Origin of the sequence: Pseudoalteromonas sp. SG45-2 (assembly GCF_014164115.1) — a bacterium.
Taxonomy (GTDB): domain Bacteria; phylum Pseudomonadota; class Gammaproteobacteria; order Enterobacterales; family Alteromonadaceae; genus Pseudoalteromonas; species Pseudoalteromonas distincta.
The window spans coordinates 1-57,671 of record NZ_JACJEO010000023.1 but is presented as its reverse complement, the minus strand read 5'-3'; the positions used below and the strand labels follow the sequence as shown (position 1 = coordinate 57,671).

At 39.2% G+C, this 57,671-nt stretch carries 49 protein-coding genes (1 of these 49 running past the window's edge); 22 read left to right on the top strand and 27 right to left on the bottom strand.

Annotation, left to right across the window (positions count from 1 at the left end; genetic code table 11):
- The 4 genes in view from H5116_RS16240 to H5116_RS16225 are tightly spaced (at most 14 nt apart) and all read right to left on the bottom strand, a layout consistent with a single transcriptional unit that may run on beyond the window.
- Positions 1-291 carry the 5' portion of a DUF3299 domain-containing protein gene (locus H5116_RS16240; RefSeq protein ID WP_004335523.1) on the bottom strand. 210 nt of this gene lie to the left of the window's left edge, so the window shows 291 of its 501 coding nt (coding positions 1-291); its start codon is at positions 289-291; the stop codon falls past the left edge of the window.
- Between the two features lie 14 nt (positions 292-305).
- Positions 306-1,559 (bottom strand): ABC transporter permease, encoded by a 1,254-nt coding sequence (locus tag H5116_RS16235; protein WP_182716629.1) that lies wholly within the window; start codon positions 1,557-1,559, stop codon positions 306-308.
- Positions 1,556-2,254, bottom strand: coding sequence for an ABC transporter ATP-binding protein (locus H5116_RS16230; RefSeq protein WP_024597019.1), 699 nt, complete (start codon positions 2,252-2,254; stop codon positions 1,556-1,558). Before H5116_RS16230 ends, H5116_RS16235 begins: the two co-directional genes overlap by 4 nt.
- Positions 2,255-2,261: 7 nt before the next feature.
- The gene (locus H5116_RS16225) at positions 2,262-3,332 is read right to left on the bottom strand and encodes a CDP-glycerol glycerophosphotransferase family protein (protein ID WP_182695555.1); all 1,071 of its coding nucleotides are present in this window, start codon (positions 3,330-3,332) and stop codon (positions 2,262-2,264) included.
- A 178-nt stretch (positions 3,333-3,510) separates the two neighbouring features.
- Here H5116_RS16225 and H5116_RS16220 point away from each other — a divergent pair, with 178 nt between their 5' ends.
- The 7 genes from H5116_RS16220 to H5116_RS16190 all read left to right on the top strand — a co-directional run bounded on the left by H5116_RS16220 (position 3,511) and on the right by H5116_RS16190 (position 11,051).
- Entirely contained in the window at positions 3,511-4,614 is a 1,104-nt protein-coding gene (locus H5116_RS16220; RefSeq protein WP_182716628.1) for a phosphoribosylaminoimidazolesuccinocarboxamide synthase, read from the top strand.
- Positions 4,615-4,736: 122 nt separating this feature from the next.
- Positions 4,737-5,399, top strand: a complete 663-nt coding sequence (locus H5116_RS16215) for a methylamine utilization protein (RefSeq protein WP_182194018.1) — start codon at positions 4,737-4,739, stop codon at positions 5,397-5,399.
- On the top strand, positions 5,392-7,707 hold the full coding sequence (locus H5116_RS16210; RefSeq protein WP_182716627.1) for an EAL domain-containing protein: 2,316 nt from the start codon (positions 5,392-5,394) through the stop codon (positions 7,705-7,707). The genes H5116_RS16215 and H5116_RS16210 overlap by 8 nt, the downstream gene beginning before the upstream one ends.
- On the top strand, positions 7,694-8,527 hold the full coding sequence (locus H5116_RS16205) for a DUF3034 family protein (protein ID WP_182716626.1): 834 nt from the start codon (positions 7,694-7,696) through the stop codon (positions 8,525-8,527). Before H5116_RS16210 ends, H5116_RS16205 begins: the two co-directional genes overlap by 14 nt.
- Positions 8,527-8,946 carry a group 1 truncated hemoglobin gene (locus H5116_RS16200; RefSeq protein WP_182716625.1) on the top strand — a complete coding sequence of 140 codons (420 nt, stop codon included), beginning with the start codon at positions 8,527-8,529 and terminating at the stop codon, positions 8,944-8,946. Before H5116_RS16205 ends, H5116_RS16200 begins: the two co-directional genes overlap by 1 nt.
- Before the next feature lie 105 nt (positions 8,947-9,051).
- Positions 9,052-10,218 (top strand): capsular biosynthesis protein, encoded by a 1,167-nt coding sequence (locus H5116_RS16195; protein ID WP_182716624.1) that lies wholly within the window; start codon positions 9,052-9,054, stop codon positions 10,216-10,218.
- The gene (locus H5116_RS16190; protein WP_182712862.1) at positions 10,218-11,051 is read left to right on the top strand and encodes a sulfurtransferase; all 834 of its coding nucleotides are present in this window, start codon (positions 10,218-10,220) and stop codon (positions 11,049-11,051) included. Before H5116_RS16195 ends, H5116_RS16190 begins: the two co-directional genes overlap by 1 nt.
- A 449-nt stretch (positions 11,052-11,500) precedes the next feature.
- Here the strand turns inward: H5116_RS16190 and H5116_RS16185 are convergent, their stop codons facing one another.
- Positions 11,501-11,860 (bottom strand): DUF5522 domain-containing protein, encoded by a 360-nt coding sequence (locus H5116_RS16185; RefSeq protein ID WP_182716623.1) that lies wholly within the window; start codon positions 11,858-11,860, stop codon positions 11,501-11,503.
- A 43-nt stretch (positions 11,861-11,903) separates the two neighbouring features.
- Here H5116_RS16185 and H5116_RS16180 point away from each other — a divergent pair, with 43 nt between their 5' ends.
- The gene (locus H5116_RS16180) at positions 11,904-12,230 is read left to right on the top strand and encodes a hypothetical protein (RefSeq protein ID WP_182716622.1); all 327 of its coding nucleotides are present in this window, start codon (positions 11,904-11,906) and stop codon (positions 12,228-12,230) included.
- Between the two features lie 94 nt (positions 12,231-12,324).
- Here the strand turns inward: H5116_RS16180 and H5116_RS16175 are convergent, their stop codons facing one another.
- Positions 12,325-13,293 carry a class 1 fructose-bisphosphatase gene (locus H5116_RS16175; protein WP_033038639.1) on the bottom strand — a complete coding sequence of 323 codons (969 nt, stop codon included), beginning with the start codon at positions 13,291-13,293 and terminating at the stop codon, positions 12,325-12,327.
- A 154-nt stretch (positions 13,294-13,447) separates the two neighbouring features.
- Here H5116_RS16175 and H5116_RS16170 point away from each other — a divergent pair, with 154 nt between their 5' ends.
- Complete coding sequence (locus H5116_RS16170; RefSeq protein WP_182716621.1) at positions 13,448-15,877, top strand: zinc-dependent metalloprotease; 2,430 nt, start codon at positions 13,448-13,450, stop codon at positions 15,875-15,877.
- Between the two features lie 110 nt (positions 15,878-15,987).
- Here H5116_RS16170 and H5116_RS16165 read toward each other — a convergent pair whose 3' ends face one another.
- Together H5116_RS16165 and rapA are read right to left on the bottom strand one after the other, a co-directional pair.
- The gene (locus H5116_RS16165) at positions 15,988-16,761 is read right to left on the bottom strand and encodes a YggN family protein (protein WP_024595182.1); all 774 of its coding nucleotides are present in this window, start codon (positions 16,759-16,761) and stop codon (positions 15,988-15,990) included.
- Positions 16,762-17,087: 326 nt separating this feature from the next.
- Positions 17,088-19,982, bottom strand: coding sequence for an RNA polymerase-associated protein RapA (gene rapA, locus H5116_RS16160; protein WP_024595181.1), 2,895 nt, complete (start codon positions 19,980-19,982; stop codon positions 17,088-17,090).
- Between the two features lie 305 nt (positions 19,983-20,287).
- On the opposite strand from rapA, the gene H5116_RS16155 reads away from it, so the two are divergent.
- Genes H5116_RS16155 through H5116_RS16145 form a run of 3 tightly spaced genes read left to right on the top strand, consistent with a single transcriptional unit; the run spans position 20,288 to position 26,429 of the window.
- A complete protein-coding gene (locus H5116_RS16155; protein ID WP_182716620.1) occupies positions 20,288-21,685 on the top strand; it encodes a PhoH family protein in 1,398 nt (465 codons plus the stop codon).
- Positions 21,686-21,736: 51 nt separating this feature from the next.
- Positions 21,737-25,546, top strand: coding sequence for a PAS domain-containing hybrid sensor histidine kinase/response regulator (locus H5116_RS16150; RefSeq protein ID WP_182716619.1), 3,810 nt, complete (start codon positions 21,737-21,739; stop codon positions 25,544-25,546).
- Positions 25,530-26,429, top strand: coding sequence for a diguanylate cyclase (locus tag H5116_RS16145; protein WP_024605076.1), 900 nt, complete (start codon positions 25,530-25,532; stop codon positions 26,427-26,429). Before H5116_RS16150 ends, H5116_RS16145 begins: the two co-directional genes overlap by 17 nt.
- 66 nt (positions 26,430-26,495) lie before the next feature.
- On the opposite strand, the gene H5116_RS16140 is transcribed toward H5116_RS16145, so the two are convergent.
- Together H5116_RS16140 and H5116_RS16135 are read right to left on the bottom strand one after the other, a co-directional pair.
- A complete protein-coding gene (locus H5116_RS16140) occupies positions 26,496-26,876 on the bottom strand; it encodes a DUF3192 domain-containing protein (RefSeq protein WP_182716618.1) in 381 nt (126 codons plus the stop codon).
- A gap of 185 nt (positions 26,877-27,061) precedes the next feature.
- Positions 27,062-28,006: a D-2-hydroxyacid dehydrogenase gene (locus tag H5116_RS16135; RefSeq protein ID WP_182716617.1), complete on the bottom strand. Its 945-nt coding sequence runs from the start codon at positions 28,004-28,006 to the stop codon at positions 27,062-27,064.
- Between the two features lie 389 nt (positions 28,007-28,395).
- Here H5116_RS16135 and H5116_RS16130 point away from each other — a divergent pair, with 389 nt between their 5' ends.
- Both H5116_RS16130 and H5116_RS16125 read left to right on the top strand, forming a co-directional pair.
- Positions 28,396-29,529: a 1-acyl-sn-glycerol-3-phosphate acyltransferase gene (locus tag H5116_RS16130; protein WP_154903727.1), complete on the top strand. Its 1,134-nt coding sequence runs from the start codon at positions 28,396-28,398 to the stop codon at positions 29,527-29,529.
- A gap of 105 nt (positions 29,530-29,634) precedes the next feature.
- On the top strand, positions 29,635-29,880 hold the full coding sequence (locus H5116_RS16125; RefSeq protein ID WP_008170756.1) for a DUF1289 domain-containing protein: 246 nt from the start codon (positions 29,635-29,637) through the stop codon (positions 29,878-29,880).
- Here the strand turns inward: H5116_RS16125 and H5116_RS16120 are convergent.
- Positions 29,877-30,575, bottom strand: coding sequence for an ABC transporter substrate-binding protein (locus H5116_RS16120; protein WP_182196852.1), 699 nt, complete (start codon positions 30,573-30,575; stop codon positions 29,877-29,879). The genes H5116_RS16125 and H5116_RS16120 overlap by 4 nt on opposite strands.
- A gap of 119 nt (positions 30,576-30,694) precedes the next feature.
- Between H5116_RS16120 and H5116_RS16115 the strand changes: the two genes are divergently transcribed.
- From H5116_RS16115 to H5116_RS16105, 3 genes are read left to right on the top strand one after another with little or no spacing between them, the layout of a single operon-like run.
- On the top strand, positions 30,695-30,898 hold the full coding sequence (locus H5116_RS16115) for a DUF3283 family protein (RefSeq protein WP_024596204.1): 204 nt from the start codon (positions 30,695-30,697) through the stop codon (positions 30,896-30,898).
- Positions 30,899-30,912: 14 nt separating this feature from the next.
- Complete coding sequence (locus tag H5116_RS16110) at positions 30,913-31,314, top strand: GNAT family N-acetyltransferase (protein ID WP_024596205.1); 402 nt, start codon at positions 30,913-30,915, stop codon at positions 31,312-31,314.
- A 25-nt stretch (positions 31,315-31,339) separates the two neighbouring features.
- Entirely contained in the window at positions 31,340-35,842 is a 4,503-nt protein-coding gene (locus H5116_RS16105; RefSeq protein ID WP_182716616.1) for an EAL domain-containing protein, read from the top strand.
- Positions 35,843-35,858: 16 nt separating this feature from the next.
- Here the strand turns inward: H5116_RS16105 and H5116_RS16100 are convergent, their stop codons facing one another.
- Both H5116_RS16100 and H5116_RS16095 read right to left on the bottom strand, forming a co-directional pair.
- Complete coding sequence (locus H5116_RS16100; RefSeq protein ID WP_182692458.1) at positions 35,859-36,812, bottom strand: ion transporter; 954 nt, start codon at positions 36,810-36,812, stop codon at positions 35,859-35,861.
- The gene (locus tag H5116_RS16095) at positions 36,812-39,481 is read right to left on the bottom strand and encodes a bifunctional acetate--CoA ligase family protein/GNAT family N-acetyltransferase (protein ID WP_039488310.1); all 2,670 of its coding nucleotides are present in this window, start codon (positions 39,479-39,481) and stop codon (positions 36,812-36,814) included. The genes H5116_RS16100 and H5116_RS16095 overlap by 1 nt, the downstream gene beginning before the upstream one ends.
- 114 nt (positions 39,482-39,595) lie before the next feature.
- Here H5116_RS16095 and H5116_RS16090 point away from each other — a divergent pair, with 114 nt between their 5' ends.
- A complete protein-coding gene (locus H5116_RS16090) occupies positions 39,596-40,312 on the top strand; it encodes an SIMPL domain-containing protein (protein ID WP_002962579.1) in 717 nt (238 codons plus the stop codon).
- Between the two features lie 320 nt (positions 40,313-40,632).
- Positions 40,633-41,076, top strand: a complete 444-nt coding sequence (locus H5116_RS16085; protein ID WP_039488311.1) for a hypothetical protein — start codon at positions 40,633-40,635, stop codon at positions 41,074-41,076.
- Here H5116_RS16085 and H5116_RS16080 read toward each other — a convergent pair.
- The 8 genes from H5116_RS16080 to H5116_RS16045 form a co-directional block, all read right to left on the bottom strand.
- Complete coding sequence (locus tag H5116_RS16080; protein WP_002962577.1) at positions 41,059-41,727, bottom strand: hypothetical protein; 669 nt, start codon at positions 41,725-41,727, stop codon at positions 41,059-41,061. The genes H5116_RS16085 and H5116_RS16080 overlap by 18 nt on opposite strands.
- A gap of 90 nt (positions 41,728-41,817) precedes the next feature.
- Positions 41,818-43,653, bottom strand: coding sequence for a DUF885 family protein (locus H5116_RS16075; RefSeq protein WP_182716615.1), 1,836 nt, complete (start codon positions 43,651-43,653; stop codon positions 41,818-41,820).
- 79 nt (positions 43,654-43,732) lie between these two features.
- Positions 43,733-44,869 (bottom strand): radical SAM family heme chaperone HemW, encoded by a 1,137-nt coding sequence (gene hemW, locus H5116_RS16070; protein ID WP_002962575.1) that lies wholly within the window; start codon positions 44,867-44,869, stop codon positions 43,733-43,735.
- Positions 44,866-45,465 (bottom strand): XTP/dITP diphosphatase, encoded by a 600-nt coding sequence (locus tag H5116_RS16065; protein WP_182716614.1) that lies wholly within the window; start codon positions 45,463-45,465, stop codon positions 44,866-44,868. The genes hemW and H5116_RS16065 overlap by 4 nt, the downstream gene beginning before the upstream one ends.
- A 4-nt stretch (positions 45,466-45,469) precedes the next feature.
- Entirely contained in the window at positions 45,470-45,913 is a 444-nt protein-coding gene (locus H5116_RS16060) for a DUF4426 domain-containing protein (protein WP_165723835.1), read from the bottom strand.
- A gap of 60 nt (positions 45,914-45,973) precedes the next feature.
- Positions 45,974-46,507, bottom strand: coding sequence for a YggT family protein (locus tag H5116_RS16055; protein WP_002962568.1), 534 nt, complete (start codon positions 46,505-46,507; stop codon positions 45,974-45,976).
- 26 nt (positions 46,508-46,533) lie between these two features.
- Entirely contained in the window at positions 46,534-47,355 is an 822-nt protein-coding gene (gene proC, locus H5116_RS16050; protein ID WP_039488316.1) for a pyrroline-5-carboxylate reductase, read from the bottom strand.
- 17 nt (positions 47,356-47,372) lie between these two features.
- Positions 47,373-48,086 (bottom strand): YggS family pyridoxal phosphate-dependent enzyme, encoded by a 714-nt coding sequence (locus H5116_RS16045; protein ID WP_154903713.1) that lies wholly within the window; start codon positions 48,084-48,086, stop codon positions 47,373-47,375.
- 2 nt (positions 48,087-48,088) lie between these two features.
- On the opposite strand from H5116_RS16045, the gene H5116_RS16040 reads away from it, so the two are divergent.
- Both H5116_RS16040 and H5116_RS16035 read left to right on the top strand, forming a co-directional pair.
- A complete protein-coding gene (locus H5116_RS16040) occupies positions 48,089-49,129 on the top strand; it encodes a type IV pilus twitching motility protein PilT (protein WP_039488318.1) in 1,041 nt (346 codons plus the stop codon).
- Positions 49,130-49,138: 9 nt separating this feature from the next.
- Positions 49,139-50,275 carry a PilT/PilU family type 4a pilus ATPase gene (locus H5116_RS16035; protein WP_024596219.1) on the top strand — a complete coding sequence of 379 codons (1,137 nt, stop codon included), beginning with the start codon at positions 49,139-49,141 and terminating at the stop codon, positions 50,273-50,275.
- A gap of 74 nt (positions 50,276-50,349) precedes the next feature.
- On the opposite strand, the gene ruvX is transcribed toward H5116_RS16035, so the two are convergent.
- The 6 genes from ruvX to H5116_RS16005 form a co-directional block, all read right to left on the bottom strand.
- Positions 50,350-50,799: a Holliday junction resolvase RuvX gene (gene ruvX / locus H5116_RS16030; RefSeq protein WP_002961947.1), complete on the bottom strand. Its 450-nt coding sequence runs from the start codon at positions 50,797-50,799 to the stop codon at positions 50,350-50,352.
- A gap of 37 nt (positions 50,800-50,836) precedes the next feature.
- Positions 50,837-51,394, bottom strand: a complete 558-nt coding sequence (locus H5116_RS16025) for a YqgE/AlgH family protein (protein WP_002961948.1) — start codon at positions 51,392-51,394, stop codon at positions 50,837-50,839.
- 115 nt (positions 51,395-51,509) lie between these two features.
- A complete protein-coding gene (gene gshB, locus H5116_RS16020) occupies positions 51,510-52,460 on the bottom strand; it encodes a glutathione synthase (RefSeq protein WP_154903711.1) in 951 nt (316 codons plus the stop codon).
- Positions 52,461-52,514: 54 nt separating this feature from the next.
- A complete protein-coding gene (gene rsmE / locus H5116_RS16015; protein ID WP_002961950.1) occupies positions 52,515-53,249 on the bottom strand; it encodes a 16S rRNA (uracil(1498)-N(3))-methyltransferase in 735 nt (244 codons plus the stop codon).
- Between the two features lie 68 nt (positions 53,250-53,317).
- Positions 53,318-53,818: a hypothetical protein gene (locus H5116_RS16010; RefSeq protein ID WP_082007357.1), complete on the bottom strand. Its 501-nt coding sequence runs from the start codon at positions 53,816-53,818 to the stop codon at positions 53,318-53,320.
- Between the two features lie 65 nt (positions 53,819-53,883).
- A complete protein-coding gene (locus tag H5116_RS16005; RefSeq protein WP_002961952.1) occupies positions 53,884-54,777 on the bottom strand; it encodes a hypothetical protein in 894 nt (297 codons plus the stop codon).
- A 77-nt stretch (positions 54,778-54,854) separates the two neighbouring features.
- On the opposite strand from H5116_RS16005, the gene glnE reads away from it, so the two are divergent.
- Positions 54,855-57,650, top strand: coding sequence for a bifunctional [glutamate--ammonia ligase]-adenylyl-L-tyrosine phosphorylase/[glutamate--ammonia-ligase] adenylyltransferase (gene glnE / locus H5116_RS16000; RefSeq protein ID WP_182716613.1), 2,796 nt, complete (start codon positions 54,855-54,857; stop codon positions 57,648-57,650).
- The last annotated feature ends 21 nt before the right edge of the window (positions 57,651-57,671 follow it).

Sequence of the window (57,671 nt, the reverse complement as noted above, 5' to 3'; positions counted from 1 at the left end):
TAAAAACTCAGTAATGACTTCGCTATCGCCCTCAAGTGGCACAACAAAACCTGGCAAACTTACCGATTGACCATCAAGCGCTTTTACCACTGGAGCATCTAAATCGGGTTGCACCCAGTTTTGATCGCTGCCTTCGTGATTAGCTTGTGCTTGAGTGTCTATTTGCATATGACCTTTGGGAATTAAGTCTTCCCAAAAAATTTCTTTTGGTGGATTGGCATAGCTCGCTACGCTTATAAATAATAAGCTAATAGCAGCAATGTATTGAAAAGCTGTTTTAAAAAATGTCATAAAATACCTAAAAATTATGCTTTTATACTCATGCCATCGCTGAGTGAATAAAAATAAGCGCGAGTAGCGGGTATTAAGCCAATAACAAAACCTGCGGCCATAATAACCCCGATTAAGCCCAGTTCATAGTAAGAGAGCATTGTAATATTTACGCTTATACCGGCATGGCTTTGTAAGTAACCGCTGGCTGAAAAAATAACTAAATAGTAAAGCGCACTACCCACTAGGCAACCAAGTAAAGTTGTCAGTAATGACTCAATACTTATAAGTGTAAATAAATGCCAAGGGCGAGCCCCTACTGAGCGCAATATAGCAAGTTCGCGACGTCGCTGGCTCAGATTTGCAAGCAATGTCGTTAACATACCAAGTAAGCTAACTAACACGACAACAGCTGAGAATAGTAATAGTATTTTTTCTACTATGGCGAGCATTTCCCATAACTCTTTAAGTGTTACGGTTGGCATAATGCCAAGCAGGGCTTCTGGCTTATATTGATTTATATTGCGCCTAATTTGTAATGTGTACAAAGGCGAATTAAATCCCATTAAAAATGTTGTAATTTGCTTAGGGTGACCGACTAGGTTGTTATGTTCGTCATGCTCATGCTCATGCTCATGCTCATGGCTCGCTTTACCGCCGTGAATTAAATCGATTGCAGCCAAAGTAATGTGCAGCGTTTTATCAACTGGCGTGCCTGTTGGGTTTAAAATGCCGACGACTTTAAATGGGTTATCGTCATGATGATGAAAACTGGTGTTCCCCATGCCGTGCGATATAACAATAGAGTCGTTAAGTTTGTAGCCTAGTTTATTTGCAACTTCGCTACCTAGCACCACTTCGTTAATTGCGGCAAAAGGGTGGCCTTTGTTAAAGGTTAAATTTTGTTTTTTTGCAAAGCGATAATGGCTAAAGTAATCAAGTGTTGTGCCTAGTACCGCTTGGCCTTTATGGCTGTCGCCTAGGCTTATAGGTATGCTCCATTTTACGCCTCGCTGACTTGTTATGTATTGATAACTTTTCCAACTTACGCCGTTATTAGTATGGCCAATTCTAAATACTGACGAAAGCAGCAACTGTATATCGCCGGTACGCGCACCAACAATTAAATCAGTGCCCGAAATAGTATTACTAAAACTACTTTTAGCATCAATTCGTACACGTTCAATACTCAAAAGTAGCATTACACTAATTGCGATAGTAAATAATGTAAGCAGTACACTTGCGCGGCGATTTAATAAGCTTTTGTAAGCAAGTTTAGCGAGAATCATACCTGCTCCTGCAAATTTATAAGATCAATGGAGCGGTTAAATAAAGGCTTTAGTGTTTCATCGTGGCTCACAAATACCAGCGTACTATTAGATAACTTTGCTTGTTCAAACAGTAGCTTTATAAAGCTCTCACGGTTATTTGTATCGAGTGCAGATGTGGGCTCATCAGCAATTATTAGTTCAGGGCTGCCTATAAATGCGCGAGCGGCAGCAACGCGCTGTTGCTGTCCAATACTCAGTGTCGCTACATCTTTATGGTGATACTGGGCAGTAAGGCCTAAAGCATTTAATAACCGTATCGCTTCTTTTTGTAAGGCAGAGTTTTTATTTGATGATTTCTTTAATATTTTTTGTTTTCGGCTTTTTGAAAACTCACACCCAAGCGTTATATTTTCAATAGGAGTTAAATAAGGAAGCAGGTTAAAGTTTTGAAAAATGTAGCCAATGTGATCCGCTCTAAAAACATCACGGGTGGTATTGCTTAATGTAGTTAGGTTTTGGTCTAAAATTGATACCTCACCGCTGGTGGCTGTATTAATGCCAGCAAGAATCGCTAATAAGGTCGATTTACCTGAGCCACTAGGACCGTGTAAAAAAATATGCTCACCTTTTTCTATAACTAACTCTTTTATGTTGAGCGTGGGTGAGCTATCGCTTTTATGCCACTTAAAAGTTACGTTTTTCAGGTTTATCATTATCCGATTACCAACCCCAGTAGTTTAGATCTTTACGCATTTTTAGCTGTCTTATTATATTTAATGGCTTGGGTTTTAGTTTTTCGTTACTTTGTAAAAATTCATTAGCTGCATTTAATACGCGTTGGCTAGATTGGCCATCGGTATACGGATGAAGTTCCTGGCAATAGCTTTCAATATTTTGCATTAAATCACTAGGTTTAGTAAGCACGTGTTCAATAGCTGCTTCTACTTCATCTGCGTCGGTAATATCAAGTAAATGAGGAAGTGGTTTTTGATTACAAAACGTGACTACCGGTTTACGTAGTAGTAAAAACATTAAAAGAACTGACGATGTATCGCACAGCATAACATCAGCAGCTTGCAGTAACGGCAAAACGTTATCGGTTTCAATAAATGTTAGATTTTCGTTACTCAGCGCTTTATATTTATTAACCCATTCGGCAGGCATTTTAGGATGAAACTGCATCAAAATACGCCACTTACCTTGCTCACTAAAATGTTTTATTTGCTCATATAATTTAGGAGCAAGTGATAGCTTTCGTGAGAAAGTAGAGCATATAAGTAAAGTAGGGCGAGGGTCGTCGCTTACATAAGGATTATTTGAAGTGTTACTAAAAAGTGGATCGAGTGTTGGCCAGCCAGTTTCAGTTACTTTAAAGAAACCATGCTGCTTAGCTAGCTCTTTAAATCGGGTTGTTGTATTTGGGCCTTGCGTACAATATAAATCGTAACAACCACGAATAGTAAAATGACCACGATTACCTTCAGAGCTGCGCTTTTCAGAATTAAAACCATGAAATACAGCTACTTTTTTACCTGGAATAAAGCTAGGTACTATATTACCCGGTATAAACGTAATGTTTGGAGCCCAGCTTTTTACATCTTTTATGGTATGTAAACGTGGCTCGTCTGTGGTTAAAAAATCGGGGTTTACTTCGCTACCCGCTAAAAACCAGCGTACTTCACCACCATGTGTCAATATTTGCGCCTGCAAAGGTCTCAAGATAGCGTATGAATAATTCTGAGAAATATACATTAAGTATTTTTTATTTTTAGTGGCAGTTAAGTAGTTCAAGCTATCTCCTCAGGCTGGTTAGCACATTAAGTTTACCCCATTGCGACTCGCTTATAAATATATGCCTTTATTTGTTTTAAGCATCCGATTGAGCTTTGAGGTTGGCTAGATTATTATACAGCCCATATAACCCCATACCATACTTTGCTCAAAGAGCATCCCTAACCCCGGAGATAGCATGACTAGCTATAAAGTTTTAGACGTAAACGATGATTTACCCATTCGTACCAAAGGTGAAGTACACAGCGGTAAAGTTCGTTCAGTTTATTGGTTAACTGATGAAGACAGCGCACGATTAATTAAAGATAAAGGCTACCAAGTACCGACAGGTACTGAGCTTGCTATTATGGTTATTTCAGACCGAATTTCTGCATTTGATTGCATTTGGCAGGGCGAAAACGGTTTAAATGGCGTACCAGGTAAAGGTATAGCGCTAAACTCAGTGGCAGCCCATTGGTTTAAGTTATTTGATAAAGCGGGTCTTGCGGGTAATCATATTGTTGATATTCCGCATCCGTATGTGTGGATTGTACGCAAGGCCAGTACCGTAAAAGTAGAGGCAATTGCTCGCCAATATATTACGGGCAGCATGTGGCGTGACTACGCTAAAGGCATACGTAACTTTTGTGGTATTGACTTGCCAGAAGGTTTAAAAGCGAACCAAAAGCTTGATAACGTTTTAGTTACGCCATCAACAAAAGGTATTATTGAAGGCGTTGCTGATATTCCGCCAGTTGATGATGTAAATATAACTCGCGCTAACATTACTAATAACTTAGATGTATTTAACTTTAAATCGGCAGATGACGTAACCAAATACGAAAAACTGTTAGTTGAAGGCTTTAAATTAATTAGTGATGAGCTAGCGAAGCTTAACCAAATTTTTGTAGATACAAAATTTGAGTTTGGTTATGTAGAGGGTTTAAATGGCGCGCAACAGCTTATATATATTGATGAAGTAGGCACGCCTGATTCGTCACGTATTTGGGATGAAGCCGCTTACAAAGACGGTAAAATTGTTGAAAATTCTAAAGAAGGCTTTCGTCAATTACTGATTAATAACGTGCCAGAGAGCGACGTATTATTAAATAAAGATCGCATGAGTGAGCGTGAGCAGTTAGCTAAAGATTATATTTTACCAGAATCAGTAATGCTTGAAGTGTCAAATACCTATGTTGGCATAGCGAGTAAAATTGTTGGCAGAGATATCGTGATCCCTGAAGATCCTCGCCAAGAAGTTATTACTATTTTAGATAACGATTACGGATTAATTGTTAAATAACAGCACTTAAGTGCTAATAAAGCCAGTAACTAAATCTTTATTTTTAGTTACTGGGCTATAATTCTTGCAATTAGTGCTCGTCTCTAATTAACTTAACCTAATATTAATGTTTAGGTATTGTTATGTTTGAACGGGCATTGCAAAAGTTTGCTAAAAGTCATTACTTTTTAGCTATAGGTTTGTTTTTTAGTCAGTTTGCTTTAAGTGCAAATGTTGAATTAGTAATAGAAGATCAACACGGCCAAAAGTTATCAGGTGCTGTGGTTGAGCTTAATATTGCTGGTAAACAAGCCACACCATCAAATTTGCCCATTGCTATAATGGATCAAGTCCATAAGCAGTTTTTACCCGAATTATTAGTTGTACAACAGGGTCAAAAAGTTAACTTTCCTAACAGCGATAATATTCGCCATCATGTTTATTCTTTTTCACAAGCTAAGCCTTTTCAACTAAGATTATATTCAGGCCAACCAAAAGAGCCCATTACGTTTGAGCAACAAGGGGTTGTTGTTTTGGGGTGTAATATACATGACTCTATGGTTGGCTATATTTATGTAGCTAACAGCGAATTCGTATATAAAACAGATAAAAAAGGCTATGTAAATTTGCCTATTAATACACTGCCTGCACAAGTGAGTGTGTGGCATCCATTACAAACAGCACCATTGGAGAATAAAAAAATGATAACAATTAATTCTCAAAAACAGTTACAGATAACAGTAAACACATCAACTCCAGCACCCAGAAATACCTTTGGTAGTAAGTTTAAGGCTGGTAATGACTAATAGTTTACGAAATCGCATAACCATTTTATGTGTTGGCTTAGTGTTATTAACCACTATGGTCAGCTTGTTTAGTTTTTGGTGGTCTACGAGTAAATTTCAAGAAGAAAAAGTAAATCAAGATATTACCGTAGCGCAAAATGTTTATAAGCAATATTTAAAGTCAAAAGAAAGCCTACTGTTAACCGCTGCAAAAGTACTCACCTCCGATTTTGGTTTTAAGCAAGCTGTAGCAACGCGAGATGCAGGTACAATCAGCAGCGTGTTGTTTAATCACAGTCAGCGTATTGATGCCGAATTAATGTTGTTACTTGATTTATCGGGTAAGCTAATTTCCGCCAATACTGACGAAGACGTTTTTGCACACAACTTAAAGCCCTTGATGGAAGAGCTTTTAAGTGCGCCAGAAGAGTCTAGTTTTGTGGTGCTTAATAACGAGCTGTATCAAATTATTTTATTACCTGTAAAAGCGCCACGTACAGTAGCCTATAGTTTGGTGGGCTTTAAAATTGACGACAATGTAGCCCATGAACTAAAAAGCTTAACAGGCATGGATGTAAGTTTTATAGGCAGTGCTGACGATATTGTTATTAGCTCATTAGCTAATCGTCCTGAGCAATTTGAACCTGTTAGCTATTTTAGTACCGTAACCACATCGCGGTTATTTGGTGAGTATTTAGTGTTTCGTAACCGAGAAATAGATTTACCATCGTTGTTGACCCATCCCATAATTATTTTGCTGAGTGCCGATTTAACACAAAGTTATAGTGATTTCGAAAAACTGCTTTTTACACTTATTATTTTAGCTATTTTAACTATGTTTGTAGGTGTTATTACAAGCAGCATATTTGCAAATAATTTAACTACGCCACTTACTCAACTAGCTGTAATAGCAAGGCAATTTGCACAAGGGAATTATGCTTTTGAATTTAAAGGCCAAAGGCAAAGTACCGAAATAGACACGCTAGTCGCAGCGTTTGATAGCATGGGTAATGATATTAATCAGCGCGAGCAACAAATTAGCTTTCAAGCCCGTCACGACTCCCTAACAGGCTTTTATAACCGCTCAGCAATGCTTGAGGTGCTTGATGATGAGTTAGATTCATCAGCCGAGTACACGCTCGTTGCAATAGACATAAAAGGTCTTCGCCATATAAACGATAAGCTCGGTCCGCGCATTGGTGATGACTGCCTAAAGGCCGTTGCTTGCAGAATAAGTGAGTTTTCGGATGAGTTAGGGGGCTTTCATGCCCGTATTGGCGGCGATGAGTTTTTAACTGTGTTTCCGACTGCGGCAGCGCGCGAGCAAAAAAGCGGTATTGTTGGCTTAATGGCACAATTACAAGCGTGCTACACCATTCAAAAACTAAAAATTAACTTACGCTTTAGTGCAGGCATTGTGCAGTATCCTACACAAGGTATTGCAAGTGATGACTTAATGCGCCGTGTGCTAATTGCAGTTGAAAGTGCTGCCAACACACAAGAGAGCATACATTACTATCAAAATGGCGAAGACGAAGCGCACTTAGAGCGCTTAATAATGCTTGATGAACTAAAGCAGGCTATTAGTGATGACGATGGTCAATTGTTTATGACTTATCAGCCAAAATTACATTTGAAATCGCAAAAAATAGATAAAGTTGAGTCGCTTATTCGCTGGCAGCGAAAAGATGGTAGCTGGGTTAATCCTGAACTGTTTATTGACTTAGCCGAGCAGTCGGGGCTTATTGTTGAGCTTACTGGGTGGGTTGTTAATACGGTTGTAGCACAAGTAGCTGATTGGCAGTCTAAAAATATAAACTTACAGGCTGCAATAAATGTATCTGCGCAAGATATAGCATTTCCGGGCTTTCACGCTGCATTAGTTCGCACGCTTAAAAAGTACAAATTAGATTCTAAGCTGATCACTATTGAGCTTACTGAGCGCGATATGATCGAAAACGAAGAAAAAGGTATTAAAGCGCTCGAAAACCTAAAGGCAATTGGCGTTAAAATATCATTAGATGATTATGGTGTAGGGCAAACATCACTTGGTAGATTAAAAATGCTGCCTATTGATGAGCTTAAGCTAGATAAGTGCTTTATCCTAAAACTTGATGAATCGCAAAAAGATCAATTTATAGTGCAATCATCAATTACGTTGGGACATCAGCTAGGTTTCTCGGTTGTAGCTGAAGGGGTTGAAACGCTTGGCTCATTAAATTTACTTAGAGGCATGCAGTGCGACCATGCACAAGGCTATTACTTAAGTAGGCCTTTAAAAGCAGAACTATTAGAAGAATGGCTGGAGGAATACTATGCAAAAAATTAAATACTTATTAGCAAGTTTGTTTTTAATAGTTAGTGTGCCGAGCATTGCAAGCAATGGAAAACTGCTAGCTACGCCGGGAGTTTCTCAAATTGAAGGCAGTGGCGGCGGGGGGATTGTACCGTGGGCACAACTTGCTGGGTACGCAAGTGATGATGAATTTTCGGTAAATGGCTTTTGTAGTCGCGCAGATGTAACCGACTACACACTTGACGTATGTGGTGCACAACTTAATTTATTTAATCGTGTTGAGCTTAGTTATGCCCAACAGCGCTTTGATGTACCAGCACTTGATGCTGAAATAGAGCAATCAATTACAGGTGCTAAAATACGTTTGTACGGCGATATTGTTTACAGTGATTGGCCACAGCTTAGCTTAGGGATTCAGCATAAATCACTGGATGATGGCAGTATTGCAACACTTGTAGGCGCAGAAAAGACTAGCGGTACTGACTACTACCTCGCTGCTAGTAAATTACATTTAGGGGCTATTGCTGGCTATAACTGGTTTTGGAACGTAACTACAAGATACAGTGAAGCTAATCAACTTGGTTTACTTGGTTACGGTGGAGAAAATACTAGCGGAAAAGTATTATTTGAAGGCAGCACAGCACTATTTTTGAGTCGCGAAATAGCCGTAGGTGTTGAGTATCGTCAAAAATCAAATAACTTAAACTTAGGCGAACAAGATTGGAAAGACTTATTTGTAGCGTGGATGCCTAACAAGCATGTGAGTGTGACTGCGGCTTACCTTGATTTAGGAAGCATTGCAGGGGCTGACGATCAAACAGGTTGGTATTTATCGGTTACAGGGTATTGGTAATGAAAAGCGTTGGTATTTTTTTGATTTGTTTAGGGTTGCTTAGTGGGTGTGCAAATTCTACTAAGCTCTCACTTTATCAAAAGCTGGATGGTAAAGCTGGGATAGGCAGAATTGTTGATAGCTTTATCTATCAAATAGGCAATGACGAGCAGATAATTCATTACTTTGAACACAGCAATATAGCGTACTTTCGCCAAGGGTTTATTACTCATATGTGTATGTTAGTAGAAGGCCCATGTACATACGATGGCGACTCTATGGTAGCAATCCATACAGGTATGCATATTACAGAGAAAGACTTTAATCATGTGGTTGATTTACTTATAAATGCAATGAATGAGCAGAACATTAGCCATAGTTTGCAAAACGATATTCTCTCTAGAATGGCACCACTTCGTGGTGAAATTATAAAAATGTAGCCATAAAGGCTTTAAAGTAATTATTAAGTAAAGGGAACCTTGCTTTGATGTCATTGTCCACTTAGAATTATTTCATAAAAACAATAATTGGCAAATATAGCTTGTATGGCTTATCTATTCATCTCTCGCAAAAATGTACACGCAAAATACTATAAAAAAATAATCAAAAAATTGTCGATGGATTGCCAATTACATATCATGGGAGCTCCTAAGCTTTCTGCTGTTAAGTATTTAAAAGATGCGTTTCAAGTTAATTTTACTGATGTAGTTAACTCTCAGCTAAAACGCAAAAGAGCACGTAATGCTATCTGGAATAGTCCTATTATTGCTGCTGTTTACAGTGCTGGGTTAGTTTTATTTGAACGATTACGATACGCTAAGTATTTAGCCTTATTAACCGAGACTAATCCTGACTGCATTGTTATTTGGAATGGCAATAAACTTCCAAATACAACCGTTGCTATGGCTGCAAAAGCATTAGGTGTAAAGCAGTTTTATTATGAAAATGGTTTACTACCCGGTACAAGCAGTTTAGACCCTAATGGTATTAACTATAATGCGTCGTTAAGCCGTGACCCTTCTTTTTACCTAAATTTTGACCCACAAAATAAGTTAAACTTTTCTGCGCCGGATTTAATTCCAAGAGCTGATCATAAAAAGCGCTGTGAATTTGAGTGCGCCGATGTGCCAGAACGCTATATATTTGCGCCTTTTCAAGTACCTCACGATACTCAATTAGCTAGCTTTTCTCCGTGGATAAACTCTATGGACATGTTTTACGACGAGGTGATTAAAGCCGTCAAAAGCTTAAATGATCCAAGTTTAAAAGTGGTTTTTAAAGAGCATCCGTCGTGGCATAAACATTACGCTCATCTTTATGAAAAAGATCCGATTGCAATTTTTGCTAATGGAAATCAAACGAGTGATTTGATTAAGTGCGCAGAAGCCGTATTAACGATTAATTCAACGGTCGGCTTAGAAGCATTACTGCTAAATAAACGAGTTTTAACTCTTGGACAAGCCTGTTACAACATTGAGGGCTTGGTAAAGCATGCGAGCACTGCCGAGCAGCTTGCAGCAAATCTGAACGAAGTAATGCAGGGCTGGCAACCAAATACATTATTAAAGGATAAGTTTTTTAGCTTTATTGAGCATGTATATTGTATTCCTGGCGTTTGGAAACACACTGAAGATAAACACATTAAAGCGATTGAAGCGCGTTTTACGGGTAATGATGAGTTTGCTAAATATCATGGTGATAAGGAATCGTAGTGAAAAACCTAATTAGCTGTCAGCAATTACACGAGCAAATTAATAATCCTGCATTAGTGATATTTGATGCAGGTATGCTGCGCCCAGGTGTTTTGGGTACTTATTCGCCACAAGCAATGCTGCCCAACGCTAAACGTTTTGACATAAAAAACGAGTTGGCCGATAGATCAAATCCCTTACCAAGTACGGTATGCAGCGAGCAGCAGTTTACCCACGTGATGCAAAATGCAGGAGTAAATAACGATTCGTTTATAGTTGTATACGAAGATGGCGGTTTATTTAGCGCAGCAAGGGCGTGGTGGATGTTTAAAGCTATGGGGCATCACAACGTAAAAGTACTCAGTGGTGGCCTTAAAAAGTGGTTAGAGAGCGGTTACGCCACACAGCAAGGTTATAGCAAATCGTTAGGTAAAAGTGATTTTACGGCAAGCTATAATTCTGAGTATTTTATCAATAGCCAACAAGTGGTTGACGCAATTGATGAGCCCAGCACTGTATTGCTAGATGCACGTGCTTATAAGCGTTTTACAGGCGAAGAAAGTGAACCCCGAAAAGGCATGCGTAGCGGGCATATCCCAAATAGTCGCTCGTTGCCTTTTATGGATTTACTTAATAAAGGTGAAGCTAAACCACTTGCCGAAATTAAAGCGATATTTAGTGACGTGGTTGATGATGCGCGGCAGTTACAGTTTAGCTGTGGCTCAGGTATTACAGCGTGTGCTTTAGCGTTATTTGCTACTGAATGTGGTTACAGTAATTTAAGCGTTTATGATGGTTCGTGGAGTGAGTGGGGTGCAAGTGATTCATTACCCATCGCCACAGGAGAAAAGTAGATGTGTTGTGGGTTTAGAGCTTGCTCACGTTAAAGCCGCAGCGTCTCTAAACCTCTTTGTAAATAACAGTATTTAAAAATATTACTCACAAGGAGAAGTGAAAGAGAAGAAAATGAGAAGGTAAAAACCAGTGCTTGCTCGTATTTGAATACTCTTTTTATACAATCACTTACTCTAAAAGCGCAGCGCCTCTAAACCTCTTTGTGAATAACAGCATTTAAAGTATTACTCACAAGGAGAAGTGAAAGAGAAGAAAATGAGAAGGTAAAAACCAGTGCTTACTCGTATTTGAATACTATTTTTATACAATCACTTACTCTAAAAACGCAGCGCCTCTAAACCTCTTTGTGAATAACAGTATTTAAAAATATTACTCACAAGGAGAAGTGAAAGAGAAGAAAATGAGAAGATAAAAATCAATGTTTGCTCGTAGTTGTATTAAATAGCTTTTACTTTTTAAAACTATAAGGGCAGTTTTTACAACCATTTTTGCAGCACGAACCACGCTTTAAAAAGAACCACTTACTAAATACCATGTAACCACTTTGCATGGTGTAGTCGAGCCCTTCAATTAAATTGTCGTTACCTCTATATTGCTTTGCAAAGTCTATTTGGGTTTTAATAGGTTGTGTATAAACACCCTCTAAAAAAGTATTTATTTTATTAAGCGTGCACTTGCGGCATAAACAACTTGTTGCTGTGATATCAAGCGGTAAAATAGCCGGCAGCTCATTGCACCAACACGCTGATATATCGTCTACATTACACGTTAGAGTACTGTGGCATTGAGTACAGTTAAGTTGAGTCATTATAATTCTTTTTAGTAACAGTGAGCCAAGAATAACAAATATTATGAATACACAAAAAGCATTAGCTGAATTTATTACATTTGGAGAGCAAAGGGGCGAAGCTATATCGGTTATCGTTTCAAGCCCTGCTGATAGCAATAAAGCTCACTATACTCTCTCAACCGAGGTTTTAATTGATGTGCTTAAACGCTGTTTAAGTAACGAAATAGACTTAGATGATTTGGAGCTTTGGGCAAACGTAATTGAATCGCGAGATGACATTGATTGTACTGAGCATGAAGGTTTTATTTATGCGCTCAGTAATAGCGAGCAAATGGGAGAGCTTAATCATCAAAAGCTTGCTCAAATAGTTGCGTTAGTAAAAGTTTGATTTGTTTAAAAAGCGAGGTGTAAAACCTCACCTAAAAAAAACCGCACTTCAATTGAATGCGGTTTTTTAAATTGAGGACAACCGTTTTAAGCGATTATTTATGATATCCCAAGCACGTTTCTACTTCGTTTTTAGAACCTAAAATAACGGCTACTCGCTGGTGGATTGCATCAGGCTGAATATCCATAATACGCTCGGTACCGGTTGATGCGATACCGCCAGCTTGCTCTACTAACATAGCCATTGGGTTTGCTTCATAAAGTAGGCGTAATTTATTTGGCTTTTTAGGATCTTTAGTGTCGGTAGGGTAAGTAAATAAACCGCCACGGCTAAGCACGCGATGTACATCGCCCACCATTGCTGCAATCCAGCGCATATTAAAGTTTTTAGCGCGCGGGCCTGTATCGCCTGCTAGCAAATCATTGATATAGTTTTGCATAGCTGGCTGCCAATGGCGTTGGTTAGACGTATTAATGGCAAATTCGTTTGTATCAGCAGGGATTTCGGCAAAATCTTGTGTAAGTAAAAAGCTGCCTTGTGTTTTATCAAGGGTAAACATGCGCGTGCCTTTACCTGTAGTCAGCGCAAGCATTGTTGATGGCCCGTAAAGTACGTAACCAGCTGCAACTTGCTTATGGCCGGGCTGCATAAATATGCTTTGATCAGCAGCGTCAGAACCTTCAGGCGCTTCCATAATAGAAAATATAGTACCCACAAGTGAGTTAATGTCCGTATTTGACGAGCCATCGAGTGGGTCAAATGCTACTATAAATTTAGCGTCTGGGTTACCTGCTACTGTGTAGTCTTCTTCTTCAGAGGCGATTGCTTTAACCGTACCTGATTCCAGTAAAATATCTTTTAACAACTGATTAGATAATACATCGAGCTTTTTTTGAGTTTCACCTTGAATGTTTTCATCAAGGGTTGAGCCTAATACGCCAGAAAGCGCGCCTTGACCAACGCGAAACGAAATTTCTTTACATGCTGCTAAAATTGTTCGAATTAATGATAAAAGTTCTCTTGAACAACCATCTTCAAGTAATACTGGAGGGAGTCTACGCATTCTATTTTCCTGATAACGTGTTAAAACCAATCATAATGTGAGAGAGATTAGCTTAGAGCGCTGAAATTCGTCTTAAATAACTGTATTGTTTAAATAGCACCATATAATGGGACCACCTAATCGTACTTAAAACACAAATAACAAAGATAAGATTATGAAAAAAATACCACTACTAAGTTACATATTCTTTACTGTGCTGTGCTCTATCATAACTCAAGCGCACGCAGCAATTAAGTCAATTGATGAATTTACTACGCAAATGAATCATTTTCCGGGCTATTATTCGTTTTTTTACGACACCCAAAACGGAAAAGTATATTTAAAAGTTGATAAGTTTGAACAACAATTTTTACTGCAGCAAAGCTTGCCTTACGGTATCGGCTCTAACGATATAGGCCTTGATAGAGGTCAGCTTGGTAATACTCACCTTGTGCAGTTTGAGCGTTTTGGCGACAAAGTAATGCTGCGGGCTGTAAATACTTACTATCGTGCTAATACAAGTAACAAGGCTGAACAGCAAAGTATTAAAGAAGCGTTTGCATCAAGTATACTTGCTGGTTTTAAAGTAGTCGCAGAAGATAAAGCCACAGCACTTATTGATTATACGCCTTATTTATTAAGTGATGTACATGGCGTAAGTCGCAAGCTTGCTGCACGTAAGCAAGGGAACTTTAGCCTTGATGAATCACGTAGCGCCGTTTATATGAATCGCTCAAAAGCATTTGTAAAAAACACCGAGCTTGAAGCCGTACTTACATTTAAGGGCACAAAACCAGGTGAATTTGTTCGCCAAGTAAGTGCCGACCCTTATGCGCTTACTGTTCATATGCATCATTCACTTATTCAATTACCAGATGATAACTACACACCTCGTAAGTTTAATCCGCAATCAGGTTTTTGGAGTATAGAACATAAAGATTACGCAGCGCCGCTTGGTGACTCTATGTACGTGCGTTATATACCGCGCCATCGTTTAACTAAAAAAGACTCAAGTTTACCTATTAGTGAACCTGTTAAACCAATTGTTTATTACCTTGATCCTGGCGTACCAGAGCCCGTTAAAAGCGCTTTGCTTGAAGGTGGGAAATGGTGGAACGACGCATTTACTGCTGCAGGATATAAAAATGCATTTATAGTAAAAGTGCTGCCAAGTAGCGCCGACCCTATGGATATTCGTTACAACGTCATTCAATGGGTACACCGTGCAACGCGTGGTTGGTCATACGGTAGTTCTGTAATTGACCCACGTACAGGTGAAATACTTAAAGGGCATGTAACACTTGGCTCATTGCGTGTTCGCCAAGATATTTTAATAGCTGAAGCACTCGCTGCTCCTTATTTAAAAGGCAATGAAGTTGCTAAAAACTTGCAAGCAATGGCGCTTGATCGGATTCGCCAATTAAGCGCGCATGAAATTGGTCACACGTTAGGTATTGCTCATAACTTTGCGGCATCGGTAGGTGATAGAGCTTCTGTAATGGATTACCCACATCCGCTACTTAGTTTTAATGAACAAGGTAAGCTTGATGTAACGCGCGGCTATGCAACAGGCATGGGCGTGTGGGATACCCAAGTAATTAAATATGGCTATAGCGATTTCACTAACCAAGATGAAAGCGCAGAACTTGCTGCTATTTTAAAGGAGAACAAAACTAAAGGCCTTGAGTTTATATCAGATAGTGATGCTCGTGCTAAAGGTGGCGCACATCCAACAGCTCATCTATGGGATAACGGCACTAATCCTTCTCAGGAGCTTTTACGAGTACTCGACGTACGTAAAAAAGCGCTTTCGCAGTTTGGTATTAATAATATTAAAACGGGCGACTCATTATCGCAATTAGAGGAAAAACTAGTTCCGCTTTATCTGTTTCACCGTTTTCAGGTTGAGGCTGCAGTGAAACTTATAGCCGGTGTTGATTACGAATACGAAACACGTGGTGATTCACCCGTAAAAGGCGCACAAGTCGTTAATAAAAAAACACAGCAAGAAGCGGTAAACGCTATTTTTGCAACGCTTAAGCCAAGTAACTTATTACTTCCTGAATCGGTACTATCACTAATTCCGCCAAAAGCGTATGGCGAGTCTAAGTCGCGCGAGAGCATAGTAGGGCGCACAGGGTTAACGCTCGATGCAATGGCATTACCCGAGGTTGCAGTGCAGCACAGCTTGTCGCTTTTATTAAACGCACAGCGTTTAAACCGCCTAGCGCAGCAGCAAGCACGTAGTAATGACTTTTATAGTTTAGATGAGTTACTTGAGGAGCTATATGGCCAAGTGTTTAACGCGTCATCACCTAATACGATGACAGGTAAAATCACTCAGCGCGTGCAATTTTTAACTGCAAAAGCCATGGCTGATTTAGTAGCAAGCGATAGTGCAAGCCCTGAAGTACAGGCGCAGCTACGTTACTACTTAGTTAAGTTAAGTGAAGACTTTAACCAAAACTCAATGCTGAGCCATACAAGTACTGGCGAGAGTGCGTTTAAGCAATATTTAGCTGAGCAAGTAAATCAGTTTTTAATTAAAGGGCAATGGCCAAACAACTTTAAAGTGCTGCCAATCCCACCGGGCTCACCAATTTAGAATAAAAAGTAGAAGCGCTTAGTTTTAATCAATCATTCAATCAATCATAAAGCAAAACACCGAGTATATTTATACTCGGTGTTATTTTATTCTAAAAACGAATACGTACTCTAAGATTTTATTTGCACTAAATCGTAATCGGCCATACCAGGTACTATTGCCTGTAAGCGAGACTCGGTTACATCGAGTGCATTTAAACATTCGCAATACTCAGAAGCCTTAAGCTCTAATTGATGCGCCTTTTTTTGTAGCGATTTATCAATTTCTCTTGAGATAATATCCATGCGTTGCCCCATGTCGTTAATGCGATCTTCTATATTACCTTCACGCGATTTAAACGCATCTCCAAGTGATACCAAAATAGCACCTAACGATCCATGAACAGCAGAGTGAATTTGCTGGCTGATCTCTTTAGTGAAAAAATCATCTATTTGCGAAAGTGATTGAGGGGCTATAAAAAAGAAGTCATCTCCGCGCTTAAACTTATCCATTAGCGCGCGCTCTACATACTGCAATTGTGTTTTAAGTACTTCAGGTTCTTTGTCTGACATACCTTCAACTACGTGTTCAATAGCGCTTAAGCCTAAGTTAACACCATCGGTAGCAAGGTTTACTAATTCGGGGACTGTGTGGCGAATACCATTACTAAACTGTTCGAGTACTTTGCTTTCGTCATCGCTTAAATCAACCCAATAACCGCGAATAAACAGTTGGTTATTGTTATTAATTTGGACACGAGTTTGGCCTTTATCTAATATGCGAATTGCATCGTCAGTAATAATTAAACCATGACGTAATTCAACATCGCATTGGGCTTGAGCAAAGACACTAGTGCTTGAGAGCGCCATGGATAACGCCAATATCGAACGAGATAGAAACGCCATAAACACCTCAAAAAGACTAAAATGGAAGGCGAGTAGGTTAACAAAAAAACAACTTTATGCAAGGGAAAATAAACCTATCAACTATCTCACAGAATAGTTGTATAGAGTGCAGCTTGAGTTTTTAGATACGGTTATGTTGGGCAAAATCAACAGTCCAACAAAGGACTTAATATATAGCTAGAGAGGGTAGAATTGGCTCATAGTAAAATAAGAACACGTGGTTTTTAAATGAAGTTTAAAAAGGTACAGCTATTTATATCAATTAAGCTTAATAGCCGACTCTAAATTTACTCTGGAGTCGGCTCAAAAGACTAAAAACTAAATATTTAGTGTGAAACTACTATTAAGCGAATTGCATCAAGTTGTAACTGCGTTTTTTCAATATACGTAGTTAGGTCGTTACGTTGCTTATCGTAGAAGGTAATTTCTTCTTGGCGAATATTCGGATTAATTTGCTTCAGGGCAACAAGTCGCTCTTGCTCTTCACTGAGTGATGTTTGCATTTTAGCAAGTGACGCTGCGCGAATAACTTCAAGTTTTTCTTGTGCCATATCTTTAGCGGTAGTGATCATCGGGTGAACAGCGCTTTGCAATGCACCGGCAAGCTTACTTGCTGTTTGGCGGCCTACGGCTGATAACTGCTGATTAAAGCCTTCAAATGCCACGTTTTCACCTAGGTTATTACCTGCTTTATCGAGCAATATACGAATTGGTGTAGGCGGTAAAAAGCGACCAACTTGTAATACTTTTGGTGCCATTGCTTCTGCAACAAAAATAAGCTCAACAAAAAAGGTACCAGGCGGTAACTTTTTGTTTTTAAGTAATGCTACTGATGCGCTACCAAAGTCGTCGTCACAAATCATATCCATGGTGCCTTGCACCATAGGGTGATCCCAGCTGATAAAGTGTACATCTTCTTGCGAAAGTGCAGTGTCGCGATCAAAGGTAACCGTCATACCGTCTTCTTTAAGCGATGGGAACGATGCATTTAACATATGTTCCGTTGGCTTTAAGATAATGGTGTTTTCGCCTTTATCTTCTTGGCTTACGCCAAATGTGTCAAACACGTTGATCATGTAGCTTGGCAATTCAAACTGGTTATCGAGTTTTTCGATATCAGTCACAAGCGAGTCGGCAGCACCTTGACCCGATGAATGTAGCTCTAGTAAACGATCTCGTCCGCTTTCCATTTTTTTACGCAGTACCGCATTTTGTTGTGCTACTTGCTCAAGTAATGGATCGAGTTCGTCTTCATCGCAGTTATGCGCAGAAATATATTCAAGTAAGTCATCACGGAACTCTTTATAAAGCATTTGCCCCGTTGTTGATGTAGATTCGAATGCATCTAGACCTTCGTTATACCAACGTAGCAGTACTTCTTGAGCGGTGTTTTCAAAATATGGCACATGAATGTTCACATCTTGTGTTTGGCCTATACGGTCTAGTCGACCAATACGTTGCTCTAGTAAATCTGGGTTCAGTGGTAAATCAAACAACACTAAGTGATGCGAGAACTGGAAATTACGACCTTCTGAGCCAATTTCTGAACACAGTAATATTTGTGCATTATCGTACTCATCCGCAAAAAATGCAGCAGCGCGGTCACGCTCAATAATAGACATACCTTCGTGGAATACCGATGCTTTAATTGCTTCGCGTTCACGCAGTATTTGCTCAAGGCTGATAGCTGTTTCAGCTTTGGCACATATAAGCAGTACTTTTTCGCGCTTAAGTGTTTTAAGGGTGTCGATTAACCAATCTACGCGTGGATCGAATAAACCCCAGCTTGCGCTTTCGCCTTCAAATTCTTGAAATATTTTTTCAGGAAACAGAGCACGGTGTGCACTTAGTTCAGGGTTTTGAATGCCGCCCATGTTACCAAGAACCGACATAGCCGTTTTATACTGCTTTGGTAATGCCATTGGGTAGGCGTGTAATTTACGGCTTGGGTAGCCGTCAATGCCGCTGCGGCTGTTTCTAAATAATATACGACCTGTGCCGTGGCGATCGAGTAGCATGTTAAGTATTTCTTTACGCGCTGGTAAATCACCTTGCTGTGCTTTTTCAAGAATATCAGTAATGTCGGTTTCTTTTAATAGCTCAATTAGCGTGGCTTTGGCTGCGTCGTCCAGAGCTTGCTCTTGCAGTAATTGATTTGCAGCTTGCGCTACGTCTTTATAATTTGCTTCTTCTTCTTTAAACACGTCGTAGTCGTAAAAACGATCCGGATCGAGTAATTGTAAACGCGCAAAGTGACTGCTGTGACCAAGTTGATCAGGCGTTGCTGTAAGCAAAATAAGGCCCGGAATATCTTGGCTAAGCTCTGCCATACGTTGGTATTCTGAGCTTGGCTTGCCGTTATTGATACTTAGGTGATGGGCTTCATCTATTACTAAAAGGTCCCAATCAGCAAGCGTTGCTTGTTCAAACCAACGTTTTTTCTTGGTTAAAAACTCAAGGCTGGTAAGTACTAGTTGCTCTGTATCAAATACGTTTGGAGAATCTGCAAACGCTTCGTCGCAGCGCTCTTCATCAAAAATAGAAAAACGTAAGTTAAAGCGGCGTAGCATTTCTACTAACCATTGGTGTTGTAGATTTTCTGGTACAACAATAAGTACGCGGCTTGCACGGCCACTAATAATTTGTTGATGTAGTATCATGCCCGCTTCAATTGTTTTACCAAGGCCTACTTCATCTGATAAAAGTACGCGTGGGGCAAAACGTTTACCCACTTCTTGGGCAATATAAAGCTGGTGCGGAATAAGATTAGCACGTTGACCAATTAAGCCTTTAATAGGCGATTGTTCACGTTCAAATTTATGTAACCACGTTTGGTAGCGAAGTGTGTAGCGATCAAAACGATCGACTTGGCCTGCAAATAAACGATCTTGTGGTTTATTAAACTTAATAAAATGATCTAAAAAGGTTTCTTTAAGTTTAGCCGTTTCGCCATTATCAACACGGGTGCCGTGATAACAAAGTAACTCGCCTTGTACTTCAATAGACTCTACTTCTAATTCCCATTCTTCAACGCTTTTGATCACATCGCCAGGATTAAATGCCACACGGGTAACAGGTGCCTCTGCACTAGAATAAACACGGTTTTCACCACTGGCAGGAAATAATATGCTGACCTGACGGCCTTCAATGGCAACAACGGTGCCTAATCCTAAATCTGACTCTGTATCACTGATCCAACGCTGACCTAAGGAAAAATTCATGTATGTCTCGTCTATGATGAAAAAGGCGGCTATGTTACCTGTAAGCTAACACCACTGCAAGGCGCTATTTGGCTCACTTTTAATTAATTTTGTAAGTGTTAATTATTACTATTAAAACAGCTTGTTTATGACTCTTTTTTAGGTAAATCAAAACTAATTACAGTTTGTAATAAAACGGACTTTTATGACAAATAGACTAAACTTACATTATGCCTTAGCAATTAAGTATTGCAGGTTTAAGTTTTGCCCGTTTTACTTAGTTATTTTGGTATAGCATAAAAATCATAAAACGTAAGGAAAGTGCTATGGAAAAAGCTTCGAACCTTGAAAGTAAAATGTATGTGCTAGATACCAACGTACTACTTCACGAACCACTCGCTTATTTGTCTTTTCAAGAGCATGACGTTGTAATTCCGATGACGGTGCTTGAAGAGCTTGACCATATAAAAGACAGAAAACACGACGTAAGCCGTGATGCGCGCGTCGCTATTCGTGGATTAGATGAAGTTCTTAAAAATGCAACGCCCGAACAAATGCTACAAGGCGTGGCGCTGCCGAGTAACAAAAAGGCAAAAGCGAGCTCTGCAGGTACCCTCATTATTGTAAACGACCATTTATTTGCCGACTCTATTTCTGGTTTGCCTGGTAACGAAAACGACCATCGTATTATCAATTGCGCCGTGTACTTACAAAAGCAGCACAGTGATTCAAAAGTAATACTTGTTACAAAAGACATAAACATGCGTTTAAAAGCCAAAGGCGCCGGACTTAAATATGTTGAGGATTACCGCACCGACCAACTTATTGACGATATAAGCTTACTCACTAGTGGTTATAAAAAAATTGAAGGTGATTTTTGGGATCATGTAGGGGAGTGTAATACGCAGCAACACGGACGCGATACGTTTCATCATGTGCCTAAAAACTTAATCCCTGATGTATTTTGTAATGAATATTTACTTGATGGAGGGGATCAGTTTGCGGCGCGTGTTAAATCGTACGATGACGAGCACATAATGCTCAAAGATATTGGTGTTGAGCGTTTAATGCATCAACAAGCATGGGGCGTTAAGCCCAAAAATATTTATCAAGGGATGGCATTAGATGCACTACTGGATACAAGTATTGAGCTTGTTATTTTAACAGGACCAGCAGGGTGTGGTAAAACCTTGTTAGCACTTGCCAGCGCCCTTGAAATGGTGATCGAAAAAGGTATTTACGATAAAGTAATAGTTACCCGTAATACGCCAGAAATAGCAGAGTCTATAGGCTTTTTACCAGGCACTGAGGAGGAAAAGATGGCGCCATGGCTTGCAGCTATCACTGATACGCTGGAGGTATTGCACAAAGGCGACGAAAATCCAATATCGAGTCGAAATTACATAATGGAGAAGGCTAATGTACAGTTTAAATCGGTTAACTTTATGCGCGGGCGTAGCATTCAAAATGCAGTGGTAATTTTAGATGAGAGCCAAAATTTAACGGCATCTCAGCTTAAAACGATTATTACTCGCTGCGGCGAAGGTACTAAATTAATTTGTACAGGTAACTTGGCGCAAATTGATAGTAACTATTTAACGCCAGTAACATCGGGCTTGACGTACATAGTAGAGCGCTTTAAAAACTTTGAAGGCAGCGCAACAATAAACCTCAACGGTGTTGTGCGTAGTCGCTTAGCGTCGTTTGCAGAAGAAAATTTATAACTTGCGCTTAACAAATTGGCTCGATAGTCTATCGATTGATTTTCGAGCCAAATGGCAGGCAGTACATTGAATTTTTTACCTCTGAAGCATTATTATCGTTCATTATTTATTGCGCTGTTAGTGCCATTGATTGTCGTTTTTTTACTGTGCTTGCACTTATATAATATAAAGCTTGAGCGGACGGTTGAAAAACGCCAAGCTGACTTTACAAATGTTTCAGCACAGGTTACTCACGGGATGGACTCGGTGAGTAATCTACTTACCACCATGTTTAACTTATACGAGCAAGTGACTTATCCCAAAATAAATCAAGATTTGCTCGAAGGCATAAATCAATATGATGGTTACTATTATCGTCATTTTATTGATCAAAGTACGGAAATTGTAGGTAAAGGTGAGTTTGCGTTATCTGCTAAGGCATTAATGCAGTGGCAGCAGGCTATTACATTAGGGCCTTCGTTTAATACAACGCTTGCGTTAATGCAGTCATTATCTGCTGTAGCGTATGTTGATGATAATGGTTTTGCTTATGTAAGCAGGCACAACAAAAGCCAAAGTTTTATGCTTACTGAAATTTTAAATGGAAAATTTAAGCCAAAATTTGCGCAAAACAAACTTACTTCAAGCCCTATTGTTAAAGTGAATGACAATTCGTATTTTGCTATTGGTCGACAACGAAGCACTGGCTCAGCCGATTACATTATTTTAATTTATGATGTTCAAGCAATTTCTGGATGGTTAAAAAAGGTGTCACCGAACAGTGGTGAATACGTTTTTATGAACCAATCGCATCAAATTATCGCCAGCTCTAAACAGATAATAGAGCAAGCGACTGCGTTAAAAAATTATTGGCCAGACTTGGCCGATCATCAGAGTCAAAAAACAGTATTAACTAGTGATAGTAATTACTTTATGCAGCCTATGGATGAGTTACCTATTCACGCAGTATTTTACGAGCACAAACCCCAATTAATAAGCTCAATTAAGTATGAGATATTACTAGAGTTTACTTTTTTAACGCTATTTTTAAGTATTATGTTTGGCGTGTTTTTTTGGTTAAGTCAGCGCATTTTTATAAAGCCGATGACTCACTTAATGTCATACCTTGAGAGTAACGGGACACAACAAGAAGAGCAGCTAAATTACAAAGTACCACTGAGCTGGCAACCTTGGTTTTCTAAAGTGAAGCGTGTATTTACTAAAAACAAACAGTTAGTTGATTCATTACAAAGTGCAAATAAAGCTCTGGACGACCAAGTTCAGCTGCAATCAGAAAAACTAAGCCGCAGTTACGAAGCGAAAGAGCGCCACTTAGCTTTACTCAACACTATGCTAAACAGTGTGCCAGACCTTATTTACTTTAAAAATATTGATGGTTCATTCTTAGGATGCAATAAAGCATTTGAGGCATATATCGGTAAAGATCAAACTGCATTAGTTGGTAAATATGTAGATGATTTAGGTGACAATGATCAGCAAATAAATGCGCTTGAAAAACAAGTATTACAAAACAGAAATAGTGTTGAACAGCGAATAGAAACCGATACAAAATCGTATCAACTTACTATTGCACCTTTTTATAACGAGCACCAACACCTGTTAGGAACCATGGGCATTGGTCGCGATATTACCGAGCAGCAACAAACATTATTGGCCTTAAAATCATCTGAATCTAAATTTAGAAGTGCAATTGAATTTGCGGCTAACTGCGTGGTTTTACTCTCGCTTGAACACACCATATTGCAAGTAAATAAAGCAGCAAGAAAGCAGTTTTCTGATCAGCCAGTACTAGTTGGGGAGCAGTTGAAAGCATTATTTGATGACTCCCAATGGAAGCAAATAAAAAGCACTTTAGCGCAATTGCTAGATGACAAAAAACGCGTATACCATTTAACGCTTGCTCAAGGGGGCTTAACAAGCTGGTTGCAACTAAGTGTATCGCTTGTCTGGGATGAAAACCGCGATCCAGCTTATTATGTTATACACATTCAGGATGTGAGTGCATTAACTAAATCAAAACTAGATGCCGAACGAGCAAGCCTAGCTAAAAGCCGCTTTATAGCCAATTTAAGCCATGAAATACGTACCCCTTTGAACGCTGTTTTAGGGTTGCTTGATATGTTAATAGAGCAAGGCTTAACGCAAAAGCAATTACAACAAACAGATCAAGCTAAGCATGCAGCACAAAGCTTGTTATTAATGCTTAATAGAATGCTTGATTTTGCACGTATTGAAGGTTCGCAAACCGATTTAAAACAAGCGTCTTTTAGCATGGTTGAGCTGGTGGATATTTGTGAAAGCTTAACGGCTCCATTGTGCGAAGGAAAAGGTATTGAATTTGTTATTGATATTGACCCGCTAATAGCACCTGATTTGATATGCGACAGTATACGTTTGCAGCAAATATTAGGTAACTTATTAACTAATGCCGTTAAGTTTACAAAAACAGGTTCCATTACTTTAAAAATGGAACTTATTGAAAGCGATAGCCTAGAGCAACAGCATATTTGCTTTAAAGTAATCGATACTGGCATGGGTATAGATGAAGCTGATCAAAGTCGCTTATTCGATGCTTTTACTCAAGGTGATGAATCTTCAACCCGAATACACCAAGGGGTTGGGCTAGGTTTAGCTATTGTTAAACATGCAGTATCGTTAATGGGTGGGGAGATTGCTTTAAAGAGTAAAAAAGGCCACGGCAGCGAATTTTATTTCAGTATTAGCTTTTTAGTTGATACCACTAAAAACACAGTGTTACCGACTAATACATTGGCTATTTTATCTGATCAAAGTAAAGAGCTTAAGCAGGTGACAAATGCATATAACGAACTTGCTAATATTAATTTAGATGAGGTACTAAAATACCCAATTAAGCTCTCTAATACTCAAAAAATAATAATTGATGCAGCTGACTTACCTGCACTTTTAAATGTTGAAGCGATTAATGATTCGTTATCAGCTAAAGAAACATCGGTAATTATTATTAATCATCAGCACACACTTAATTTACCGACAAGCGAGCACTTAGCTGCGCATCACGTTAAAGCATCGGCATTAGGGCAAAGGCTATTTAGTTTGAACTCTCAGCAAAAGCCTATAGTTAATACAAGTGCCGCAGTACACAGTGCAACTGAAAGTAAAGCTGATATATCGGGTCTACTTGTATTAGCAATTGATGATAATCAGCTTAACTTAGAAATAATTAGCAGTGTTCTGCGCCAAGCAAACGTAAATGTTGTTACGGCTTTAAGCGCATCAATTGGTATGGAATTATTGCAAGTTTTGAAGCCTGACTTAATATTGATGGATGTGCAAATGCCGAAAATAGATGGCTGTCAAGCAACCGCTTTGATTCGTCAACAGTTTGACGCAAAGCAACTGCCTATTTTTGCTTTAACGGCTCATTGTGAACCTGCTGATGTAGAACGTTCTTTAAAGTGCGGCATGAATAAACATTTAACTAAACCGGTTGTTGCTAAAGTACTTATTGATGCAATTGCTGATTTAAACTTAGTTAAACCAAGCTTTTTTGAAAAATCATTTGCTTTAACGCAGTTTAGTATGGATGAAAAACTACTTAATACGATGATTGATAAGTTTGCTAGCTTGTGTGAAACCCAGCTATCGCAACTAGAAGAAACAACCAATAAGGATGATTTGGTACGTTTAGTGCATAGTATCAAGGGTGTTGCAGGTAATTTAGGTTTTAGACGATTATCACATTGTGCTTTATTGTGTGAAAGAACGCTTAAAACAACTAATAAGCCTATTGAGATTACACTACAAGAGCTTATCATACAGCTAGAACAGGTAATTGTTTTTATAAAAGGGCTAGGGGTTAGGGATGTCGAAAAGAGCTAAAGTACTTATTGTGGATGATGATCCAATCAACAGATTAGTACTTGAAAAAACACTTAAAGCAGAACACGACGTGTTCTTAGTTGAAAGTGGTGAAAAAGCACTGACCTTTGTAAAAACAGCGCAAGTTGATTTAATAATCCTTGATGTAATTATGCCTGGAATTGACGGCTATCAAGTACTTGTGGAGCTTAAAGAAAACCCAATAACTCAGTCTATTCCTATTATATTTATATCAGCCAATCGTAGCCATGATGATGAAGCAAAGGGCTTAGAGCTCGGTGCAATGGACTACATAACCAAGCCATTTAGTCCTTCTATTGTTCGCGTTAGAGTGCGTAACCAACTCCTCATAAAGCAAAAAAATGATTTGCTAGAAATGCTAGCTTCGATAGATGGCTTAACTGAAATACCAAATAGACGCTACCTTGATGAAAACTTATCTCGAGAATGGCGCCGCAGCAAGCGAAGTGGAACACCGCTATCGGTGTTACTTATGGATATAGACCACTTTAAACGTTACAACGATTGCTATGGACACCGTGCTGGCGATGAGTGTTTAAAGAATGTTGCGCAAGCACTTGCAGCTCAATGTGAACGTGGCAGTGACTTTATTGCTCGTTATGGCGGAGAAGAATTTGCTGCTGTGCTACCAGGAATTGATAAGCACGAGGCAATGGAGTTTGCTAATAAATTACGCAATGCTGTAAATGCTTTGAATATAGAACATAAAGCTTCATTAAATGCAGACCACATCACTATAAGTATAGGTATTGCCACTACACAAAGTGGTAAAGTGTATGCTGAGCAAGCATTATTAGAAGAGGCCGATTTAGGCTTATATGCCGCTAAAGATGCAGGGAGAGATAGAATAGTCGCACGCTAAAAACTTAATATACAAAAACGCCAATATTCATATATTGGCGTTTTTGTATCAAACATTTTTTATTGGTTACTGCGTGATCATACCTAAAGCGGTGTCACCAATGCCCACTAACTTATCATTTTTAAATACAAGTGGCGTACATTCATCTTTTGTTGTTTTTGAATCTGAATGCTTGCTATGCGTTACATAAAAAAGTACTTGGTATACATCATCATCTTTTTTTAATAGCTCAGTGAAATTAGGCGTTTTTAATTGCGTTAAAACAGACTGATAGCTGCTATCCATTTTTAGCTCCGATATAACTTCACGATTATTTTTATGCTGTGCTTGCCAGCTTGATGAGTTTTTCCCTGCCCAATGAGTCTCAGCTTCGCCATCTGACACGGCAATAACACAGCCTGTTAAAAATGGAGCGATTAAAGCGGCTACTAAAAGTGATTTTTTCATTTTTATTTACCTTAATAAGATTTTTAATTGGTTATTAACTGTATTAAAGCAAAGAGTAGACCATATTGATAAGTTGTTATGAATCAGTTTGTTAAGTGAGTTAAGCTGTTTTTATCTAATAAAATATTAAATATATTAGTAAAAACAGCCACTTTTTAGCTTATTTGATTACTACAATAAAATGATTAAACCAAGCGGTTGCGTGATTCACCTTTAGTAAATGCCGCAATATTCAAACTTACTTCATTAATTAAACGCACAATAGATTCAGTACTTGCCCATGCAATATGTGGAGTAAGTAATAAGTTATTGCCTGTGTAATTAGCAAGTGGATTTGAAGCTTCAGCAGGTTCTTTAGTTAGTACATCAACACCCGCTCCAGCAATTAGGTTTTGCTTAAGCGCTGTTGCTAAGTCGGCTTCGTTAATAATACCACCACGTGCTGTATTAATAATTATAGCGCTTGGCTTCATCATTTTAAGCTCATTAAGTGCGATTAAATCACGTGTTTCATCTGTAAGCGGGCAGTGTACGCTGATTATATCGGCTGTTTTAATGACGTCTTCAAAAGGCGTACGACCATCGCGACATTTAACCCCTTTACGCTCTGCAACAATAACATTAGCGCCAAATGCCTCAGCCACTTTAGCAACGCCTTTGCCTAGCGTACCGCCGCCTATAATGGCAAATGTTTTACCTTGCAAGTCGTTAAAGCTGTAATCGAGTATGCAAAACATTTCACTTTTTTGCCATGCGCCTTGCTGGCAATCCGCCTGATAGCGGTGGGTGTTACCCAGTAAGTTAGTAATTAAAGAAAATGTATGTTGAACAACTGAAGGGGTTGAGTAGCCAGCTACATTAGTTACGGCAATACCAAATTTTTTAGCGGCTTCTAAATCAACATTATTAGTACCGGTTGCACTTACGCAAATTAATTTCAGCTGTGTTAGCTGACTAATCGTATCGCGATTCAAAACTGCTTTATTAGTGATTAATACATCAGCGCCTTGGCAATGCTCAATAACTTGCTCTGGGTTGGTAAGTTCATAAGTCGTTAATTTACCAAGTTGTTCTATACACGAAAGAGATGTTTTAGCTAACGTTGCGTTATCAAGAATAGTAATGTTCATTATGAGCCCTAAAATAAGTGGATCTGAAAGAGTTAAAATCGTAAAAAAGAGGCTTACGATCCAACAAAAATCTAAAATATGGGCTTAAGGTACTACGAAAGAAAGGCTTTGTTAATGCTATTACTACCAAATGATTAGAGGGCTATGTAGTAGTGGTCTGCCCACTAGCAGATTGAGAACATGGTATTTTGCTAGACTGATCAGTTTTTTTGCACTTATAAGCAAGCCTGTGGTCATAGAAGGTAATTAAACTCGGCTTTAAAGCAAGTTGCTAAAATAAAAAATCGTTTTTTTGGTTATTTCGCATTTTAGATTGGCTGAGTTATAATCGGATATAGACATAAACGGTGCGCTTTAGCGTGCCGTTTTTTAACATTGTAGATGTAGTAATGAGTGAATTAGAAGATAAATACGCAGATATACGCCCATACAACGACGACGAAGTTGCGGCGTCGCTTACACGTTTGATTAACGATGATGCGTTTATTGATGTAATAGCAAAGTATAATTTACCGCGCTTTTTATCGGCAGTGCCTTTTATTGCACGTCCAATGGTAAGAAGTCAGTTACGCAAAAAATGGGGCAAAGTAAGCACCGTTGAAGATGTGCAAAATGAAGTGGCGCAATACTTAGATAAACTAGTGAAGCGCACCACATCAAAAGTTACCTTTTCTGGGCTAGATCAGTTAGACGCTAATCAGGCCTATTTATTTATTTCAAACCACAGAGACATAGTGCTTGATCCTGCATTAGTTAATTGGGGTTTATATCAGCATAAAATGAAAACAGTGCGTATTGCTATTGGCGATAATTTATTGCAAATACCTTACATTACTGAGCTTATGCGTTTAAATAAAAGTTTCATTGTTAAGCGCTCTGCTAAAGCACCAAAAGAAATGTTAAAAGCATTAACCCAGTTATCGTCATATATCTATGACTCTTTAATCGGTGGAAATTCTATTTGGATTGCACAAAAAGAAGGACGTGCAAAAGACGGTTTTGATCAAACAGATCCTGCCCTTTTAAAAATGTTGCAATTAAATGGACGTAAACAAAAGAAAGAATTTGGCGATTATATTAAAGAGTTAAAAATAGTGCCTGTTTCTATTTCTTATCAATATGAACCGTGTGCAATTGCTAAGGCTAAAGAGCTTTATCATAAACAGCATCATGGTGAATATATTAAGTCAGCGGGTGAAGATATTGCCAGTATTGTTGAAGGTTTTAGTTCAGCTAAAGGGCATGTGCATTTAGCATTTGGACAGCCAATCGAATCTAAATGTGATAGTGCTGAAGAGCTTGCTAAAACAATTGATAGGCAAATTGTAGATTCGTTTTATTTGCACCCAGGTAATTACATTGCTGGTGGCTGTAAAGAGGCGGTAATAGACTCTCCAGATACAGCGACGTTTGAACAGCGTTTAGCCTGTGTACCAGAAGAGTTAAAACCGTTAGTGCTGGCCATGTACGCTAAGCCATTTCACCGTAAAACAGAGATAAATACCAATAGCTGTGAGTATTAATAATCCCAGCTCAACAAAACTAAGCAGCAATTAAATTGCTGCTTTTTTTTTGCTCAAAAATAACGCTATACTAATACCTCCTCTTCAACTGGGCGGTACTTATGCATGCAACAAATTGAAATATTTGATATTCCAAGTCCTTGCAAAAGTATTTGCTTAGTTAACAACAGAGGGTATTGCAAAGGGTGTTATCGTAGTCGGGATGAGCGCTTTTCGTGGAATACCTTATCGAACGACCAAAAAAAGAAGGTGCTTAGTTTGTGCCAGCAGCGCTACAAGCGCTACCTTCAAAAAAAGCAGCAAAATGCAGTGCCAAGCACGCAGGCGCAGCAGCAAGGGTTCGACTTTTAAAAGCTTAATCCATATTTAGCTCTTAGTGCGTACACAGTGCCATTGTTAGTTAGGTTAATTAATGACATTTTAAGCTTTTCTACTAAGTTTTCATTACGTTTATTTAAATAATGATAAAGCGGATAAGTACTCAATACTTCTTTTACAAAACAGCCTTGAGGTGACGGGAGCTCATTATTTTGCATTATAAAGTTAATCATTAAAGCTCCCTGTACTTTTTTCTGAGCAAGCAAATTAAGTTGGGTATTCATGCTTTTAACTTTAATAATATTCCCTGCAAACTGCGTGCTTGCTAAATAATGTTCTTGCACAGGGTAGCCATCAACGATTGCGACGCTATCGAGCTGTTCTAAACTGTTAGGTAAACAGTTTTTATATAATACTAAGTCAAACTTAAATAGCTCATAATCGACTCTAATTAAGTTTTCGTAATTTTCTTCAACGCTTGCATCTCTTCCTAACTGCCCATCAAGTACGCCATTATTTGCAGCGAGCAAAGCATTTTGGTGACTAAAATCGATTATATGTATTTTAAAACCGATATCTGCGTATGCTAACTTTAATAGCTCGAGGGCATAATCAGCTTGAGGTGTACTTTGCGGACGATTAAAAGTGAGGTTGTATTGATGACTAAAACAAGAGGCACTAAAAAATAAATTTACCAATAATAACAAGATACTAAAATGTCTATTCATTATCAGTTCCAATTACTACAGAAATAAATAAAATAAGACGCGTATAATAACAAGGAGATTACCTCTTGCCCAGTTTAGAGGGGGAATCAAATAATCTTAAAAGCGAATGAGGAAGTATTGTGAGTTTTAATTTATGCCTATTACCACGTGAAGAAAAATATCAAATTCAGTTAGATTATGAAGCGTCTTTTTGGGCGTATCAAATTAAGCGTAATAAAAAAACGAGAGAGCAAGTTTACAACACAATCCACAGCCGCCCAGTGGCAGAGCAAATGGTTTTGAAACAAAAATTTGAACAGTATTTAGCGCTAATGCTTAGCTAAATATCGATATAAAAATGTATAAAGTTGAAGTGTTAAATGAACTAAAAACCCCACTTGTGAATAAATTCTACAAAAAGCACAGCGTAAGAGGGCGTGCTAATAAACAAGATAAGGTATGGGTTACTTACTATAATAATGAAATAGTGGCAGCATGTAGGTTACAAGATAAAACAGAGTTTTTATTTTTATCTACCATGTTTGTTGCGCTGGAACATCGCGGTAAAGGGATTGCAAAACAATTGCTTTCAACACTCTTAAAGTCGCAAAATAGAGAGATAAAGACCTTCGCATATGAAAACGTAGCTGATTTATATTGTGCTATTGGTTTTAACCAGGTGTTAACATATACTCTTGCTTTACAAGTACTTTTTGATACTTACAAACATCGAAATATAGTCGCTCTAGAGTACCCATAATAATAAATAATAATATGGAATAAGCATGAGTAAATACGTTAATGGGATCATTAGTTGCTTTGTAGTTTTAATAACTATTCTAAGTTGCCAAGTAGGGGCACAAGTAAAACGTTTATCTCCTAGCGAAGGCTTATCACAAAGCTACGTTAATACAATGCTTATAGACACTAACGGTTACCTTTGGCTTTCGACAGAGGCCGGGCTTAATCGTTATGATGGCTATCAAGTTATTCCAATAAACGGCCCTAATGGTGAGTTAGAAGAGGCGATCATCGATCGTATTTACCAAGACCCTCAAGGGCACATTTGGATAGCCTCTTTACTTGCAGGCCTGTTTAGATACGACCCCGTAACAGATTCATATCAGCAATTTCTAGAAAAACCGACCAGTGAAGAAGAAATTATCAATCAGTCTGTTTTTAGTATGGTGGCCGTTGATAAAAAAACACTTTGGATTGGGCGAGGCCGCGATTTTGCAAAGCTTGATATCGCAACCGGAAAAATAACAACTATTTTTGAGCTTCCGGCTAAATATAAAAATACCCTTGTGAGAAAGCTGTTTGCCTACAATGGTTATATATTTATAGGTACAAGCCATGGTGCATACGTATTTGATATTGCCACCGAGCAAGTTAGACCTCTACAGCATTTAAAAGGTGAAGCTGAGCATATTTACCAAAATAATGTGAAGTCTTTCGCATTAGGTGAAAATAAACAGTTGTTAGTAGGGGCGGTACAAGGCTTATACGAAGTTGATATTAGTAACTTATCAAAAATGTTTGAACGCCCAGATTTACCTTTTAAAAGTAAGGTATTACTAAGTGACTTAAATGTTTGGAGCATAGTAAACGAACACGGAACAATAGATTTAGCTACCGACAAAGGCTTGTTTAAATTTGATTTAAACACAAAAGAGCTGATTAAAAATACTCGAATAGCCAAAAGTAAGTACACACTTGCCGATACCAGTATTATTGATATGGCTAAAGATAAATCGGGTGGTACATGGGTTGCGACTAAGACTGATGGAGCGTTTTACTTATCTCACGACAGCTATCATTTTAATAATGTCGATGGCACTTTGCTCGGGGGGGATGGTTTATCACATCACTCTATCTGGGGGATTACCGAATATAAAGACAAGCTTTGGCTTGCAACGCATAACGGTATTACCGAGGTTGATTTAAAAACAAATATTGGTAAAGCTTATTTAAAAGACTACAAAGTCGACTTACTCACCACTGAGTTTACCGTATATGAAATAACGCCCTATAAAGATAATTTATGGCTTTATACAAACCGTGGTTTATTTATTTTTGACCCTGTAACGCATCAAGTTAGCGAACCAAAAGTGCATAACCCTGCTGATCAAGAGCTGATTACTGGTAGAGTGCATGGCGTTACACTCATGCCAAATGGCGATCTATACTTTGTGCACTCAGATCATGGGGTATTTATATACAATATAGATTCTCAAGTAATAACGCGTCTGGGTGGCCAGTTTGACCAGTTTGAACCCTTTTTAGCTCATGGCTTTTTACCCGCGTTGAGCAATAAGCCAGACTCGCCACTATTTTTTAATGCTGGAATTTTATATCAAGTAAACCCAAGTGATTTAGCACTTAAAATGATTTACAAAGTGCCAAAGCAGCACGAAAACGTAGCCATTAGCGTGCTTTCTTATTTAATTGATAACAACAATATATTGTGGATATCACTTTCTAATTTTGGCTTGATAGGCCTTGACGCATCTACTTATCAATTAGTACATACAATCGATTTAGAGAAGAATAAATTAGGCACATTGCTTTACGATATGGTGCTAGATGATGATGGCATGATCTGGATGAGTAGCCATAAAGGCATTTGGCGATTAAACCCAGAAACACTTCATTTTCAACAATTTTCTACGTCAGAAGGGTTACTCTCTGCTGAGTTTAATAGTAACGCCATGGCACAGCTTAAAGATGGCCATATTGCGTATGGTAGCTTAAAAGGTTTTACTTATTTTCACCCAATGGAAAACCAAAATTACCAGTCACTTATTGATCACGTAAATATTACGCGAGTTGATTTAATGTCACGAGATCTATCGCTTGATTTAAAACAGCCTCTTAACGAGGTTGTGTTAAACCATGATGATATTGGGCTTGAAGTGGCATTTTCGGCTATGGCATTTAGTAATCAAGAACGCATTATTTATGAGTATCAACTCGATAACGGACAAAAAAGTTATACTCGAAATAACAACCGCGTATTGTTTCCAAAATTGAATCCAGGTAATTACCAATTAAAAGTTTGGGCTAAAGACCCCCTGACTGGCGAATATACCTCGCCTGCTATTTTAAAAATAAAAGTAAAGTATCCGCTTTGGCGTGCACCTTATTTTATGGTGCTTTACGCCATGCTGTTTATTGGTTTTGTTGCTATGTGGGTTATGCGCCGTAATAAAATTCAGCGTATTTTATTGGCAGCAAATAAAGAAAGTAAAGAAAGCGAAGCGCGTTTAAAATTAGCACTTGAAGGCAGCGAATCGGGTGTCTGGGATTGGGAGTCGAGCAACCCAAGCATTTACCAACCCCGCTTAGCGAGTGAGTTAAGCTACGAAAATGAAACCGTAAGCCTTGATGAATATTTATCTAAAATTCATCCGCAGGACAAACAGCTATTTCGCTTAGAGTGGCTTGAATTTTTATCTACCGATAAAGGCTACTTTAATTGTACCTACCGCCTGCGCCATGCAAAAGGCTATTGGCGCTGGTATAAGGACTTTGGAAAAGTAGTTGAGTGGGATGATAAAACTCCACAAAAAGTAGCGGGTACTTATACAAATATGACCCGTGAGATGGTGTTTGAAGAACACGCTTTACTATTTACGGCAGCATTTGAGCAAACACGTGATTGGGTGTTTATACTCGATAAAAACTTAAATATTCGGGCTTCTAATAAATCACTGCAAACCGCCTTTAACTTCACCGCTGAGTCGTTATCTAGCCGGACTTTAAATTTAGGTATATCGCGCAGCAATCGTTTTGATTATTTACGCATTATGCAAAAGCTATCTGTTGGGGAGCATTTTTCGTGCGAAGACAGTGTGGTTTTAGCTAATGGTGAATCGCGTCATGTACTTGTGAAAATAAGTGCAGTGGCCGATAACGAGCAGCGCCTTAATAGTTATGTCATTATTTTAACCGATATAAACGCACAAAAATCAGCTGAAAACGAGCTGCACCTATTGGCCAACTACGATGCCTTAACTGGGCTGCCAAATCGTACATTATTTAATGACCGCGTTGAACACGCCCTTGAACAAGCAAAACTGCATGGATGCAAAGTGGCTTTGTTACATATCAATATTAAACGTTTTAAATACTTTAATGACTCATTAGGGCACGAAGCGGCTGATGAGCTAATTAAGGAAGTTGCTGAGCGCTTAAAGTGCTCTTTGCGACCATCGGATAGTGTTGCACGATTTGGTGGCGATGAGTTTGTCGTGTTAGTAGAAGATATTCATCAGATAGAGCAAGTACTTATAATATGTACTAAGTTGATGGATTGCGTGAATCAAAATATTGCGATTAATGGTCAAGTTGTAAACGTTAATTTAAGTATTGGTGTGTCGATATCGCCAGATGACGCAGAGCAAGGCCCCGCACTTTTAAAAGCTGCGAGCATAGCGTTATATCATGCAAAAGACTCTTTAGAAGGGCGCTACCAGTTTTATAAGCAAGAGATGAACCAGCATGTTCAAAGAGCGCTGCATCTTGAATCTCAGCTTACTAGAGCGTATCGAGAAGAAGAGTTTTGTAATTACTATCAGCCTATTATTAATGCTAAGAGCCAAAAAACAGAAGGCTTTGAAGTGCTGCTGCGTTGGCCCGAAAATAAACTAGTACAAACTCAAGAGTTTTCGCTGGCTGCAGAGGGGATAGGCTTAATTACAAAAATTATGCTGCAGACCTTTGCGCGCGCTTTATTGGAGTTAAAAGAGTGGCGAAAAGCCTCACCTAACCTGTATTTATCTATTAACTTATCAGCACTAGATTTTGAGTTTAAAGAACTCGTACCTGAAATTAAAAAAGCGTTAAATAATTCAGGTGTATCATCTGAGGCAATTGTTTTTGAAATAACCGAATCAATATTAATGCGTGATTCAAAAGAAGCGCTGCACAGCATGGAACAACTTAAAAAGTTGGGTTGTAGATTGTACATGGATGATTTTGGTACAGGTTACGCATCACTTACTTATTTAAAGCGTTTCCCTATTGATGTACTTAAAATAGATAGAAGCTTTGTACAAGACATAGGCATAGACTCTGATGATGAGGCCATTATCCAATCAACACTCGCGCTTGCAGATAGTTTAGGTAAAGAGTGTGTCGCTGAGGGCGTAGAAAGCTCGCACCAACTTGCTTTTTTAAAGGCGAGAGGGTGCAAGCATTTCCAAGGGTATTTATTTAGTAAACCGGTACCTAATACCGAAGTACTCGCGCTTATTAATCGCGATTGGAGTGATATATTCAATTGAGAATAGTCGCACGGATTTAGGGCCTTTTACCGCAGTGTCTGCAAAACAAATGGCTGTTATGCTCATTTAACTGCGTTTTAATGGCCTTATTAGCTTCAAGTTTACTCAAGCCTAGCTTATGGCGTAGCTCTTCTAGGTGTACTTGTTGGGTGTCATTAAGTGTGCCATCTTGAATTGACTCGTGCACAGCGTCTTCAAAAAACTGACGGCGTTTACGTATCTGTTCTGAAAAACTAGATGCCAGTAATCCGGTAGGAATAGCGACCATACCCATGCTCAGTAGTGTGATAACGCCACCGAAAAACTTACCCAATGGCGTTATAGGTACTACATCGCCATAACCAACGGTCGTTAGTGTTGCCATTGCCCACCACATAGCCGCAGGAATAGAGCCAAATTTATCGGGTTGTATATCGTGCTCAATTAAATAAATTCCGCATGAAGCTAAAATAAGCACAACGGCCATTATAAAAAAAGCAGCCATTAATGAACTACCTTCATCGTTAAAGGCTTTTAAAAGTAGTTGCATGGCGCGTGAGTAGCGAGTGAGTTTAAATACTCTTAATAATCTGAGTATGCGTAAAAAACGTAAATCGAGAGGAAATAAAAACATCATTAAGCTTGGCAAAATCGCTATTAAGTCGATTAACGCAAGTGGTGATAAAAAATACTTTAATCTGCGTTTACTGTTTGAGCCTTCCATTGCTTCATATTGTGTTTTATCTACACAGGCCCAAAGCCTGGCTAAGTATTCAATAGCAAAAATAGCGACCGATACAATTTCTAAAACTAAGAATTCGTAGTAATACTGCTCTGCCACACTTGGGATTGACTCAATAACAATGGCTACAACGTTAATCATTATTAAGCTAATGAGTGCAATATCAAGAATATGCCCTGAACGTTGATATTGACCTGTACCTTCAAACAGGCAAGCCATTTTTTGGCGTAAAGTTTGCGGTTCATTCATTATTTAAGTTTAAGTACCATGTTAATACTGCCTTCTTCAAAGTCGCGACTAATTTTAAAACCTAGCTTACGGGCAAGTTCAATCATCCCTGTATTCTCTGGTAAGGTTATGCCTTCAATCGACTCTACACCTTGGCGTTTGCAGTGATTAATTGCAGCGCTCATTAGTATACGACCAAGCCCTAAGCCTTGGCAGTCTGAGCGTACTACAATAGCAAACTCAGCATGTAGGTTATCGGGGTCCATAATGACGCGAGACACACCCAGTGTACGGGTTTTACCTTCAAAGCGTTGGCACACAATAAACGCCATTTCACGGTCGTAATCAATTTGCGTCATTTTAGCGAGTTGATCGTGGTTAAACTGTGGAAGCTCGCCAAAAAAGCGTTTATATCTGTCTTCTTTGTTAAGTGACTCGTCAAATACTTTATGAGCTTGTTCATCTTCCGGTTTTATCGGTCTGAGCGTAGCTTGAGTGTTATTTTTAAGTGTTACCACTTCAACAAGTTCAATAGGGTAGGGACGAATAGATAAGCGCTTACGATTGCTCTGAGCTTGATAGCGGTTAAGTGTCATAGTGGCATCGAGCACTAAAAACTGCCCATTGCTGGCAAGTATAGGATTTAGTTCCATTGAGCTTATATCGGGTTGATCAATAACTAACTGAGAAATACGCGTTAGCAGTGCACATAAACGATACTTATCAACTTTCTCGGGGAGTATGCGCTCCTTTAATACGCCTTTGTCGTGCGCTGCGGCAATTAAATACTTTGCCAAGTTCATATTCAGTGGAGGCAGAGCAACGGCGGCTTGTGCATATTCAAGGCCGGTGCCTGCTTCACCTAATAATATAACTGGGCCAAAATTAGGCTCGGTTTTAATTGCAATTCGCAGCTCATTTGCGCCTGCTCGCGGCGCCATTTTTTGTAATGAAAACCCTTCAATAACAGCATCCGGATAAGTGTTTTTAATACGGATAAGCATCGCAAAAGCAGTTTGTTCAACCTCGTTGGCGTCGTTTAAATTAAGCACCACCCCACCTACTTCAGACTTTGAGGCAATACTTGGACTAATCAGTTTTAATGCGACTGGAAAACCAAGCTCTATGGCTTGCTCTTTGGCTTCTGTTGGGGTGTAAGCGACCTCAGTTTGAATGCATTTAATACCATAGTGGTTCAATACTTGGCTTGCCTGATGAGTAGGTAAGTAGCTTTGTCCATCATCTAAAAACTCATTAATAAGGGTTCTAGCTGCCACCTTATTTATTTTAGCGTCATCAGTGTTCGACTCAGGTGTTTGCGTTAAATGCTTTTGGTTACGACGATACGTTACCAAGTGCATAAATGCGCCTACAGCCCCTTCGGGCGTACGATAAGTGGGTATTGCGTTGTTTGAGCACACTTTTCTGGCGGCGTAAGATGCGTCTTCACCCATAAAGTTAGTTATAACGTAAGGGCGCGCCATTTTGGGTAATGTTTGTAAGGTTTCTACAATAATGTTGGCGTAGTCTTCGCTGGGCGCAAGCGCTGAGGGAGTATGGATAATCAGTAAGTTTTTAACTTCTTTTGCGTGCAGTAAAATTTCTAATGCTTGCTTATAACGCGCAGGTGCTGAGTCGCCAAAAATATCCACAGGGTTTGAGGTGGTTTCTGATTGTGGAATGACTTTATTTAGCGCATTTCGGGTTTCAATGCTTAGTTCTGCTAATTTACCGGAGCTTTGAATTAGCTCATCAACAGCCATAACACCCGGGCCGCCACCATTAGTTAAAATTGTCAGTTGTTCTACTTTTAATAATTTTGGATGCATGGCGAGTGTTTGTGTCGCTGCAAATAGCTCTCGTAAATCATTTACACGCAGCATACCCGCTCGTTGAAATAACGCATCGTAAACAGCGTCAGAGCTTTGCTTTCCACCGGTGTGAATTTCGGCTGCAAGTGCGCCCGCAGTTGTTTTACCTGTTTTAATCGCAATTACAGGCTTACTAAAGGCCGCGGCTCTTGCTGCTGATATAAAGCCACGAATATCTTCAATGTTATCTATGTAGAGTAAAATAGCTTTGGTTTTAGCATCACGACCTAAAAAGTCGAGTAGTTCATTAAAGTTTATATCAAGGCAATCGCCTACTGATACAAAATATGAAAAGCCAATTTCTTTGTTTTTAGCCCAATCTAAAATGGTTGAGCATACTGCTGCTGATTGTGATACAAATGCTATTTTACCTGGGCTTGCCACGGTATGTGAAAAGCTCGCATTTAACCCAATATGAGGGATCAGCAAGCCTAAACAGTTGGGTCCAAGCAAAGTAACTTGCTTGGCTTGAGCACATGCTTTAAGCGCGCTTTTTTGCTCCCCAGACAGCCCATCGGCAATAACAATAGCGGTTTTACAGCCAAGCTCTCCAAGCTGCTCAATAATATCAATTAAGGTGTTTTTGTTAGTACAAATAACAGCAAGGTCGGGTACTTTTGGTAAGTCAGCAATAGAAGGGTAAGCAAGTACGCCATGTACTGCGCTATGGCTTGGAGTAACAGGCATTATTGGCCCTTTAAAGCCACCTTGAAGTAAGTTGCGCATAACCACAAAACCAGCCCGAGTTGATATGTTAGAGGCGCCAATAACGGCCACTGAGCTTGGGTTAAAAAATTGGGTTATACGCTTAAGGCTCATGGTTTTTCCTAGGCTGATTAAATTTTGCGTTATTTATAGTCTCAATGTACCCTGTTTACTGTGTTATTTCGAGCGTCTCGATGCTTATTATTGATATCAATCAAGGAGATTATTGTGAATAAAACCCCCGGTTTTTACATTGTTATAGCGGCTATTTGTTTAAGTATAGGCTTAATTAGCTTAGGGTTTATTTTAAAAAGTACCGCTTTGAGTGTGAAAGGGATGGAACGTACTGTGCAGGTTAAGGGATTGGCCGAGCGAGAAGTAATAGCCGATACGGTAATTTGGCCTCTGCAATTTAGTGATGCCGACAATAACCTTGAAAAATTAGTAAGCCGAGTTGAGAAAAAAAATGATGCGGTAACTGCTTTTTTAAAACTCCATGGTTTTGACGACGATGAAATAACAATAGGTAGCCAGTCAGTTATTGATAAGCAAGCACGTGAATACAGTAATGAAAATCAACAATTTAGATACATAGTGCGCTCAAATATTATTGTTTATTCTGCTGCGCCAGATAAAGTGCAAAACGCGCTGAGTAAAGTAAGCCAACTTGCTAAACAAGATATCGCAATAGTGCAAGATAGCTACGAAACAAAAGTTGAATACATCTTTACTGGCCTCAATGATGTAAAGCCTGCGATGGTGCAAGAAGCAACTGAAAAAGCGCGTGAAGTCGCTAATAAATTTGCTAAAGACTCTAATTCAAAATTAGGCAAAATAAAAACAGCTCGCCAAGGGCAATTTAGTATCAGTAATCGAGATTCAAACACACCGCAAATAAAAAATATAAGAGTGGTAACCAGTGTTGAATATTACTTAAATGACTAGGGCCTGTTGACCTTTCAGAATTAAAATTTGTTCAATCTAGGTGCGATTTAATCGCGGCGTGAGGTTTGTAACCTAGCGGGCTAAGTAAAAACCGAGCTAAGCTTCCGCGTCCTGCTCACGCCCCTTACCTACATCCATGTAGGCAACAAAGAGTAAATTGTCCCTAGGCAGAACCCTTCGGCAGCGCATGTTTGGCATTTATTCCACGTTACCGCCTATTTATGGGAAATAACCACACTGCATAGGCTCTGCCTTGCCTAAATACCAAACATACTGCTGCAAATTTAACCTCGAAAGATAAACAGGCTCTAGGAAATAATATGTCAGAGTCTAAATATGGTCAGTTTGTACTGGCGCCCCGTTCGTATTTTTTCACTGCTATAGCGAGCGTAGTATTTGCGTTTATAGGCTTTAGTTATAATGCATGGCGGATGGAGGCAAGTGAAGATAACAACAATACACGCATTGCTAGCTTTCAAATCTTACAAGAACTAGCCGAGCTTGAGCTTATTGTATTTGCAGCACATTACGATAATAACAAAATAGATGGCAGCCCCAGAAAAGGCTGGGTTAAAGTTAACTTAATTCATGACTTAAGCTACTTAGCCGTTGATAAAGTACATTTAAAAACAAAAGACTTACAAAAGGTCTGGCAAACAAATTGGCCAAATATGGTTGATCACCAAAGTGCTGCGCAATCTATTACACATGCCATAGACAGTGTGCGTACAGAAGTTGTGAGTGAATTAAAGCGCCTTGATTAAGTGAGCAACTTGCGCCGTTGAGCGTTGCAAATAAGCGGCGCTCAGTAAAATTGTGGTCTCGTTAACTTTTTGCCCTTTTATTACGTTGGCAAGCTGTTGTTTAGCATTAGGATTTTGTTTTTGCTCTATTTCCATTAATGCTAACAAAGCTGAAAATTCATGCTTTACCGGTGTGCTAGGTTTATTTGCATAGGCTATGTAGCAGGCAACCGGTGTTAAGCCATGAGAGTTGGGCTGCGCCAGCGCTTTAGCTAACTCATCATTTGATTCAAACAACATCAAAGAGCGCACATAGTTAAATGGCAGCTTTGTAGCATCGGCATGCTTAAACACATTGTGCAGTACGTTATTTCCTTGTGTATCTTGTACTAAAAAGCCTTTATTTACTTTCAGCGCAGGAGTAAAAAAGCTCAATGCGTCAATATTAGTGAGTTGATTAATAAATGGAGAAGGCGCTGTGTTAGAGCTTAATATCCGCGTTGCTATGTTTTGCATAAAGTCATACTTAACACTTAACCGTTGGGCGCTGTCATATAAATGGTTAAGCTGCAAAGTTTGCTGAGCAGGGCTTAACTGCTTAAAGTCGTTATCGAGCTCATTTAACTGTTGCTTTGAAATACGCGCATTAAGTAGTTGTATGCTTAAATCCATTATTATTTCCAAAAATCTTTTTTACTACTATAAAACAAAAAAGGCCGCAAATGCGACCTTTCATATTTAAAGCAATTGTTTAAATTGGTTTTAAGCTTTTTTGCTTGCTACCCATTCATTAACAAAGTTCTCTAGTACATTTAGTGGTACAGGACCATTTTTAAGCACTACGTCGTGGAACTGGCGAATATCAAACTTATCACCCAGTTGCTTTTTAGCGTCTTCACGAAGCTCTAAAATCTTAAGCATACCCACTTTATAAGCCGTTGCTTGTGAAGGCATTACAATGTGACGCTCAACCATTTTAACACCGTCAGATGTTGCATTAGGCGTGTTATTTACGTAGTAATCAATACCTTCTTGGCGAGTCCACTTCATCGCGTGAATACCCGTATCAACCACTAGACGACATGCGCGCCATAGCTCCATTGAAAGACGACCAAAATCTGAGTAAGGGTCTGAGTACATGCCCATTTCTTTAGGAATGAACTCTGAGTATAAACCCCAACCTTCAATATACGCTGTGTAACCACCAAATTTACGGAACTTAGGAACGCCTTCTAGTTCTTGCGAAATAGCGATTTGCATGTGGTGACCCGGAATACCTTCGTGGTAAGCAAGTGCTTCCATTTGATATGTTGGCATAGCTTCCATGTCATAAAGGTTAGCGTAGTAAATGCCTGGGCGTGAACCATCTGGAGCTGGCTGTTGGTAAAATGCCTTGCCCGCAGCTTTTTCACGGAATGCTTCAACTGCTTTTACTTTTAAATCAGCTTTTGGCTTAACAATGAATAACTCATCTAAGCGTGTTTTCATTGTATCAATAAGTCCAGTGGCTTCATCAAGGTAGCGTTGCTTACCTTGTGCATCATTAGGGTAGTAAAATTGTTTGTCAGTTTTCATAAACTGCATAAACGCTTTTAAGTCGCCTTTAAAGCCTACTTTATCTTTAATTTCACGCATTTCATCATGAATACGTGTCACTTCAGATAAACCAATTGCATGAATTTCTTTAGCCGTTAAATCTGTTGTTGTAGTGCGCTTAAGTGCGTTGTTATAAAACGCTTCGCCATCTGGTAATTTCCATGCGCCATCGCGATCATCAGCACGCTTCTCAAGCTGCGCTAGGTAATTAATTAGCTTAGAGTAAGATGGTTTAACAGCCGATTTTAATGCATCTGATGCATCGCTGATTAATGAGTCTTTTTCGTTTTGGTTAATTTCAAGCGCTGTTACTTTTCGTTTAAAGTCAGCAAGCAATGTAGAATCATCGCCTTTTTCAAACGGTGCACCGTGAATAATGTTTTTGCTTGAATCAATAACATGCGGGAATACAAATTTAGGGGCTATGATGCCTTTTTCTGCACGTACAGTTAAATCAGCGATAAGCTGATCAATAACACCAGTTACACCATTTAGGCGTGAAATGTAGTCTTTAGCTTCTTTTACATTACTAATTGAGTGCTGATTAATTAAAAACGCAGGGATCATAGAATGCGTACCAAACATCTGGTTCACAGGGTAATTATGGTAGCGCCATTTAAAGTCAGCAATTGAGCTTTCAAGATCCTGTTTTTTTAAGTCGTAGCTAACTTTTGTTGCATCATCTAACAAATCACGATTAATTGCTTTTAATGTAACTAGGTCAGCTTTTGTTTGTGCTAAATCTTTAAGCTTTCTTTCTTCGCTGCCATCGTCCCATTTATCGTAATCTTGCTTAATCCCCATGTATGTTTGATATACAGGGCTGCTCATTACATCGCGGTTAAATGTATCTTCAAAAAATGCATTGGCTTTGTCTATTTCACTTTGTTGTGATTGAACTGTTTGTGCAATAGGGGCTGAAGTAGATTGTTGTGTTGTTTGCTGGCAACCAGCAAGTAGTGCAACGCTTACTGCGGCCGCAATAAAAGTGAGTTTACGCATTGTTTTCCCTTTTGTTGTTAGAAACCCATTAGGGTGATTTATATTTATTAGTTTTATATTGTTGTGCAGTGCCTTAGCGCTACACAAACAATTCTAGCAGGTCATTTAAAAAGCGATGACCTTTTAAGGTTACCTGCCAATGGCTGTCTGTTTGAGTCAATAAACCTTTATTTATTGCTTGGTTTAATGCACTTTGCTGACTTTGCAGCGGCAGTGTTGTTAGTTTATTAAAATCATTAATTGGGCAAGGCTCAACAAGGCGAAAGCGATTCATAAAAAATTCAAACGCTAAATCGTCTTGCTCTACATGCCAGCTTTTATACATATACGGTTTAATTAAATCCATATAGCCGCGTGGATGTTTAACCTTTTCGGTACGCGTTATAAGCCCTGTATTTGCATCAGTAACCTTACCATGTGCGCCGCAGCCAATACCGAGATAATCGCCAAAACGCCAATAATTTAAGTTATGTTGGCATTGATAGCCCGGTTTTGCATAGCCTGATATTTCGTATTGCACGTAACCTGCTTGCGCGAGTAACTCAACCCCTTGTTCTTGAATGTCCCACAGTGTTTCATCTTGTGGCAAGGTAGGGGGTTTTGAAGCAAACTGAGTATTGGGTTCAATAGTTAATTGATACCAAGATATATGCGGTGGATCGAGCGCTATTATTTGTTTTAAATCACTCAGTGCATCATCAAGTGTTTGCCCAGGTAAGCCATGCATTAAATCAAGGTTAAAGCTATTTAAACCGGCTTCCTTAGCTTGTTGCGCTGCATAGTTTGCCTCGTCGCTGCCATGAATCCGACCAAGTGCTTTTAACTTGTCGTTTTGCATGCTTTGCACGCCAATAGAAATACGGTTAATGCCTGCTTTTACGTAATCTTTAAAGCGACCTGTTTCTACTGTACCAGGGTTGGCTTCAAGGGTTATTTCGCAGTGTTCTTCAAGCCCAATTAGGTTGTCGACTTCATTTAATAAACGGGTATAAGCTGCACCAGTTAATAGGCTCGGAGTGCCGCCACCAATAAAAATGCTGTGAATTTTACGTCCTTGCACTAAGTGCAAATCTGCTTTTAAGTCATCAATTAAGTGTTGAACATATTCAGCTTCAGGTATTTCACCTTTTTGTCCGTGGCTATTAAAATCGCAGTACGGGCATTTTTGCACGCACCAAGGCACGTGCACATATAAGCTCAGTGGTGGAAGGTTCACAGGCCGCCTTTTTGCTGTAGTTCTAGTAATAATTTTTGCAGCGCTTGTCCGCGATGACTCACTGCATTTTTTTGCTCTTTTGTAAGCTCAGCACTCGTACAATTTTTCTCTGCTACAAAAAACACAGGATCGTAACCAAATCCACCGTTGCCATTTTGAGTGAGCGTAATTTCGCCCTCCCAACTAGCACTACAAATAAGCGGAGTAGGGTCGTCTGCGTGGCGCATTAACACCAGTACACACCAAAAGCGTGCACTGCGAATAGGGTTATCACCTAAATCTACAAGTAACTTATCAATGTTATCTTGATCGCTGGCACCTGGGCCTGCAAAACGGGCTGAGTAAACACCGGGCGCGCCATTTAAGCCATCAACTTCTAAACCTGAGTCATCGGCAATAGCAGGCATGCCAGTAATTTTAGCGGCATGGCGCGCTTTAATAATGGCATTTTCAACAAAGGTAGTGCCGGTTTCGGCAACTTCATCTACGTTAAAATCGCTCTGTGGAACTACATTAATATTCAAAGAGCTTAGCATGTTAGCTAGCTCTTTTACTTTGCCAGGATTACCTGTAGCAAGTACTAAAGTTTTGGTCATGTTATTAATCTACGTAAAATTTTTGCTGAAACTGTAATTTTTGAAATTGATTATTTTGTTGTATCTCAATCTCAAAGCGTAAAATCTCTTCGTTGGTGTAATCAACTTGGGCAAGGTAATAAATTGACTCACCTTCTTTTACTTCTTTAAAAGTAAGCGTTTGTTTGTTGCCTAGTAGGTTTTTAGCTGTGCCTGTAAGCTTTGCCGTTTGTGCTGTTTTATCGGCATCATTTTTTAATATAGAAATGTTTACAACCCCTTTGTAGCCACTGCGCTCAAGGTTGTACGCTTTTGCTATTTTTGGCTGAATAAAAGTAGAAGGAAAGGCGATGTAATGGACTTGCCAAGGGCCAAGCTCTTTGTATTGTGCGCCCTGCATTTCTTCGCTTTGCGCGTTAAATGCAAATGCTAAACAAGCAATAAAACAAAACTTAATTAAACGGTTCATTATGTATTCCTCAAAACATATAAAAAAGAGGCCTTTGGGCCTCTAATTAAAAAATCTATATTAGACTAAAAAATCCATAAGCAGCATTTGCAAAAACTGAATACCAATAATAAGCACTAAAACTGATAAATCTAAGCCACCCATTGATGGCAATATTTTACGAATTGGTTTTAGCATTGGTTCAGTAAGCTGGTGGAAAACCGCTTCTATAGGGTTATAACCTTGGCTAACCCAACTTAAAATAGCGCGAATAATAAGTACCCAAAATACTAAATTAAGGCCTTCTTTTAGTACCGTTATAAGTGCTTGAATAAGTACAGGCTGTATTGCCCACGCATTATATATAACAAGCATTAAAGTACTAATTTTGGCTACAGCCACTATAAATGCCAGCAACAGAGATGCTAAATCAAGTCCGCCAAACCCCGGAATGATTTTACGCAGTGGCTTTACCGCAAACGAAGTGGCTTTAACCACAAACTGGCTCATTGGATTATAAAAGTCGGCTTTTGCCCACTGCAGCCAAAAGCGCAGTAATACCACCATTAAAAACAAATCAAACAGGGTACTGATTAAAAATTGCATGGCATTCATAGTGTAACCTTCAATAAAAAGTGGTTTTAAAGTTCTTTTTCCATTTGCTCTGCACGCGCAATACACGCATCCATTGCATCGCCAACGGTTTTAGTTAAGCCTTCGTCTTTTAAGTGCTCAACAGCTGCGTGAGTAGTGCCGCCTTTAGATGTTACGTTTGAACGTAGTTGCGAAATACTAATATCAGGCTGGCTAAGTGCCATTTCGGCAGCGCCAAGGGCTGTTTGTTGTACCAGGCGACGAGCGTCTTCATCGTTAAAGCCCAGCGCTTTTGCTTTTTCTTCTATGGCTTCCATAAATAAGAAAAAGTAAGCAGGTGATGAGCCGGTTACAGCAATAATATCGTTAATTTGTGACTCTTTTTCCACCCATACAACAATGCCCGTGCATTCAAAAACTTGTTGTACAAATTCGTGTTCGCTTGGTGTTTCGCCCGCACCATATAAACCTGATACTCCGCGACCTAATAAAGATGGCGTGTTTGGCATGCAACGTACCATTTTAACGTCTTGGCCTAGCATTTCACGCAAACGTTTTACAGTTAAGCCCGCAGCAACAGAAATAAACAGTTTATCGCTAAAATCTACGCCCGACTCTTGAAACGATTTACATAAATCGCCCATCATTTGTGGTTTAACAGACAAAACAATTACATCAGCATCGCGCAGGGCTTCGTTATTGTCACTGGTGGTTTGCACCTTGAAATCAAATGCTACCTTTTCAAGCTTTTCTTGGTTGCGGTTAGTCGCAATTATGTTACTTGCGTTAAAGCCGTTTTTTACCATGCCACCAATAATGGCGTAGCTCATATTACCTGTGCCTATAAATGCGATTTTTTTATCTGACATAAATCTGTTATCACCTTTTAAGTTCGTGTTCCAAAAATGTCTGTGCCGACCCTTACCATGGTTGAGCCTGCGCTAATGGCAGCTTCAACATCGTTACTCATACCCATCGACAAAGTATCTACTTGAGGATATTGGGTCTTTAGTTTATCAAAGCAAGTTTGTAATTGCTCAAAAGATTGAATTTGCGTATCCAGTTTGTCGCTTTTAGCGGGAATTGCCATTAAACCTCGAAGTGTTAAGTGCTCACATTGGTTAATAAAATTTGCAAGTTCATCTATTTCATCGCGGCGGCAACCTGACTTTGCTTCCTCATTACTTATATTTACTTGAATAAGTATATTAAGAGGTGGTTTATCGTCTGGGCGCTGGGAATCTAATCGCTTTGCTATTTTTATGCGATCAACACTTTGCACCCAATCAAAGTTAGCAGCTACTAATGCACTTTTATTTGATTGAATAGGGCCAATGAAATGCCAAATGATGTCGCTATATGACTGTAGTTGAGCTATTTTATCTATAGCCTCTTGAACATAAGATTCACCAAATTCGCGCTGACCATGCTCATAAGCTGCAATAATATCTTCGCTTGGTTTAGTTTTAGACACTGCTAGTAGAGTAACTTCGTTAGTGTTTCGCTGTGTGTTTTTTGCCGCGTCTGCAATTCTAGCGTAGGCGGATGTGAGTCGTTCTGCTATTGTAACCATATATTTATCAGTTAGTTGTGGAGTCATAAATGGATATTACCGAATTATTAGCGTTTAGTGTGCAACACAAAGCATCCGATTTACATTTATCGTCGGGTGTTTCACCTATGATACGCGTAGACGGTGATGTTCGCCGCATTAATATACCAGCCCTTGCAGACAAAGACGTAAACAGTCTGGTTTACGATATTATGAACGATAATCAACGCAAGGACTACGAACAAAACCTCGAAGTGGATTTTTCGTTTGAAGTGCCTAATTTAGCACGTTTTCGTGTGAATGCGTTTAACTCTAATCGCGGGCCTGCTGCGGTATTTCGTACCATACCAAGTGAAGTGTTAACGCTTGATGATTTAGGTGCGCCAGATATTTTTAAAACAATTTCTGATACCCCACGTGGACTCGTGTTAGTAACAGGGCCAACGGGTTCAGGTAAATCAACAACACTTGCCGCTATGGTCGATTATATAAATCAAAATAAACATCACCATATTCTAACAATAGAAGATCCAATCGAGTTTGTTCACGATAATAAATTAAGTTTAATTAACCAACGTGAAGTTCACCGCGATACACATAGCTTTTCAAACGCGCTACGTAGTGCATTGCGTGAAGACCCTGATGTAATACTTGTGGGTGAGTTACGTGATTTAGAAACAATTCGTCTTGCAATGACTGCTGCCGAAACGGGTCACTTAGTGTTTGGCACGCTACATACAACATCTGCACCAAAAACTATTGACCGTATTATTGATGTATTCCCAGGTGAAGAAAAAGCTATGGTGCGCTCAATGTTATCTGAATCTTTACGTGCGGTAATTTCACAAACACTGCTTAAAAAAATTGGTGGTGGGCGAGTTGCAGCACACGAAATTATGATTGCAGTCCCTGCTATTCGTAACTTAATTCGTGAAGATAAAATTGCACAAATGTATTCGTCTATTCAAACCGGTGCGTCTGTGGGCATGCAAACAATGGATCAGTGTTTAACTAATTTAGTTAATCACGGTATTGTTACAAATGCGGCAGCGAAAGAAAAAGCGCAAGACAAAACACAATTTGGTGGGTAAGAAATTATTATGGCTTTATCTTTAAACGACTTTTTACTCATAATGATTGAGAAAAAGGGTTCTGACCTATTTGTATCGAGTCAGTTACCTGTAAGTGCAAAAATAAACGGTGAACTAACAGCTCTCAGTGACGATAGACTGACTGATGAGCAATCGCTTGAGTTAGTAGAATCTGCAATGAGCGAAAAGCAAAAAGCAGAATTTCATACAACGAAAGAATGTAACTTTGCGATTGCTACCGACGAAGGGCGTTTTCGTATTTCTGCTTTTTGGCAGCGCGATAGAGCAGGTATGGTTATTCGCCGTATTGTGACGCAAATTCCTGATGTGAGTGATTTAGGTCTGCCATCTACGCTGACAGATGTAATTATGTCTAAACGCGGTCTTGTCTTGTTTGTAGGTGGTACAGGCACGGGTAAATCGACCTCACTAGCTGCACTTATTGGTTATCGAAACCGTAATCAACGAGGTCATATACTGACCATTGAAGATCCGATTGAGTTTGTTCATGAGCATCGTAAAAGTATTATTACTCAGCGCGAAGTAGGACTTGATACAGAAAGCTTTGAGTCGGCACTTAAAAGCTCATTACGCCAAGCTCCAGATGTTATTTTGATTGGTGAAATTCGATCGCAAGAAACCATGGAATACGCCCTAAGCTTTGCTGAAACCGGGCACCTGTGTGTTGCAACACTACATGCTAATAATGCGAACCAAGCGATTGACCGTATTATGCATTTAGTACCAAAAGAAAAACACGATAAGCTTAAGTACGACTTAGCACTTAACTTACGTGCCATTGTTGCTCAGCAATTAGTGCCGACTGCTGATGGTGAAAGCCGTGTTGCAGCTATTGAAATATTGCTTAACTCACCAATGGTCGCTGAACTGATTAAAAATGGTGATATTGGCGGAATTAAAGAGGCAATGGCTAAGTCGAAAGAAATGGGCATGCAAACCTTTGACCAAGCGTTATTTGAGTTGTACAGACAGCAGCGAATTAACTACGCTGATGCACTGCACCATGCTGACTCGCCAAATGATTTACGCTTAATGATAAAACTGCGCAATAACGAACAACAAGGTGCGGGCTTTTTACAGGGCGTTACTATTGATGGCCTTGATGATAAAAATAGCGATCAATAATTTAAAAGTAATTAATAAAAAAGCGCCAATTGGCGCTTTTTTTATTTGTATAAAGGGTTGTTTATATAGCCAGTTTATTCACCGTAACTAGATTCAAAAAAGCTTTCTAAAATAATAACCGCAGACATATTATCTACGTTACCTTTACCTAAGTTTTTATAGCCGCCACTTTCAAAAAGTCGCGCTTTAGCATCCGCTGTCGTTAAGCGCTCATCCTGTGTTTGCACAGGAATGCCATAATGATTATGCAATCTGTTGGCAAACTTTTTTGCTTTAAAGGTAACCTCTTGTGATGTTCCATCCATATTTAGTGGTAAACCAACAACCATTAAGTCAGGCTGCCACTCGGCTACTTGTACGGCGATATGGTCCCAGTTAGGAATGCCATCTTGTGCTTTTACAGCCTTAAGGCTAGACGCACTGCCGGTTAACTCTTGCCCAATAGCAATACCAATACTTTTGGTGCCAAAGTCAAAGCCCATTACAGTGCGTTCGCCTTGCGGCTTAAGCGATTTTTTTGTCATGTGTATCTTGTTTAAGTTTGCTAAGGGTTAGTTACTATTATGCGTGACCAGCTTCAGGGCTGAGTTGGCTAATATCAAATCCCAACATTGAAACTGCTTTTTCCCATCGTTTTTCAACGGGGGTATCAAAAATGATCTTCGGATCGGCTTCTATGATCAACCAGCTGTTATCAAGTAACTCTTGTTCGAGTTGTCCTTGCTCCCACCCTGAATAACCAAGTGTAATAATAAACTGCTCTGGTGCTTGTGCAGTGGTTAAGTTTGCTAAAACGTCTTTTGAGGTAGTGATCATAATATCGCTACTGAGTTTTTGACTTGCTGAATAACCCGATTGGGGAGAGTGCAGTACAAAACCACGGTCAGTTTTAACGGGCCCACCTGCAAACACACTTACTTTTGCTGCGTTTTGCGTTTTGTCGTTATCAATTTCTATTTTATCTAAAAGTTCGCCAACAGTAACATCAATAGGTTGGTTTATTACCAAGCCCATAGCCCCATCTTCATTGTGCTCACAAATATAGGTAACAGCACGTTTAAAAAAAGGGTCTTGCATTGACGGCATCGCGATTAAAAAATGATTTTCTAATGACTGCATAGATTTCACCCTTTTTAGTTAATGAACTTTGAGTATGGCATAGTTATTTAAATTGACATAAAAAGCCCATTAATTGCATGAAAGGCTTAAACTAATGGGCTTTTTATTGTGGTAATTACTTACCTAATTTACGCTCAATTGCATCAAATAAAATACCTGTGATAGAAATATCATAAGCAGCTTCAATTTCGCGTACGCACGTTGGTGCAGTTACGTTAATTTCAGTTAATTTATCGCCAATAATATCTAAACCTACAAATATTAAGCCTTTTTCTTTGAGCGTTGGTGCAACAGCTTGCGCTATTTTTAAATCTGATTCGCTAAGTGGACGGGCTTCACCTCGACCGCCTGCAGCCAAATTACCGCGTGTTTCACCATTTTGTGGTATACGCGCTAAACAATATGGAATAACTTCTCCATCAACTACTAGTACGCGCTTATCGCCTTGTTTGATCTCTGGAATGTAATTTTGCACCATTGCGAAGCGGCTGCCGTGCTCGGTTAACGTTTCACAAATTACACCAATGTTGGCATCGTCTTCTCTGATGCGAAAAATCGATGCGCCACCCATGCCATCAAGCGGCTTTAAAATAATGTCTTTATGCTGTGCTAAAAATTCACGAATTTGTTTTTGGCTACGTGTAACAAGTGTGTCTGGCGTATGCTCGCTAAACCATGCTGTAAACAGCTTTTCGTTAGCATCGCGAAGGCTTTGTGGCTTGTTAATTATTAACGTACCTTCTTGTTCAGCACGTTCTAAAATATACGTCGCGTAAATGTATTCAGTATCAAAAGGAGGGTCTTTACGCATTAAAATTACGTCAAGATCGGCAAGGGCTATAGTGGCTTTTTCTTCAAGCTCATACCATTTTTCTGCATTATTAAACACTTGCGCTTTAGACGCTGTAGCGTACGACTTGCCTTTACGAAGAGATAAATCGTCCATCTCCATATAATAAATTTCGTAGCCACGTTCTTGCGCTTGCATCATCATTGCAAAACCGGTGTCTTTTTTGATGTTAAATCCACTAATAGGATCTGAAATAATACCTAACTTAATTGCCATGCGCTGTGCCTTACTATAAATGTTACTGTTTATATGAGGGTGCTTTTAGTTATTTCAATTAGCTAAATCGCCAAATTGAAGTTGTAATGCACTTAAGACCGTTAAAGCGGCTGTTTCCGTTCGTAAAACGCGCGGGCCTAAGCGAATATCTACAAACTCTAGTTGTTTGGTTAGTGCCATTTCATCGTCGGTAAAGCCACCTTCTGGGCCTACTAAAAAGCGTACGCCATCTTTAGGTACCGTAATGGTTTTAATGCTGTGCTCAGCACGAGGGTGAAGAGTGAGCTTAATTGCATCGGTTTGTTGTGCAAGCCATTGTTTTAAATCTATAGGTGGGTGAATAATTGGCACAAAATTACGCCCTGACTGCTCAGCCGCAGCAATTGCAATTTTTTGCCATTGTTGGTGTTTTTTCTCAAGACGATCGCCCATTAGTTTCACACCACAGCGCTGACTAAAAATAGGGGTGATTTCGGTAATACCTAGTTCAACTGACTTTTGAATTGTAAAATCCATCTTATCACCACGAGATACACATTGACCTAAATGAATTTTAAGTGGAGATTCTACATCGTGAGGGTTAAGTTCTAATGGCATTACGACGACTGTTTTTTTTGTTACCTCAATTATTTCACTAAGGTATTCGCCACCTTCGCCATTAAAAATAGATACATGCTCGCCTACTTTCATGCGCAGCACTCTGCCAATATGCCCTGCAGCATCGTCATCTAAAGTTACAGGGGTGTTTAGGGCAATACTCGATGTTTGATAAATATGAGGAACTCGCATAGGGCGTCACTTACTACATAGCGTAAAATATATATTGCTATGGTAAGTAAGCTGGGGGCTGTGCGCAATTATTTATTTTTATTAAGTTGTTCGGCGAGATCTATTAAATCTTGTGGGGTGTGTGCTATATCGTGATGATTTTGCGAAGGTTCCGTTAACGTCTCGTCGGTAACCCGGCTGAGTGTATAGCCTGTATCATCAAGATTTATTAAAAAGCGTTCTTCATGTAAGGAGTTATAAATAAAGCGCTGCTTATCACTTGCGAGTAAATAATCGGTGCTATTGAAAAGGACTCCGTGTAAATCGTGATGATCTTTTAAATAATTAATTAACTCAGAAACGCTTATTTCGTTTTCAAGATCGCAATAACTGTAGTCTTTAATAAGCTCGTCAAACATCATTTTTACTAATTGGCGGGTATTACTGCCTGCAGCAATAAGTGTACTCGCTTTTGTTATGCCATTACTATTTACATAGTATTCGGCAAATGCGCGGCTAAATTCGTTGTCTATGTCAATTAACAAATAGTTCGTTATTTCAGGCGGCATAGAGCTAGGACCTTGTTGCATCTAAGTAATTACCATTATTACTTAAATGCAGACGTTTTAATTGCTGTATTTTCAGTAAAAAAGGTCTAAAGAGAAAACATACTAATAAGTAAATAACCTATAGCACAAAAAACAGCAAATTCTATGCATGCTACCCCAATATTATCTTGATGGTCTATTTCAAGAGCCGTATCAATATTTGGTAAAGAGATAACTTTTATCACATACGTTAAGCCGTAAAGTAGTATCCACATTACACCGCAATGCATTACAAGTGTAAATATGTTTTCAACCATTTTACCGTTTTGAAATGCTGCGCTAGATAAACCAGCATATACAGCCAACGCTAAGCCAATTGATTTTCCAGCATATCTTATACCAATAGATGTATTTTCTAGGTTAAAGTTACTTTGTAGTGACGCACCTTGGTTTGCTTTTGCAAAACGGTGTTCTCGTATTTTGCTATCAAGTGCAAACATCCCCTGAAGTGTAAAAAAGCTAACGCAAGCAATAAGTAAGTTGCTAAACCCTTGGGTGTGCGTCCACGTGTACAAGCCCAGAGCAATAATACAGTTAGCGATTAACATTCCTGAGTCTACCAATGCAGCACATACATTTTGTTTTAGTATGGCAGCTTCTTCATTAAATCTGTGGAGTATCCATTTTCTGTGAATTAAATGGCCCACTTTTATAAAAGTGAATAAGAGAACAATAATAATTAACACTTTTAACGGGTTTGACTGTGCAGTGCTTACGCTTATTTCGTCAAATAAAAAGGCTATAGTGGCTATAACAACCGATATTTCAGATGCAAAACTAATACCCATGGCAAAGTTGTCGTGTTGCGCTAACTCATCTTTAAGCGCTTGTTTTGCTTTGATTTGAGTGACAACTCGTAAACAAAAAATAGTTATGCAAATAACCGCAAAACTAATGGCAATCGCAATAAAACTAGTGTTAGATAAAGACAAATATGACATGGTGATCCTAATTAAGTTAACCTTTCTAGGTTTTAATCATTCTAGTACGGTTATTGATGATATAAAAGAGAGGATTGATGAGTAACGTAAAGCAACTTCCTATTCAATTACAAAAACTTGGCTTGATGCGCTTTGAACAGTTATACCCGCAGCAAAGTAAACAAAGTGAAGTTGTAAGGTTATTAGCATTAAGCGACTTTGCTTGGCGCAGTTTAGAGTCACAACCTGATTTAAATACCTGGCTATTATGCAAAGACGAAATACAAAATAGAGTAATAGACTCTCCTTTTAAAAACCTGAATTTAGCTGACCTTGATGAAGCACAGTGCCATAAAGTACTTCGTCAATATCGTGAAAAGTACTGGCTTAAAGTCGCCTTTTTAGATTTATGCTGTAATAACCCCATTGCCGATAGTATTAATTATATAAGCCAACTGGCTGACATGCTAATTAATAGCGCCAACCAATGGGCGCATGCACAGGTGGCAAAAGTAAATGGTGAACCGCTTGATGGGCAAAACCAAGCAATGCCGCTAATGGTATTGGGGATGGGGAAGCTTGGCGGACAGGAGCTAAATTATTCCTCTGATATTGATCTTATTTTTGCGTATCCGCGCAGCACAAAAACCCAAGGTGGCCGCAGAAGCCTTGAGGCCCAAGTGTTTTATACCAAAGTTGCACAAAAACTGATTGCAGCACTTAACCAAGCCACCGGTGATGGGCAAGTATTTAGAGTTGATATGCGCCTACGCCCGTTTGGCGAAAGCGGCCCTTTGGTTATGAGCTTTAATGCCATTGAAGATTACTACCAAGAACAAGGGCGCGACTGGGAACGCTACGCCATGTTAAAAGGGCGCTTAATTGGCACTCCTAATAAGTATTGGGATGAATTTATTAAGCTTTTAAAGCCGTTTGTTTACCGCCGGTATATTGATTTTTCGGTGATTGAATCCTTGCGTAAAATGAAGTTAATGATTGCACAAGAGGTTCGCCGTAAACGCTTAACTAATAATATAAAACTAGGCGCTGGTGGTATTCGTGAAGTTGAATTTATAGTGCAAGCCCTGCAAATGGTAAGAGGTGGGCGAGAGGCTAATTTACAAACCCAATCTTTACTCAAAGCATTAAATGAGTTGGCACTTAACCAAGTTATAGATGAGCAAGAAGCAAGCGAGCTGAGGCGCAATTACCTTTATTTACGTAAAGTTGAGCAGTACCTTCAAATATTTGACGATCAGCAAACGCAAACACTCCCCGATGATGAATTGAATCAGCAGCGCTTAAATTTATTATTAGAACAAGCTGATTTTTCTGCCACTTTAAACACTATAGAAAAGGTGATGAAACAAGTTAACGGTGAGTTTGCACTTGTGATTGGCGAGGAAACCGTGCCACTTGATACCTGTGAAGGCGCATTTATTAGTGCTTGGGATCATGGTGATGTGAGCTTTTTAAAAGAGGCCAGAGATGAATGGCAAGCACCCCTTAACGATTTTAAATTAAGGCTGTCTAAGGTAAATATAGGTAACCGAGGGCGTGACACTCTTGATAAGTTAATGCCTGTTTTACTAAATCAATTAAATGACTTTAATGCCAGTGCAGCAGCTTTCACAATGGTTTGCCAAATTTTTAATAAGATAATTTCGCGTACTGCCTATTTAGAATTGCTTTACGAAAACCAAGGTGCATTAAAGCAACTTGTTTTACTGTGTTGTCATAGCAAATGGATAGGGGAGCATATTTCTCGCTACCCCATATTACTTGATGAACTAATAGACCCCGCAGTTCTTTATAAGCCAACCCCGCTCACAGCGTATAAAGATGAAATAAGACAGTATTTTTTACGAATAGAGCATGACGATTTAGAACTGCAAATGGAGTCGCTTAGGCAATTTAAGCAAACGCATCAATTACGAATTGCTGCCGCCGATGCAACCGGTGTTCTTGACGTAATGAAAGTAAGCGATCATTTAACCGTACTGGCAGAGGCGATTGTTGACCAAGCTGTTAATATTGCATGGCATAACACTGTTAAGCGCTTTGGTATGCCCCCTGGCACAGATGATGAAAATAAAGGTTTTGCTGTTATTGCATATGGTAAAACAGGTGGCTTAGAAGTCGGGTACGACTCAGATCTAGATTTGGTGTTTGTGCATAATCATGATGGTTCAAGCCTAACTAATGGTGAAAAACCAATAGATTCTCGCCAGTTTTATTTAAAGCTCGCTCAGCGCTTAATGCATTTATTTAATACCCGTACTGCATCGGGCATTTTATACGAGCTTGATACACGATTACGTCCTGAAGGAGCCTCTGGTTTATTGGCTATCAATTTAGAGAGCTTTAATCACTATCAGCAAACTCAAGCATGGACGTGGGAGCATCAAGCACTTGTTCGGGCTCGATTAATTTTAGGTCAAAACGATCTGATAGATCGTTTTTCACAAATTCGTAAAAATATACTTTGCCAGCAACGCGATGATACCGTGCTAAAAGCTGATGTAATAAAAATGCGCGAAAAAATGCGCGACCATCTAGCGAAGGGAAATGCTGAGAAATTTGATTTAAAACAAGATGTTGGTGGCATGGCTGATATTGAGTTTATTACGCAATATTTAGTACTTAAACACGCAAACGAGTTTGAACAGCTTACAGTTTACTCAGATAACGTAAGGATATTAACGGATGCGGCAAATATAGGTTGTATTACTAAAGAGCAAAAGCAGCAGTTGATAAAAGCGTATATTGATTATCGCTCGTGTTATCACGTGTTGAGCTTGGAGCAAAAAGGCAAATTGATCCCGCGAGAAACGTTTTTACAAGATATTACTAACGTAACTAATATTTGGAATAGTATTTTTGAATTGAATTGAATTGAATTGAATTGAAAACCC

Excerpts from the sequence above, each read along its gene's own strand:
- H5116_RS16235 (WP_182716629.1), bottom strand. The coding sequence starts at position 1,559 with ATGATTCTCGCTAAACTTGCTTACAAAAGCTTATTAAATCGCCGCGCA.
- H5116_RS16230 (WP_024597019.1), bottom strand. The coding sequence starts at position 2,254 with ATGATAAACCTGAAAAACGTAACTTTTAAGTGGCATAAAAGCGATAGC.
- H5116_RS16220 (WP_182716628.1), top strand. The coding sequence starts at position 3,511 with ATGACTAGCTATAAAGTTTTAGACGTAAACGATGATTTACCCATTCGT.
- H5116_RS16215 (WP_182194018.1), top strand. The coding sequence starts at position 4,737 with ATGTTTGAACGGGCATTGCAAAAGTTTGCTAAAAGTCATTACTTTTTA.
- H5116_RS16210 (WP_182716627.1), top strand. The coding sequence starts at position 5,392 with ATGACTAATAGTTTACGAAATCGCATAACCATTTTATGTGTTGGCTTA.
- H5116_RS16205 (WP_182716626.1), top strand. The coding sequence starts at position 7,694 with ATGCAAAAAATTAAATACTTATTAGCAAGTTTGTTTTTAATAGTTAGT.
- H5116_RS16200 (WP_182716625.1), top strand. The coding sequence starts at position 8,527 with ATGAAAAGCGTTGGTATTTTTTTGATTTGTTTAGGGTTGCTTAGTGGG.
- H5116_RS16195 (WP_182716624.1), top strand. The coding sequence starts at position 9,052 with ATGGCTTATCTATTCATCTCTCGCAAAAATGTACACGCAAAATACTAT.
- H5116_RS16185 (WP_182716623.1), bottom strand. The coding sequence starts at position 11,860 with ATGACTCAACTTAACTGTACTCAATGCCACAGTACTCTAACGTGTAAT.
- H5116_RS16180 (WP_182716622.1), top strand. The coding sequence starts at position 11,904 with ATGAATACACAAAAAGCATTAGCTGAATTTATTACATTTGGAGAGCAA.
- H5116_RS16175 (WP_033038639.1), bottom strand. The coding sequence starts at position 13,293 with ATGCGTAGACTCCCTCCAGTATTACTTGAAGATGGTTGTTCAAGAGAA.
- H5116_RS16170 (WP_182716621.1), top strand. The coding sequence starts at position 13,448 with ATGAAAAAAATACCACTACTAAGTTACATATTCTTTACTGTGCTGTGC.
- H5116_RS16165 (WP_024595182.1), bottom strand. The coding sequence starts at position 16,761 with ATGGCGTTTCTATCTCGTTCGATATTGGCGTTATCCATGGCGCTCTCA.
- rapA (WP_024595181.1), bottom strand. The coding sequence starts at position 19,982 with ATGAATTTTTCCTTAGGTCAGCGTTGGATCAGTGATACAGAGTCAGAT.
- H5116_RS16155 (WP_182716620.1), top strand. The coding sequence starts at position 20,288 with ATGGAAAAAGCTTCGAACCTTGAAAGTAAAATGTATGTGCTAGATACC.
- H5116_RS16150 (WP_182716619.1), top strand. The coding sequence starts at position 21,737 with ATGGCAGGCAGTACATTGAATTTTTTACCTCTGAAGCATTATTATCGT.
- H5116_RS16145 (WP_024605076.1), top strand. The coding sequence starts at position 25,530 with ATGTCGAAAAGAGCTAAAGTACTTATTGTGGATGATGATCCAATCAAC.
- H5116_RS16140 (WP_182716618.1), bottom strand. The coding sequence starts at position 26,876 with ATGAAAAAATCACTTTTAGTAGCCGCTTTAATCGCTCCATTTTTAACA.
- H5116_RS16135 (WP_182716617.1), bottom strand. The coding sequence starts at position 28,006 with ATGAACATTACTATTCTTGATAACGCAACGTTAGCTAAAACATCTCTT.
- H5116_RS16130 (WP_154903727.1), top strand. The coding sequence starts at position 28,396 with ATGAGTGAATTAGAAGATAAATACGCAGATATACGCCCATACAACGAC.
- H5116_RS16125 (WP_008170756.1), top strand. The coding sequence starts at position 29,635 with ATGCAACAAATTGAAATATTTGATATTCCAAGTCCTTGCAAAAGTATT.
- H5116_RS16120 (WP_182196852.1), bottom strand. The coding sequence starts at position 30,575 with ATGAATAGACATTTTAGTATCTTGTTATTATTGGTAAATTTATTTTTT.
- H5116_RS16110 (WP_024596205.1), top strand. The coding sequence starts at position 30,913 with ATGTATAAAGTTGAAGTGTTAAATGAACTAAAAACCCCACTTGTGAAT.
- H5116_RS16105 (WP_182716616.1), top strand. The coding sequence starts at position 31,340 with ATGAGTAAATACGTTAATGGGATCATTAGTTGCTTTGTAGTTTTAATA.
- H5116_RS16100 (WP_182692458.1), bottom strand. The coding sequence starts at position 36,812 with ATGAATGAACCGCAAACTTTACGCCAAAAAATGGCTTGCCTGTTTGAA.
- H5116_RS16095 (WP_039488310.1), bottom strand. The coding sequence starts at position 39,481 with ATGAGCCTTAAGCGTATAACCCAATTTTTTAACCCAAGCTCAGTGGCC.
- H5116_RS16085 (WP_039488311.1), top strand. The coding sequence starts at position 40,633 with ATGTCAGAGTCTAAATATGGTCAGTTTGTACTGGCGCCCCGTTCGTAT.
- H5116_RS16080 (WP_002962577.1), bottom strand. The coding sequence starts at position 41,727 with ATGGATTTAAGCATACAACTACTTAATGCGCGTATTTCAAAGCAACAG.
- H5116_RS16075 (WP_182716615.1), bottom strand. The coding sequence starts at position 43,653 with ATGCGTAAACTCACTTTTATTGCGGCCGCAGTAAGCGTTGCACTACTT.
- H5116_RS16065 (WP_182716614.1), bottom strand. The coding sequence starts at position 45,465 with ATGACCAAAACTTTAGTACTTGCTACAGGTAATCCTGGCAAAGTAAAA.
- H5116_RS16060 (WP_165723835.1), bottom strand. The coding sequence starts at position 45,913 with ATGAACCGTTTAATTAAGTTTTGTTTTATTGCTTGTTTAGCATTTGCA.
- H5116_RS16055 (WP_002962568.1), bottom strand. The coding sequence starts at position 46,507 with ATGAATGCCATGCAATTTTTAATCAGTACCCTGTTTGATTTGTTTTTA.
- proC (WP_039488316.1), bottom strand. The coding sequence starts at position 47,355 with ATGTCAGATAAAAAAATCGCATTTATAGGCACAGGTAATATGAGCTAC.
- H5116_RS16045 (WP_154903713.1), bottom strand. The coding sequence starts at position 48,086 with ATGACTCCACAACTAACTGATAAATATATGGTTACAATAGCAGAACGA.
- H5116_RS16040 (WP_039488318.1), top strand. The coding sequence starts at position 48,089 with ATGGATATTACCGAATTATTAGCGTTTAGTGTGCAACACAAAGCATCC.
- H5116_RS16035 (WP_024596219.1), top strand. The coding sequence starts at position 49,139 with ATGGCTTTATCTTTAAACGACTTTTTACTCATAATGATTGAGAAAAAG.
- ruvX (WP_002961947.1), bottom strand. The coding sequence starts at position 50,799 with ATGACAAAAAAATCGCTTAAGCCGCAAGGCGAACGCACTGTAATGGGC.
- H5116_RS16025 (WP_002961948.1), bottom strand. The coding sequence starts at position 51,394 with ATGCAGTCATTAGAAAATCATTTTTTAATCGCGATGCCGTCAATGCAA.
- gshB (WP_154903711.1), bottom strand. The coding sequence starts at position 52,460 with ATGGCAATTAAGTTAGGTATTATTTCAGATCCTATTAGTGGATTTAAC.
- rsmE (WP_002961950.1), bottom strand. The coding sequence starts at position 53,249 with ATGCGAGTTCCTCATATTTATCAAACATCGAGTATTGCCCTAAACACC.
- H5116_RS16010 (WP_082007357.1), bottom strand. The coding sequence starts at position 53,818 with ATGCAACAAGGTCCTAGCTCTATGCCGCCTGAAATAACGAACTATTTG.
- H5116_RS16005 (WP_002961952.1), bottom strand. The coding sequence starts at position 54,777 with ATGTCATATTTGTCTTTATCTAACACTAGTTTTATTGCGATTGCCATT.
- glnE (WP_182716613.1), top strand. The coding sequence starts at position 54,855 with ATGAGTAACGTAAAGCAACTTCCTATTCAATTACAAAAACTTGGCTTG.